This is a genomic window from Streptomyces sp. NPDC023541 (assembly GCF_055559995.1).
Genome location: NZ_JBVHJO010000003.1, coordinates 561,625 through 617,059, shown reverse-complemented (window position 1 = coordinate 617,059; position 55,435 = coordinate 561,625). Strand labels below are relative to the sequence as shown.

General features: G+C 71.9%; 53 protein-coding genes, 9 tRNA genes, 1 other RNA gene and 1 pseudogene (1 of these 64 cut by a window edge). 36 read left to right on the top strand and 28 right to left on the bottom strand.

The window, feature by feature from the left end; translation table 11 throughout:
* The 3 genes in view from ACZ3X1_RS10465 to ACZ3X1_RS10455 are tightly spaced (each overlapping or abutting the next) and all read right to left on the bottom strand, a layout consistent with a single transcriptional unit that may run on beyond the window.
* Positions 1 to 131: the start of a fluoride efflux transporter FluC gene (locus ACZ3X1_RS10465; RefSeq protein WP_356814632.1), read on the bottom strand. It extends 241 nt beyond the left edge of the window; the window shows 131 of its 372 coding nt (coding positions 1-131); it begins with the start codon at positions 129 to 131; its stop codon lies off the left edge, out of view.
* A complete protein-coding gene (locus tag ACZ3X1_RS10460; protein ID WP_467278496.1) occupies positions 128 to 631 on the bottom strand; it encodes a FluC/FEX family fluoride channel in 504 nt (167 codons plus the stop codon). Before ACZ3X1_RS10460 ends, ACZ3X1_RS10465 begins: the two co-directional genes overlap by 4 nt.
* Positions 628 to 978, bottom strand: a complete 351-nt coding sequence (locus ACZ3X1_RS10455; protein WP_030012899.1) for a metallopeptidase family protein — start codon at positions 976 to 978, stop codon at positions 628 to 630. Before ACZ3X1_RS10455 ends, ACZ3X1_RS10460 begins: the two co-directional genes overlap by 4 nt.
* Before the next feature lie 104 nt (positions 979 to 1,082).
* Between ACZ3X1_RS10455 and ACZ3X1_RS10450 the strand changes: the two genes are divergently transcribed.
* The 3 genes from ACZ3X1_RS10450 (at position 1,083) to ACZ3X1_RS10440 (ending at position 1,367) form a co-directional block, all read left to right on the top strand.
* A tRNA-Glu gene (locus tag ACZ3X1_RS10450) sits at positions 1,083 to 1,155 on the top strand.
* 39 nt (positions 1,156 to 1,194) lie between these two features.
* Positions 1,195 to 1,268, top strand: a tRNA-Asp gene (locus ACZ3X1_RS10445).
* Between the two features lie 22 nt (positions 1,269 to 1,290).
* Positions 1,291 to 1,367 (top strand) — tRNA-Phe (locus tag ACZ3X1_RS10440).
* Between the two features lie 37 nt (positions 1,368 to 1,404).
* On the opposite strand, the gene ACZ3X1_RS10435 is transcribed toward ACZ3X1_RS10440, so the two are convergent.
* Genes ACZ3X1_RS10435 through ACZ3X1_RS10425 form a run of 3 tightly spaced genes read right to left on the bottom strand, consistent with a single transcriptional unit; the run spans position 1,405 to position 3,498 of the window.
* Positions 1,405 to 2,241, bottom strand: coding sequence for a cytochrome c biogenesis CcdA family protein (locus tag ACZ3X1_RS10435; protein WP_356814630.1), 837 nt, complete (start codon positions 2,239 to 2,241; stop codon positions 1,405 to 1,407).
* Complete coding sequence (locus tag ACZ3X1_RS10430) at positions 2,238 to 3,035, bottom strand: DsbA family protein (protein ID WP_356814629.1); 798 nt, start codon at positions 3,033 to 3,035, stop codon at positions 2,238 to 2,240. The genes ACZ3X1_RS10435 and ACZ3X1_RS10430 overlap by 4 nt, the downstream gene beginning before the upstream one ends.
* A gap of 55 nt (positions 3,036 to 3,090) precedes the next feature.
* A complete protein-coding gene (locus tag ACZ3X1_RS10425; protein WP_467278489.1) occupies positions 3,091 to 3,498 on the bottom strand; it encodes a hypothetical protein in 408 nt (135 codons plus the stop codon).
* A gap of 111 nt (positions 3,499 to 3,609) precedes the next feature.
* On the opposite strand from ACZ3X1_RS10425, the gene hrpA reads away from it, so the two are divergent.
* Both hrpA and ACZ3X1_RS10415 read left to right on the top strand, forming a co-directional pair.
* Positions 3,610 to 7,533 (top strand): ATP-dependent RNA helicase HrpA, encoded by a 3,924-nt coding sequence (gene hrpA, locus ACZ3X1_RS10420; RefSeq protein WP_467278486.1) that lies wholly within the window; start codon positions 3,610 to 3,612, stop codon positions 7,531 to 7,533.
* 71 nt (positions 7,534 to 7,604) lie between these two features.
* Positions 7,605 to 7,678: transfer RNA gene (locus ACZ3X1_RS10415), tRNA-Asp, on the top strand.
* 620 nt (positions 7,679 to 8,298) lie between these two features.
* Here ACZ3X1_RS10415 and bldC read toward each other — a convergent pair.
* Both bldC and ACZ3X1_RS10405 read right to left on the bottom strand, forming a co-directional pair.
* Positions 8,299 to 8,505, bottom strand: coding sequence for a developmental transcriptional regulator BldC (gene bldC, locus ACZ3X1_RS10410; protein ID WP_003949541.1), 207 nt, complete (start codon positions 8,503 to 8,505; stop codon positions 8,299 to 8,301).
* 568 nt (positions 8,506 to 9,073) lie between these two features.
* On the bottom strand, positions 9,074 to 9,904 hold the full coding sequence (locus ACZ3X1_RS10405; RefSeq protein WP_356811098.1) for a DUF8083 family protein: 831 nt from the start codon (positions 9,902 to 9,904) through the stop codon (positions 9,074 to 9,076).
* Positions 9,905 to 10,120: 216 nt separating this feature from the next.
* On the opposite strand from ACZ3X1_RS10405, the gene ACZ3X1_RS10400 reads away from it, so the two are divergent.
* The gene (locus tag ACZ3X1_RS10400; protein WP_467278484.1) at positions 10,121 to 11,239 is read left to right on the top strand and encodes a Leu/Phe/Val dehydrogenase; all 1,119 of its coding nucleotides are present in this window, start codon (positions 10,121 to 10,123) and stop codon (positions 11,237 to 11,239) included.
* 280 nt (positions 11,240 to 11,519) lie between these two features.
* Positions 11,520 to 11,783: a DUF3073 domain-containing protein gene (locus tag ACZ3X1_RS10395; protein WP_356811017.1), complete on the top strand. Its 264-nt coding sequence runs from the start codon at positions 11,520 to 11,522 to the stop codon at positions 11,781 to 11,783.
* A 79-nt stretch (positions 11,784 to 11,862) separates the two neighbouring features.
* Here ACZ3X1_RS10395 and purM read toward each other — a convergent pair whose 3' ends face one another.
* Positions 11,863 to 12,933: a phosphoribosylformylglycinamidine cyclo-ligase gene (gene purM, locus ACZ3X1_RS10390; protein WP_356811018.1), complete on the bottom strand. Its 1,071-nt coding sequence runs from the start codon at positions 12,931 to 12,933 to the stop codon at positions 11,863 to 11,865.
* A 93-nt stretch (positions 12,934 to 13,026) separates the two neighbouring features.
* Positions 13,027 to 14,544: an amidophosphoribosyltransferase gene (gene purF / locus ACZ3X1_RS10385; RefSeq protein WP_356811019.1), complete on the bottom strand. Its 1,518-nt coding sequence runs from the start codon at positions 14,542 to 14,544 to the stop codon at positions 13,027 to 13,029.
* Between the two features lie 148 nt (positions 14,545 to 14,692).
* Between purF and ACZ3X1_RS10380 the strand changes: the two genes are divergently transcribed.
* Together ACZ3X1_RS10380 and ACZ3X1_RS10375 are read left to right on the top strand one after the other, a co-directional pair.
* Positions 14,693 to 14,788 (top strand): putative leader peptide, encoded by a 96-nt coding sequence (locus tag ACZ3X1_RS10380; RefSeq protein ID WP_352211348.1) that lies wholly within the window; start codon positions 14,693 to 14,695, stop codon positions 14,786 to 14,788.
* 116 nt (positions 14,789 to 14,904) lie between these two features.
* A complete protein-coding gene (locus ACZ3X1_RS10375) occupies positions 14,905 to 16,344 on the top strand; it encodes a sulfatase-like hydrolase/transferase (RefSeq protein ID WP_467278480.1) in 1,440 nt (479 codons plus the stop codon).
* A 175-nt stretch (positions 16,345 to 16,519) separates the two neighbouring features.
* Here ACZ3X1_RS10375 and ACZ3X1_RS10370 read toward each other — a convergent pair whose 3' ends face one another.
* The 6 genes from ACZ3X1_RS10370 to purS all read right to left on the bottom strand — a co-directional run bounded on the left by ACZ3X1_RS10370 (position 16,520) and on the right by purS (position 22,792).
* On the bottom strand, positions 16,520 to 17,332 hold the full coding sequence (locus ACZ3X1_RS10370) for an META domain-containing protein (RefSeq protein ID WP_467278479.1): 813 nt from the start codon (positions 17,330 to 17,332) through the stop codon (positions 16,520 to 16,522).
* Positions 17,333 to 17,386: 54 nt separating this feature from the next.
* Complete coding sequence (locus tag ACZ3X1_RS10365) at positions 17,387 to 18,169, bottom strand: maleylpyruvate isomerase family mycothiol-dependent enzyme (RefSeq protein WP_356811022.1); 783 nt, start codon at positions 18,167 to 18,169, stop codon at positions 17,387 to 17,389.
* Between the two features lie 17 nt (positions 18,170 to 18,186).
* Positions 18,187 to 19,464, bottom strand: a complete 1,278-nt coding sequence (locus ACZ3X1_RS10360; RefSeq protein ID WP_467278476.1) for a hypothetical protein — start codon at positions 19,462 to 19,464, stop codon at positions 18,187 to 18,189.
* A gap of 147 nt (positions 19,465 to 19,611) precedes the next feature.
* Positions 19,612 to 21,861, bottom strand: a complete 2,250-nt coding sequence (purL, locus tag ACZ3X1_RS10355; protein WP_467278473.1) for a phosphoribosylformylglycinamidine synthase subunit PurL — start codon at positions 21,859 to 21,861, stop codon at positions 19,612 to 19,614.
* On the bottom strand, positions 21,858 to 22,538 hold the full coding sequence (purQ, locus tag ACZ3X1_RS10350) for a phosphoribosylformylglycinamidine synthase subunit PurQ (protein WP_356811025.1): 681 nt from the start codon (positions 22,536 to 22,538) through the stop codon (positions 21,858 to 21,860). The genes purL and purQ overlap by 4 nt, the downstream gene beginning before the upstream one ends.
* A 2-nt stretch (positions 22,539 to 22,540) precedes the next feature.
* Positions 22,541 to 22,792, bottom strand: a complete 252-nt coding sequence (gene purS, locus ACZ3X1_RS10345) for a phosphoribosylformylglycinamidine synthase subunit PurS (RefSeq protein WP_008740952.1) — start codon at positions 22,790 to 22,792, stop codon at positions 22,541 to 22,543.
* A gap of 320 nt (positions 22,793 to 23,112) precedes the next feature.
* Between purS and ACZ3X1_RS10340 the strand changes: the two genes are divergently transcribed.
* The 8 genes from ACZ3X1_RS10340 (at position 23,113) to ACZ3X1_RS10305 (ending at position 27,550) form a co-directional block, all read left to right on the top strand.
* A complete protein-coding gene (locus ACZ3X1_RS10340; protein ID WP_030664618.1) occupies positions 23,113 to 23,430 on the top strand; it encodes a histone-like nucleoid-structuring protein Lsr2 in 318 nt (105 codons plus the stop codon).
* An 88-nt stretch (positions 23,431 to 23,518) separates the two neighbouring features.
* A tRNA-Gly gene (locus ACZ3X1_RS10335) sits at positions 23,519 to 23,590 on the top strand.
* Positions 23,591 to 23,662: 72 nt separating this feature from the next.
* Positions 23,663 to 23,735, top strand: a tRNA-Gly gene (locus ACZ3X1_RS10330).
* A 145-nt stretch (positions 23,736 to 23,880) separates the two neighbouring features.
* The gene (locus ACZ3X1_RS10325) at positions 23,881 to 24,825 is read left to right on the top strand and encodes an ABC transporter ATP-binding protein (protein WP_467278463.1); all 945 of its coding nucleotides are present in this window, start codon (positions 23,881 to 23,883) and stop codon (positions 24,823 to 24,825) included.
* On the top strand, positions 24,822 to 25,586 hold the full coding sequence (locus ACZ3X1_RS10320) for an ABC transporter permease (protein WP_356811027.1): 765 nt from the start codon (positions 24,822 to 24,824) through the stop codon (positions 25,584 to 25,586). The genes ACZ3X1_RS10325 and ACZ3X1_RS10320 overlap by 4 nt, the downstream gene beginning before the upstream one ends.
* 22 nt (positions 25,587 to 25,608) lie before the next feature.
* Positions 25,609 to 26,847, top strand: coding sequence for a sensor histidine kinase (locus ACZ3X1_RS10315; RefSeq protein WP_356811028.1), 1,239 nt, complete (start codon positions 25,609 to 25,611; stop codon positions 26,845 to 26,847).
* Complete coding sequence (locus ACZ3X1_RS10310; protein WP_356811029.1) at positions 26,844 to 27,455, top strand: response regulator transcription factor; 612 nt, start codon at positions 26,844 to 26,846, stop codon at positions 27,453 to 27,455. Before ACZ3X1_RS10315 ends, ACZ3X1_RS10310 begins: the two co-directional genes overlap by 4 nt.
* A gap of 22 nt (positions 27,456 to 27,477) precedes the next feature.
* Positions 27,478 to 27,550: transfer RNA gene (locus ACZ3X1_RS10305), tRNA-Gly, on the top strand.
* A 47-nt stretch (positions 27,551 to 27,597) separates the two neighbouring features.
* Here ACZ3X1_RS10305 and ACZ3X1_RS10300 read toward each other — a convergent pair.
* From ACZ3X1_RS10300 to ffs, 6 genes are all read right to left on the bottom strand, one after another.
* On the bottom strand, positions 27,598 to 28,503 hold the full coding sequence (locus tag ACZ3X1_RS10300) for a phosphoribosylaminoimidazolesuccinocarboxamide synthase (protein ID WP_390075243.1): 906 nt from the start codon (positions 28,501 to 28,503) through the stop codon (positions 27,598 to 27,600).
* A gap of 96 nt (positions 28,504 to 28,599) precedes the next feature.
* Positions 28,600 to 30,087, bottom strand: coding sequence for a N,N-dimethylformamidase beta subunit family domain-containing protein (locus tag ACZ3X1_RS10295; protein ID WP_467278458.1), 1,488 nt, complete (start codon positions 30,085 to 30,087; stop codon positions 28,600 to 28,602).
* Between the two features lie 184 nt (positions 30,088 to 30,271).
* Positions 30,272 to 32,095 (bottom strand): M48 family metalloprotease, encoded by a 1,824-nt coding sequence (locus ACZ3X1_RS10290; protein ID WP_356811032.1) that lies wholly within the window; start codon positions 32,093 to 32,095, stop codon positions 30,272 to 30,274.
* Between the two features lie 286 nt (positions 32,096 to 32,381).
* Positions 32,382 to 33,635 carry a phosphoribosylamine--glycine ligase gene (gene purD / locus ACZ3X1_RS10285; RefSeq protein ID WP_356811033.1) on the bottom strand — a complete coding sequence of 418 codons (1,254 nt, stop codon included), beginning with the start codon at positions 33,633 to 33,635 and terminating at the stop codon, positions 32,382 to 32,384.
* A 60-nt stretch (positions 33,636 to 33,695) separates the two neighbouring features.
* Complete coding sequence (locus tag ACZ3X1_RS10280) at positions 33,696 to 35,903, bottom strand: DNA polymerase III subunit gamma and tau (RefSeq protein ID WP_467278452.1); 2,208 nt, start codon at positions 35,901 to 35,903, stop codon at positions 33,696 to 33,698.
* Between the two features lie 79 nt (positions 35,904 to 35,982).
* An RNA gene (ffs, locus tag ACZ3X1_RS10275) (signal recognition particle sRNA small type) lies at positions 35,983 to 36,077 on the bottom strand.
* Positions 36,078 to 36,219: 142 nt separating this feature from the next.
* On the opposite strand from ffs, the gene ACZ3X1_RS10270 reads away from it, so the two are divergent.
* Positions 36,220 to 36,307: transfer RNA gene (locus ACZ3X1_RS10270), tRNA-Ser, on the top strand.
* A gap of 681 nt (positions 36,308 to 36,988) precedes the next feature.
* The gene (locus ACZ3X1_RS10265; RefSeq protein WP_467278602.1) at positions 36,989 to 39,418 is read left to right on the top strand and encodes a helicase-associated domain-containing protein; all 2,430 of its coding nucleotides are present in this window, start codon (positions 36,989 to 36,991) and stop codon (positions 39,416 to 39,418) included.
* 306 nt (positions 39,419 to 39,724) lie between these two features.
* Here the strand turns inward: ACZ3X1_RS10265 and ACZ3X1_RS10260 are convergent, their stop codons facing one another.
* Complete coding sequence (locus tag ACZ3X1_RS10260; protein WP_467278449.1) at positions 39,725 to 40,537, bottom strand: VOC family protein; 813 nt, start codon at positions 40,535 to 40,537, stop codon at positions 39,725 to 39,727.
* A 103-nt stretch (positions 40,538 to 40,640) separates the two neighbouring features.
* Here ACZ3X1_RS10260 and ACZ3X1_RS10255 point away from each other — a divergent pair, with 103 nt between their 5' ends.
* Together ACZ3X1_RS10255 and ACZ3X1_RS10250 are read left to right on the top strand one after the other, a co-directional pair.
* Positions 40,641 to 41,252: an HhH-GPD-type base excision DNA repair protein gene (locus ACZ3X1_RS10255; protein WP_467278448.1), complete on the top strand. Its 612-nt coding sequence runs from the start codon at positions 40,641 to 40,643 to the stop codon at positions 41,250 to 41,252.
* A gap of 171 nt (positions 41,253 to 41,423) precedes the next feature.
* Positions 41,424 to 41,897 (top strand): cupin domain-containing protein, encoded by a 474-nt coding sequence (locus ACZ3X1_RS10250; protein ID WP_356811037.1) that lies wholly within the window; start codon positions 41,424 to 41,426, stop codon positions 41,895 to 41,897.
* Here the strand turns inward: ACZ3X1_RS10250 and opcA are convergent.
* Positions 41,846 to 42,778, bottom strand: coding sequence for a glucose-6-phosphate dehydrogenase assembly protein OpcA (gene opcA, locus ACZ3X1_RS10245; protein ID WP_362628476.1), 933 nt, complete (start codon positions 42,776 to 42,778; stop codon positions 41,846 to 41,848). The genes ACZ3X1_RS10250 and opcA overlap by 52 nt on opposite strands.
* 83 nt (positions 42,779 to 42,861) lie before the next feature.
* Here opcA and ACZ3X1_RS10240 point away from each other — a divergent pair.
* A pseudogene (locus ACZ3X1_RS10240) lies at positions 42,862 to 42,948 on the top strand (helicase HerA-like domain-containing protein); the annotation flags it as partial.
* 74 nt (positions 42,949 to 43,022) lie between these two features.
* Here ACZ3X1_RS10240 and ACZ3X1_RS10235 read toward each other — a convergent pair.
* Positions 43,023 to 43,217: a helicase HerA-like domain-containing protein gene (locus tag ACZ3X1_RS10235; protein ID WP_467278439.1), complete on the bottom strand. Its 195-nt coding sequence runs from the start codon at positions 43,215 to 43,217 to the stop codon at positions 43,023 to 43,025.
* 213 nt (positions 43,218 to 43,430) lie between these two features.
* Between ACZ3X1_RS10235 and ACZ3X1_RS10230 the strand changes: the two genes are divergently transcribed.
* Positions 43,431 to 43,727 (top strand): type II toxin-antitoxin system VapB family antitoxin, encoded by a 297-nt coding sequence (locus ACZ3X1_RS10230; protein WP_008740979.1) that lies wholly within the window; start codon positions 43,431 to 43,433, stop codon positions 43,725 to 43,727.
* Between the two features lie 92 nt (positions 43,728 to 43,819).
* On the top strand, positions 43,820 to 44,494 hold the full coding sequence (locus ACZ3X1_RS10225; RefSeq protein ID WP_362628832.1) for a LytR C-terminal domain-containing protein: 675 nt from the start codon (positions 43,820 to 43,822) through the stop codon (positions 44,492 to 44,494).
* Positions 44,495 to 44,565: 71 nt separating this feature from the next.
* On the opposite strand, the gene upp is transcribed toward ACZ3X1_RS10225, so the two are convergent.
* Positions 44,566 to 45,201, bottom strand: a complete 636-nt coding sequence (gene upp / locus ACZ3X1_RS10220; RefSeq protein ID WP_356811039.1) for a uracil phosphoribosyltransferase — start codon at positions 45,199 to 45,201, stop codon at positions 44,566 to 44,568.
* A 164-nt stretch (positions 45,202 to 45,365) separates the two neighbouring features.
* Between upp and ACZ3X1_RS10215 the strand changes: the two genes are divergently transcribed.
* From ACZ3X1_RS10215 to ACZ3X1_RS10170, 10 genes are all read left to right on the top strand, one after another.
* Positions 45,366 to 46,307 (top strand): universal stress protein, encoded by a 942-nt coding sequence (locus ACZ3X1_RS10215; RefSeq protein WP_467278432.1) that lies wholly within the window; start codon positions 45,366 to 45,368, stop codon positions 46,305 to 46,307.
* A gap of 84 nt (positions 46,308 to 46,391) precedes the next feature.
* Positions 46,392 to 46,571, top strand: a complete 180-nt coding sequence (locus ACZ3X1_RS10210) for a hypothetical protein (RefSeq protein ID WP_030027564.1) — start codon at positions 46,392 to 46,394, stop codon at positions 46,569 to 46,571.
* 271 nt (positions 46,572 to 46,842) lie between these two features.
* A complete protein-coding gene (locus ACZ3X1_RS10205; protein WP_467278429.1) occupies positions 46,843 to 47,391 on the top strand; it encodes a tRNA adenosine deaminase-associated protein in 549 nt (182 codons plus the stop codon).
* A gap of 59 nt (positions 47,392 to 47,450) precedes the next feature.
* Positions 47,451 to 47,879, top strand: coding sequence for a tRNA adenosine(34) deaminase TadA (gene tadA, locus ACZ3X1_RS10200; RefSeq protein WP_356811101.1), 429 nt, complete (start codon positions 47,451 to 47,453; stop codon positions 47,877 to 47,879).
* Positions 47,880 to 47,971: 92 nt separating this feature from the next.
* Positions 47,972 to 48,056 (top strand) — tRNA-Ser (locus ACZ3X1_RS10195).
* 133 nt (positions 48,057 to 48,189) lie between these two features.
* Positions 48,190 to 48,519: a hypothetical protein gene (locus tag ACZ3X1_RS10190; protein WP_362628483.1), complete on the top strand. Its 330-nt coding sequence runs from the start codon at positions 48,190 to 48,192 to the stop codon at positions 48,517 to 48,519.
* Between the two features lie 366 nt (positions 48,520 to 48,885).
* Complete coding sequence (locus ACZ3X1_RS10185) at positions 48,886 to 49,047, top strand: hypothetical protein (protein ID WP_167344740.1); 162 nt, start codon at positions 48,886 to 48,888, stop codon at positions 49,045 to 49,047.
* A gap of 202 nt (positions 49,048 to 49,249) precedes the next feature.
* Positions 49,250 to 50,173 (top strand): RNA polymerase sigma factor SigF, encoded by a 924-nt coding sequence (locus ACZ3X1_RS10180; RefSeq protein WP_390075253.1) that lies wholly within the window; start codon positions 49,250 to 49,252, stop codon positions 50,171 to 50,173.
* Positions 50,174 to 50,404: 231 nt separating this feature from the next.
* Entirely contained in the window at positions 50,405 to 51,247 is an 843-nt protein-coding gene (locus ACZ3X1_RS10175) for an RNA polymerase sigma factor SigF (protein WP_356811044.1), read from the top strand.
* A 182-nt stretch (positions 51,248 to 51,429) separates the two neighbouring features.
* Complete coding sequence (locus ACZ3X1_RS10170; protein ID WP_467278425.1) at positions 51,430 to 52,212, top strand: hypothetical protein; 783 nt, start codon at positions 51,430 to 51,432, stop codon at positions 52,210 to 52,212.
* Positions 52,213 to 52,278: 66 nt separating this feature from the next.
* Here the strand turns inward: ACZ3X1_RS10170 and ACZ3X1_RS10165 are convergent, their stop codons facing one another.
* The gene (locus ACZ3X1_RS10165; protein ID WP_362628492.1) at positions 52,279 to 52,518 is read right to left on the bottom strand and encodes a hypothetical protein; all 240 of its coding nucleotides are present in this window, start codon (positions 52,516 to 52,518) and stop codon (positions 52,279 to 52,281) included.
* Positions 52,519 to 52,634: 116 nt separating this feature from the next.
* On the opposite strand from ACZ3X1_RS10165, the gene ACZ3X1_RS10160 reads away from it, so the two are divergent.
* Both ACZ3X1_RS10160 and ACZ3X1_RS10155 read left to right on the top strand, forming a co-directional pair.
* On the top strand, positions 52,635 to 53,066 hold the full coding sequence (locus ACZ3X1_RS10160) for a MarR family winged helix-turn-helix transcriptional regulator (RefSeq protein WP_356811047.1): 432 nt from the start codon (positions 52,635 to 52,637) through the stop codon (positions 53,064 to 53,066).
* Between the two features lie 61 nt (positions 53,067 to 53,127).
* On the top strand, positions 53,128 to 54,699 hold the full coding sequence (locus ACZ3X1_RS10155) for an MDR family MFS transporter (protein ID WP_467278596.1): 1,572 nt from the start codon (positions 53,128 to 53,130) through the stop codon (positions 54,697 to 54,699).
* A gap of 71 nt (positions 54,700 to 54,770) precedes the next feature.
* Here the strand turns inward: ACZ3X1_RS10155 and ACZ3X1_RS10150 are convergent, their stop codons facing one another.
* Positions 54,771 to 55,391 (bottom strand): TetR/AcrR family transcriptional regulator, encoded by a 621-nt coding sequence (locus ACZ3X1_RS10150; RefSeq protein ID WP_356811049.1) that lies wholly within the window; start codon positions 55,389 to 55,391, stop codon positions 54,771 to 54,773.
* Positions 55,392 to 55,435 lie beyond the last annotated feature (44 nt).

Below are 55,435 nucleotides of genomic sequence, written 5' to 3'. Positions count from 1 at the left end.
CAGGCGCCCGCGTTCACGACCAAGGTCCCCCACGGGAAGACGGAGTCGTGCCGCCGCTGCACCGCACGGTCCGTCAGGTAGCGCAGCGGGGCACCCACGACGGCGCCCGCCACCACGAGCAGCCAGTTCACCGGACCACCCGGTCCGGCCCACGGTCGCGGAGAGCGAGCCGGGTCACCGAGGCCGCCGCCCACACCGCGCCCAGCGCCGCCACCGGCATGAGCCCCGCGCAGGCCAGCGCGGACCGCGCCTCCCCCTCGTCGAGGAGCCGCGAGACGTCCAGCGCGTACGCGGAGAAGGTGGTGAAGCCGCCGAGCACGCCGACCCCGGCGAAGGGCCGCAGCAGCGGATGCGGCGCCGTCCGCCCGCCCTCGCTGATCAGCACCATCAGTACGCCGATCAGCGCGCACCCGAAGGCGTTGATCCACAGGGTCGCCCACGGGAACGCCCCGGGCGCGGCCGGCCAGAGCAGGGAGATCCCGTACCGCGCCGAGGCCCCGACCGCGCCGCCGGCGGCCACCGCCGCGAGCACCCGGCCCTGCGGCTCGGCCCGCTGCGCGGGCACGTGCAGGTCGACGTCCGGGTCGATCGCCTCGGCGTCCGCAGCGGGCCGGGAGCCCTTTCGGCTCACCCGTACCCCAGCGCGTGCAGCCGCTCGTCGTCGATCCCGAAGTGGTGGGCGATCTCGTGCACCACGGTGACCTCCGTCTCCGCGACCACGCTCTCCCGGTCCTCGCACATGCGCAAGGTGGGATTGCGGTAGATGGTGATCCGGTCCGGCAGCACCCCGGCGTACCACTCACCGCGGTCCGTCAGCGGGGTCCCCTCGTACAGCCCGAGCAGCTCGGGGTCGTCCGCGGGCGGTTCGTCCTCCACGAACACCGCCACGTTGTCCATCAGCCGCGTCAGCTCCGGCGGGATGCGGTCCAGGGCCTCTGCGACGAGCTCCTCGAACTCCTCGCGCGTCATCTCCAGCACCCGGCCATTGTCGCTCCGGGGGAAACCGTTTTGGCGATAGCTCCCCGGATCCCATATGCTTCTCACGTCCCCGACGCGCTGAAGAAGTGCCCGGTGGGTCTTTAGCCCTCATCGTCTAGTGGCCCAGGACGCCGCCCTTTCAAGGCGGTAGCACGGGTTCGAATCCCGTTGGGGGTACGCATTACCGTGTGCAAGACTTGCTCTCGCACACTGCAAGGTCCTGTGGAGCAGTTGGTTAGCTCGCCACCCTGTCAAGGTGGAGGTCGCGGGTTCAAGTCCCGTCAGGATCGCTGAGACCGGAAACGGTTTCGTGGCTGGGTAGCTCAGTTGGTACGAGCGATCGCCTGAAAAGCGATAGGTCGCCGGTTCGACCCCGGCCCCAGCCACCATCGGAAGGCCCCGTCCATCGGACGGGGCCTTCCTGCGTTACTCGGCCTCCTCCGCGGGGCGGGAGCGGCGGCGCCACTGGACGACGCCGAAGGCCACCGCCCCCACGGCGACCAGTGCGAGGAGCGCCCCGTCCGGGACCGCCCCGGCCAGCGACCGGACCCGCTGCTCCACCGCGAAGGAGTCGTCCACGTCCAGCAGCCCCGGCAGCGCGCCCGCCCCGTCGTAGACGAGGAACAGCACGCCCAGGGTGATGAAGAACAGCCCGGACAGCAGAGAGGTGGTGTGCAGCTCGAAGCGGCCCACGGGGAAGGCCCGGCCGCGGAGCCAGCGCCGCCGGCCCAGCTCGAACCGCTCCCACAGCAGGGCCATGACGAACAGCGGCACGGCCATCCCCAGCGCGTAGAGCGCGAGCAGCAGGCCGCCGTAGACCGGGCTGCCGCTGACGGCCGCGACCGTCAGGACGCTGCCCAGGATCGGGCCGGCGCAGAAGCCGGCCAGCCCGTAGACCGCGCCCAGCGCGTACACGGACAGCGCTGTGGTCGGCCGGATCCTCCCCGACAGCTCCGAGATCCGCCGTGAGGCGAAGCCCAGGCCCAGGATCTGTGCCACTCCGAGCGCGATGATCAGCCAGCCGCCGGCCAGGACCAGCTGGTCGCGGTTGCTGTGGAAGAAGCGCCCGGCGTACGAGCCGGCCGCCCCCAGCGGTACGAGGGTGCTCGCGAGGCCCGCGTAGAAGATGCCGGTGCGGGCCAGCAGGCGGGAGGGGGAGTCGATCGAGTACGCGAAGAAGGCCGGCAGGAGCAGGGCACTGCAGGGGCTGAGCAGCGCCAGGAGGCCGCCCAGCAGGGCGGCCAGGTATCCGATGTCGGTCACGGCCTGGCCGCCGCCTCGGCCTGCGCGATGGCGGCGGTGAAGGCGCCGAGCGGCTGGGCGCCGGCGATCGGCTTGCCGTTGACCAGGAAGGACGGGGTGGAGGTGACGCCGATGCGGTAGCCCTCCTCCTGGTCCTTCTTCAGGGCCGCCGCTGCCTGCTCGCCGGCCATGTCGGCCTTGAAGCGGTCCAGGTCGGGGACCCCGGCCTCGCGGGCCAGCTCCAGCAGGCGCGGCTCGGCGAAGCCCTTCTCCTTGGAGCCGTCGGCGTACGCGGCCGAGTGGAAGGCGGCGAACCGGTCCTGCTGCCCGGCGGCCCACGCGGCCCGGGCGGCGGCCTCCGACTCGGCGCCGAAGACGGGGAAGTTGCGCCACTCGATGCGCAGGGTGCCGTTCTCGACGTACTTCTCGACCAGCTCCGGCTCGGTGTCCCGGGCGAACTTGCCGCAGTACCCGCACTTGAAGTCGGAGTACTCGATGAGTACGACGGGCGCGTCCGCTCGGCCGACGGCGAGCTTGTCGCCGGGCTCGCGGCGGGCCAGCGCCCTCAGCGCGGCGGAGGTGTCACTGCGGGGCGTGGCGGCCGCGGGCGCGGAGCCGGCGGACCCTTGCTCGGCGGGGGCGGTGGCCTGCCAGGAGACGATGCCGAGGGTGACGGCGGCGAGGGCGACCCCCGCGGAGACCAGCAGCGGCTTCGCGGCGGACTTGGTCCCGGGCCTGGTCGTGCTCGGGGTCTTGCTCTTGGTCCTGGTCTTGCTCTTGGCCTTGGTGTTGCTCTGGGTCTTGGAAGAGGACATGCGGGTGCTCCAGCGATACGGGTGACGAGGCGGACCGGTGAGGGGACCGGTCCTCCTAGACCCGCATCACGGACAGCTCCACCGGGCCGGGCGCCGGCCGGTCGGGCCCCCGTACGGGTACCCGCGCGGGCGGTTCGGCGTACGGACGGGCCGCCACGGGCACCGGGCGCCCCGGCGGCACCTGAGCGTGGTCGCCGGCCCGCGTCGGGACGGCGGGCGCACCGCCCCGGTCGGGGGAGGCGGGGGCGCAGGAGGGCCCGCCGCCCTGGACCGCCGGATCGGCGCGGGGCCGGCCGGGCAGCGGCGCCGCCCGGGAGGCGTCGGACGCCGCCGGGGCGGCGGCCCGTACCGGGGGCTGCCCGGAACCGGGCAGAAGCGTTCCGGCAGCGGCCGGGGCCGTCCCGCCCAGCAGCACCGCCAGGATCGCGAGCACGGCGCAGCCGAAGAGGCGGGGGCGGGACAAGGTGGGCTGCCTCTCACTCGTGCGGCCGAGGGACTCGTCCCGAAATGGTACGGGTCCGCCCGACAAATGCGTTCGCCACCCGGAGGGCCCAGGTGAGATCCTCGATCAGGTATGTCTACTTCCTTCGCCGCCCTGCAGACGCTTCTCGGTGAGATCCCCCTCCGTGACGCGCACCGCCTCGGCCGCCGCCTCGAAGGCGCCCGCCGTATCCGCAAGCCCGAGGCCAAGCAGGCCGTGCTCGACGAGATCGCCGCGGAGGCCGCGAAGGCCGCCGAGCGACTGGCCGGCCGCGCCTCGCGGATGCCGGAGGTCACGTATCCCGAGAACCTGCCCGTCAGCCAGAAGAAGGACGAGATCGCCGAGGCGATACGCGACCACCAGGTCGTGATCGTCGCTGGTGAGACGGGCTCCGGCAAGACCACGCAGATCCCCAAGATCTGCATGGAGCTGGGCCGCGGCGTCCGGGGCATGATCGGGCACACCCAGCCCCGCCGGATCGCCGCCCGCACGGTCGCGGAGCGCATCGCCGAGGAGCTGAAGTCCGAGATCGGGCAGACCGTCGGCTGGAAGGTCCGGTTCACCGACCAGGTGGACCAGGACGCGACCTTCGTGAAGCTGATGACGGACGGCATCCTGCTCGCCGAGATCCAGACGGACCGCGAGCTGCGCGCCTACGACACGATCATCATCGACGAGGCCCACGAGCGGTCGCTGAACATCGACTTCCTGCTCGGCTACCTGGCGACGCTGCTGCCCAAGCGGCCCGACCTCAAGGTCGTCATCACCTCGGCCACCATCGATCCGGAGCGTTTCTCCCGCCACTTCGGCGACGCCCCGATCGTCGAGGTCAGCGGGCGGACGTACCCGGTGGAGGTCCGCTACCGGCCGCTCCTCGAAGAGGACTCCGAGGAGTCCGACCGCGACCAGATCACCGCGATCTGCGACGCCGTGGACGAACTCCAGAGCGAGGGCGCCGGCGACATCCTGGTCTTCCTCTCCGGCGAGCGCGAGATCCGCGACACCGCGGACGCGCTGCTCAAGAAGAAGCTCCGCTCCACCGAGGTGCTGCCGCTCTACGCCCGCCTCTCGCACGCCGAGCAGCACCGGGTCTTCCAGCAGCACACCGGCCGCCGGATCGTGCTCGCGACCAACGTCGCCGAGACCTCCCTGACCGTGCCGGGCATCAAGTACGTGATCGACCCGGGCACGGCCCGGATCTCCCGCTACAGCCACCGCACCAAGGTGCAGCGCCTGCCGATCGAGCGGATCTCGCAGGCCAGCGCCAACCAGCGCAAGGGCCGCTGCGGCCGTACCAGCGACGGCATCTGCATCCGGCTGTACTCCGAGGACGACTTCAACGCCCGTCCCGCGTTCACCGACGCCGAGATCCTGCGCACGAACCTGGCCTCCGTCATCCTCCAGATGACCGCCGCCGGCCTCGGCGAGATCGAGAAGTTCCCCTTCATCGACCCGCCGGACCACCGCAACATTCGCGACGGCGTGCAGCTCCTGCAGGAGCTCGGGGCGCTGGACCCGACCGAGAAGGACCCGTCGAGGCGCCTGACGCAGATGGGCCGCAAGCTGTCCCAGCTGCCCGTCGACCCGCGGCTGGCCCGCATGGTCATCGAGGCCGACAAGAACAACTGCGTCCGTGAGGTCATGGTCATCGCGGCGGCCCTGTCCATCCAGGACCCGCGCGAGCGGCCCTCGGACAAGCAGACCCAGGCCGACCAGAACCACGCCCGGTTCAAGGACGAGACCAGCGACTTCCTGTCGTTCCTCAACATGTGGCGCTACGTCCGCGAGCAGCAGAAGGAGCGCGGCTCCTCCTCCTTCCGCCGGATGTGCAAGCAGGAGTACCTGAACTTCCTGCGGATCCGCGAGTGGCAGGACATCTACTCCCAGCTGCGCACGGTCGCCAAGAGCATGGGCATCCACGTCAACGAGGCCGACGCCCCCGAGCAGGTCGTCCACGTCTCGCTGCTGGCCGGACTGCTCTCGCACATCGGGCTCAAGGACACCGACAAGAACGAGTACCTCGGTGCCCGCAGCGCCAAGTTCGCGATCTTCCCGGGCTCCTCGCTGTTCAAGAAGCAGCCCAAGTTCGTGATGTCGGCCGAACTGGTGGAGACCTCGCGGCTGTGGGCCCGGGTCAACGCCAAGGTGGAGCCGGAGTGGGTGGAGCCGCTGGCGCAGCACTTGGTCAAGCGCACGTACAGCGAGCCGCACTGGGAGAAGGACCAGGCCGCCGTGATGGCGTACGAGAAGGTCACGCTGTACGGCGTGCCGATCGTCGCCCAGCGGAAGATCAACTACGGCCGGATCGACCCCGAGGTCTCGCGCGAGCTGTTCATCCGCAACGCGCTCGTCGAGGGCGACTGGCGGACCCACCACAAGTTCTACGCCGACAACCGCAAGCTCCTCACCGAGGTGGAGGAGCTGGAGAACCGGGCCCGGCGCCGCGACATCGTCGTGGACGACGAGACCCTCTTCGACTTCTACGACCAGAAGATCCCCGAGCACGTGGTGTCCGGGGCGCACTTCGACTCCTGGTGGAAGCACAAGAAGCGCGACGAGCCCGAACTGCTCGACTTCGAGCGGGAGATGCTGCTCACGGAGAAGGCGGCCGGGGTCACCAAGGCCGACTATCCGGACTCCTGGCGGCAGGGACAGCTGAAGTTCCGGGTGACCTACCAGTTCGAGCCGGGCGCGGACGCGGACGGCGTGACCGTCCACATCCCGCTGCAGGTGCTGAACCAGGTCACCGAGGAGGGCTTCGACTGGCAGATCCCGGGCCTGCGCGAGGAGGTCGTCACCGAGCTGATCCGCTCGCTGCCCAAGCCGATCCGCCGGCACTACGTGCCCGCGCCGAACTACGCGGGCCGCTTCCTGGACACGGCCGTTCCGCTGCAGGAGCCGCTGCCGGTCACCCTCGCCCGCGAACTCCAGCGGATGGTCGGGGTGCCGGTGTCGGCCGAGGACTTCGACCTGACCCGGATCCCCGACCACCTGAAGATCACCTTCCGGATCGTCGACGAGCGGCGCCGCAAGATCGCCGAGGACAAGGACCTGGAGGCCCTGCGGCTCAAGGTGAAGCCGAAGGCCCGCCAGGCCCTCTCCAAGGCCGCGGCCGCCACCGCCGAGCGGGCGGGCGGGGAGTCGGTGGAGCGCACCGGGCTGACCGACTGGACGATCGGCACCCTCACCAAGGTCTTCGAGACCCGGCGGGCCGGCCAGCCGGTCAAGGCGTACCCGGCGCTCGTGGACGACGGCGCGAGCGTCTCCGTACGGCTCTTCGACACCGAGGCGGAGCAGCAGCAGGCCATGTGGCTCGGCACCCGCCGGCTCATCCTTCTGAACATCCCGGTGAACCCGGCGAAGTCCGCCTCGGACCACCTCACCAACCAGCAGAAGCTGGCCCTCTCCAGGAACCCGCACGGCTCCATCCAGGCGCTGTTCGACGACTGCGCGACCGCGGCGGCCGACAAGCTCATCGCCGACCACGGCGGACCGGCGTGGGACGAGGCGGGCTTCCGCAAGCTCTACGAGGCCGTCCGCGCCGACCTGGTGGACACGACCGTCCGCGCGGTGAACCAGGTGCAGCAGGTACTGGCCGCCTGGCAGGCCTGTGAGCGCCGCCTGAAGGCCACCTCCAGCCTCGCCCTGGTCGCGAACATCCAGGACGTCAGGACGCAGCTGGCGGCCCTCGTGCCGGCCGGCTTCGTGACGCTCGCCGGGCTGCGCAGGCTGCCGGACCTGATGCGCTACCTGGTGGCGGCGGACCGGCGGCTCCAGCAGATGCCCACGGGCGTCCAGCGCGACACCACGCGCATGGAGAAGGTCCACGAGATGCAGGACGAGTACGCCTGGCTGCTGGAGCAGCTGCCGAAGGGACGGCCCGTCCCCACTGCCGTGACCGACATCCGCTGGATGATCGAGGAACTGCGCGTCAGCTACTTCGCCCACGCGCTCGGCACGGCGTACCCGATCTCCGACAAGCGGATCGTGAAGGCGGTGGACGCGGCGGCCCCCTGATCGGTTCGACCGCACCCCCTGAGCTGCTGTACAGTCTGATTCGCAGCCGCCGCAGAGCGGCCGCGAATCAAGGTCCTGTGGAGCAGTTGGTTAGCTCGCCACCCTGTCAAGGTGGAGGTCGCGGGTTCAAGTCCCGTCAGGATCGCAACAACGTCAGGGCCCGTATCCCCCAGGGGATGCGGGCCCTGACGCATGGGCGGGCGGGAGTGCCCGGGCCGGGTTGGGACTCCGACCGCCCGACTGCCGGCCGAAGGCCGTCCGAACGCCGGGCGGCGCGGGCGGGCGCGGGCACCCCGTACGCGGCTTCCTCCTCCGCCTCGTGGCGACCGGCTGCCGCGTGGGGCCCGACGGCGGCTCAGGAGCAGCTCCTCACCGCCTTCGGCCCCGCTTCCCGAGAGAATCCCCCGTTCGCGTGATGCCCACCGCGAGCCACTTCCCCTTTACGGGGTGCATTGCCGGATGTACAAGAGTGATCATCTGTGACGGGTGTCACCGCACGAGTTTTTCGGACTCACACTTTTATCGCATCCATACGCGCGCTCGATTTAATATGTGCAATTGCACCTACCCCGTCAGACATCCCGGCCGACCTTCCACACCCCCTGACCTGGGCATAAAAAAGATCGCGCTGGACCCGGCGGAGTCCAGCGCGATCGAACGACCCGAGAACCTGTTGGGGCAGGTCGGGTCGTATGAAGCAATGTGGGTTTTCATCGGATTGGGGGACCCGACAGCGACCCGTTAAAGCGGGGTGTTTACGCGACCTCAGGCCTCGCTGCGCTGCTGCGGAATGCCCGCCAGCAGTGCGCGGACCTCAGCCTCGCGGTACCGGCGGTGTCCACCCAGGGTGCGGATGGACGTGAGCTTGCCAGCCTTGGCCCAGCGGGTCACCGTCTTCGGGTCCACGCGGAACATCGTGGCAACCTCAGCCGGGGTCAGCAGCGGCTCGGCATCAGGGGTGCGAGCGGTCATGAGCGGCCTCCTCGGGAGAACCGAACCATCTCGGTTCTTTCCTCTAAATTCTGCACCTTGGCCCGCGTTGCCCGAAATGGACATACGCGGGCCGAGTCGGTTATAGGACGAACGGCTTGTCCTCGGCACTACAACTACACCATCCGTCCAGCCTCGACGGCCAAACCGACGGAATTGCCCTCCGAGGTGTTCATCAGCGGCGGAAGCCCGATGGACCGTCCCATAACGGACAGTCACCCCACTGTGACGATCAGTCACAGAGCGATCAGGAGTCGTCAGACCCCCCGTAGAGTGCAATGCCGAGCATTCCGCCCTTAGTTGGGCGGAAGGAACCCTCCCCGGACTCCTTGTCCTATTTTGGCACGAGGGTAGGGGAAGGGCGCAAGGGTGTGGTTAGTGCGGTCCGTCACGCTTGGGCCAATGGCCCGTATCGGGACGTAGGTCCTGGTACTCCGTCCCAAATGCCACGATCAGGGGTCTGATCAGCCAGTTTTGGCCGAACGACCGATACGAGGCGGTACGTACGGACCTCTGAAAGGTGAAACCAGCCACATCGGCGACTTTCAGCCTAATTCGCGAAAAGCCGCTCCCGGACCGCCCTCCACCGCTCCGCCAGCCCCGTGTACGTGCCCGCCGCCCCCTCGGCGTCCCCCGCCCGCAGCGCCGCGATGCCCGCCGCGAGGTCCCCCGCCGATCGGTCGGCCGCCAGCCGGTCCGCCGGCAGGGCGTGCACCAGCCCGCCGTAGTCCAACTCGACCATCGACCGCGGGTGGAACTCCTCCAGCCAGCTCCCCACCTCGACCAGGCCCTCGGCGAGCATCCCGTACCCCTCCGCGTCACGCAGCGTCCGCAGCGCCCGGGCGAGGCGCCGGCGCGCCTGCACCATCGGCGTCCGGTAGCGCAAGCGCTCCCCCGGCACGTACTCCCTCTCCTCGTCCGCCACCAGCACGAACCAGCGCAGCGGGACCTGCCACACCCCCGTACGGATCCACGGGCGCGCGTCCGGGTTCCGCTCGCGCCAGCGCTCGTACTCCTCGGCCGCCCGCCGGCGGGCGGCCGGCGGGAGCGCCGCGTCCAGCACCGGGCGCGGAAACTGGTCGACCAGCTCCTCCAGCGCCAGCCACCCGCGCAGCCGGGTGCGCCACGGGCAGACCAGCAGCACCCCGTCGACCCGCGCGGTGAACGCGTCGGCGCTCTCGTTCGCCGGCACCCCCACCAGGGGGACCCGCACCAAGTCCGCCAGCGACCGGCGCAGTTCGTCCTGGGCCGTCGGGGCCGTCCCGCGCCGGGCGTACTGCGCCCAGTGCGTGCGCTCCGGCTCCGCGAAAGCGGCCAGGGGTTCGTAGACGCGCAGGTAGGAGGCGTACGGGACGGCCGGCACCGAGCGGGCGGAGGGCAGCAGGGGATCGGAGGATTCGGTCACCCTCTCGTACTCCCCCCTCCAGGGGCCCGGTTCACCTCCGGGGCCGCCCGGCACCGGGCCCGGGCCCCTCCCGTACTCCGGGAGTGTTTCGATCCCCGGACAGGGCACCCCCATCCGGCCTACAGGTCTTACGCTGCTCCCAGCACGCCCTCCCCCACCCGCAGGGGGGCGTCTTCCCGCCGCATCTCTTCCATGGGAGTCACCACCGTGACCGAAATGACCGACGGCGTCCTGCACACCCTGTTCCACACGGAGCAGGGCGGCCACGAGCAAGTCGTGCTGTGCCAGGACCGAGCCACCGGCCTGAAAGCCGTCATCGCGATCCACTCCACCGCCCTGGGCCCCGCCCTCGGTGGTACGCGTTTCCACGCCTACGCCTCGGACGAGGAGGCCGTGCGCGACGCGCTCAACCTCTCGCGCGGCATGTCCTACAAGAACGCCATGGCCGGTCTCGGCCTCGGCGGCGGCAAGGCCGTGATCATCGGTGACCCCGACGTCATCAAGACCGAGGAACTCCTGGAGGCCTACGGCCGGTTCGTCGAGTCCCTCGGCGGCCGCTACGTGACCGCCTGCGACGTCGGCACCTTCGTCGCCGACATGGACGTCGTCGCCCGTGAGACCCGCTGGGCCACCGGCCGCTCCCCCGAGAACGGCGGCGCCGGCGACTCCTCGGTTCTCACCGCCTACGGCGTCTTCCAGGGCATGCGCGCCAGCGCGCAGCACCTGTGGGGCGACCCGACCCTGCGCGGCCGCAAGGTCGGCGTCGCGGGCGTCGGCAAGGTCGGCCACTACCTGGTGGAGCACCTGCTGGAGGACGGCGCCGAGGTCGTCATCACCGACGTCCGCCAGGAGTCGGTGCAGCGCATCCTCGACAAGCACCCGGGCAAGGTCACCGCGGTCGCCGACACGGACGCCCTGATCCGCGTCGAGGGCTTGGACATCTACGCCCCCTGCGCGCTCGGCGGCGCCCTGAACGACGAGACGGTCCCGGCCCTCACCGCCACCATCGTGTGCGGCGCGGCCAACAACCAGCTCGCCCACCCGGGCATCGAGAAGGACCTCGCGGACCGCGGCATCCTCTACGCCCCGGACTACGTGGTCAACGCGGGCGGGGTCATCCAGGTCGCCGACGAGCTGCACGGCTTCGACTTCGACCGGTGCAAGGTGCAGGCCACGAAGATCTTCGACACCACGCTGGAGATCTTCGCTCGTGCGAAGGCGGACGGCATCCCGCCGGCCGCCGCGGCCGACCGGATCGCCGAACAGCGCATGGCCGACGGCCGCCGGACCCTGCCCGTGACGGCCTCCTAGGGGCTCCCCGCGAGGCCCGCCGGGGTGCGGCGAGACGGAACTCACTGCACTTCGGCGGGTCGCCCGCCAGGAAAGGGTTAAAATCGCAGCTGACCAGCGAGGACGGGGCGCCTTGCTGGTTCTGCACCGGGGCGCGTCATGCGGGCGGCGTACCGTATGGCCGCGGAAGCAGGTACCGTTAAACCCCTACGGACGGTCTCTCCACGGAGAGCCCGCTCCGAACCATGAACGCGTGTCAGACTCTGGGGCCGTCGAGCCCCGTCACCGAGGGGGTCGAGCCATGGGGCGCGGCCGGGCCAAGGCCAAGCAGACAAAGGTCGCCCGCCAGCTGAAGTACAACAGCGGCGGGACTGACCTCTCGCGTCTGGCCAATGAGCTGGGCGCATCGCCGACAGAGCCGCTGCAGATCAGCGAGCCGGTCGAAGTCGATGACGAGCTGGATGACGACGACGACCCGTACGCCAGGTACGCGGATCTCTACAACAGCGATGACGACGACGAGGACGAAGAGTCCGGCCCGTCGACACAGCGTCGCGGCGCTTGACGCCCTGAGGCGTCTGCACGACACACCAAAGACTGAAACCCGGTCCAGGGCATAGCCCCGGGCCGGGTTTCAGTGCTGCTCAGCTCGCGTAGGAACCGGTGAGGGTCGCGCCCTCGGTGCGGTCGCCGCGGTCCAGGATCTCGCCCGCGACCCAGGCGTCGACGCCCCGGTCGGCCAGCGCGGTCAGCGCCACGTCCACGGACTCGGCGGGGACCACGGCCATCATGCCGACGCCCATGTTCAGGGTCTTCTCCAGCTCCAGCTGCTCCACCTGCCCGGCCTTGCCGACCAGGTCGAAGATCGCGCCGGGGGTCCACGTCGAACGGTCGACCGCTGCGTGCAGGTGGTCCGGGACGACCCGGGCCAGGTTCGCCGCGAGGCCGCCGCCGGTGATGTGCGAGTACGCGTGCACCTCGGCCGTACGGGTGAGCGCCATGCAGTCCAGCGAGTAGATCTTGGTGGGTTCGAGGAGCTCCTCGCCGAGGGTCCGGCCGAGCTCTTCCACGTGGCTGTCGAGCGACATGCCGGCACGGTCGAAGAGGACGTGACGGACCAGCGAGTACCCGTTCGAGTGAAGGCCGGACGAAGCCATCGCGATGACGGCGTCACCCGTACGGATGCGATCCGCGCCGAGCAGGCGGTCATACTCGACGACACCCGTTCCGGCGCCCGCCACGTCGAAGTCGTCCGGGCCCAGCAGACCGGGGTGCTCGGCGGTCTCGCCGCCCACCAGGGCGCAGCCGGCGAGGACACAGCCCTCCGCGATGCCCTTGACGATGGCGGCGACACGCTCGGGGTGCACCTTGCCGACGCAGATGTAGTCGGTCATGAAGAGCGGCTCGGCGCCGCAGACGACGATGTCGTCCATGACCATCGCGACCAGGTCGTGGCCGATGGTGTCGTAGACGCCCAGCTGACGGGCGATGTCCACCTTGGTGCCGACCCCGTCGGTGGCGGAGGCGAGCAGCGGGCGCTCGTACCGCTTGAGGGCGGAGGCGTCGAAGAGGCCGGCGAAACCGCCGAGGCCGCCGAGGACCTCGGGGCGCTGCGTCTTCTTCACCCACTCCTTCATCAGCTCGACGGCGCGGTCTCCCGCTTCGATGTCGACGCCCGCGGCTGCGTAGCTGGCACCGGTGGTCTTCTCTGTCATGACAGGAGAGAGCTTTCGTGTCGTTACTGCGGTTGGTGCGGGGCCCTGGGAAAAGCCTGAAAGACAGGGCCCCGCGCAGGTCGAGCCGGGGACCTACGGGCGACGGAGCGCGTCGGCGGCGTCCGCGCCGCCGGCCAGCTCGGTCTCCAGGAGCTGCTTGCCGAGGAGCTGCGGGTCGGGGAGGTCCATCGGGTACTCGCCGTCGAAGCAGGCGCGGCAGAGGTTGGGCTTCTGGATCGTCGTCGCCTCGATCATCGCGTCGAGCGAGATGTAGGAGAGGGAGTCCGCGCCCAGGGACGTGGCGATCTCGTCGACCGTCATGCCGTTGGCGATGAGCTCGGCCCGGGTGGCGAAGTCGATGCCGAAGAAGCACGGCCACTTCACCGGCGGCGAGGAGATCCGGATGTGGACCTCGGCCGCGCCGGCCTCGCGGAGCATCTTGACCAGCGCGCGCTGGGTGTTGCCGCGGACGATCGAGTCGTCCACGACCACCAGGCGCTTGCCCCGGATGACTTCCTTGAGCGGGTTGAGCTTCAGGCGGATGCCGAGCTGGCGGATCGTCTGAGACGGCTGGATGAAGGTCCGGCCGACGTAGGCGTTCTTGACCAGGCCCGAGCCGTACGGAATCCCGCTGGCCTCGGCGTATCCGACCGCGGCGGGCGTGCCGGATTCCGGCGTCGCTATCACCAGGTCGGCCTCGACGGGGGCTTCCTTGGCCAGGCGCCGGCCCATCTCGACACGCGAGAGGTAGACGTTCCGACCGGCGATGTCGGTGTCCGGGCGTGCCAGGTAGACGTACTCGAAGACACAGCCCTTGGGCTTCGCTTCCGCGAATCGGGAGGTGCGCAGGCCGTTCTCGTCGATCGCGATGAGCTCGCCCGGCTCGACCTCGCGGACGAAGCTGGCGCCGCAGATGTCGAGGGCGGCGGTCTCGCTCGCGACCACCCAGCCGCGCTCCAGGCGGCCGAGGACCAGCGGGCGGATGCCCTGCGGGTCACGGGCGGTGTAGAGGGTCCCCTCGTCCATGAACACCAGCGAGAAGGCTCCCTTGACCTTCGGGAGGACCTTGGCGGCCGACTCCTCGATGGTCAGGGGCTTGCCGTCGTCGTCCACCTGGCCGGCCAGCAGGGCCGTGACCAGGTCGGTGTCGTTGGTGGCGGCCACCTGGGTGGCACGGCCGTCCTGACGGGGGAGGTCGGCGACCATCTCGGCGAGCTCGGCGGTGTTCACCAGGTTGCCGTTGTGACCCAGGGCCAGGGAGCCGTGGGCGGTCGCGCGGAAAGTGGGCTGCGCGTTCTCCCACACGGATGCGCCGGTGGTCGAATAGCGGGCGTGACCGACCGCGATATGACCTTGGAGCGAACCGAGGGAGGTTTCGTCGAAGACCTGGGAAACGAGGCCCATGTCCTTGAAGACGAGGATCTGGGAACCGTTGCTCACAGCGATTCCCGCGGACTCTTGTCCACGGTGCTGCAGCGCATACAGTCCGAAGTAGGTGAGCTTGGCGACCTCTTCACCCGGAGCCCAGACACCGAAGACGCCGCAAGCGTCCTGGGGGCCCTTTTCGCCGGGGAGCAGGTCGTGGTTGAGTCGTCCATCACCACGAGGCACGCTTCCGAGTGTAGGCGAGATCGACCACTGGTCCGAATTGGGGACGGCCGGGAAATGTCACAGCACAGAGGGTGACCGGACGCCTCCGTCTCGGTATTCGGATCACCTTGTTGACATCTACGAAGGCATTCGTACAGGCTCTCGGTCCATGCAGCCTCTCGGTGACCGCGCGGTCACCCTCGTCGAGCGCCGGCACGTGGACCTGGTCCGTGTCGCGAGCGCCATCTGTCGCTGTTCCGCGTAGCCACAACTCTTCCTCTGCTTCCCCCCTTTCCGTTCCGCCCCGCCCTGCTCCCCCGTGCCGCGCGCCGTCCCGCGCCCCGCCCGGAGCCGGCCGGCGGACCGCGCCTTGGAGTACCTGTGTCTTCGTACGAGAACGAGTTGTCCCGCCGTGCCTTCACGGGCGCCGTCGGTGTGACCGCGGCCGCCGCCGCGGGGCTGGGCGCCGTCCCCGCCCAGGCCGCCGAGGACCGGCAGGCGGGCCCCGTGGAGCGGGAGTTCCGGGCCTCCCGGAGCCGCCCGTCGCGCCGGCCGAACATCCTGTTCATCCTCGGTGACGACCTGGGCTGGGCCGACCTCTCCGCCTACGGCTCCCCGCACATCGAAACCCCGAACCTGGACCGGCTCGCCCGCCAGGGCGTCCGCTTCACCGACGCCTACTCGGGCTCAGCCACCTGCTCGCCGACCCGGTTCAGCCTCTACACCGGCCGCTACCCGGCCCGGACCCGGGGCGGGCTGGCCGAGCCGATCGCCGACAGGTCCGCCGGGCTGGAGCCCACCCACCCCACGCTGGCCTCACTGCTGAAGGCATCCGGGTACGCGACGGCGCTGATCGGCAAGTGGCACGCCGGCCACCTGCCCGACTACAGCCCGACGAAGTCCGGCTGGGACGAGTTCTTCGGCAACTTCGGCGGAGCCCTGGAGTACTACTCCAAGCTGGGCCCGGGCGGCGAGTACGACCTCTACGAGGGCGACGCCGAGTACAAGGACCTGCGCTACTACACGCGGATCATCACCGAGCGGGCGAGCGAGTACGTCTCCCGCGACCACCACGGCAAGCCCTGGCTGCTGAACCTGAACTTCACCACCCCGCACTGGCCGTGGATCGCCGACGGGGACACCGCGCAGAGCGCCGAGATCGTCCGGCGGATCAAGGCGGGCGACGGGCGCGCCCTGTGGCACCAGGACGGCGGCTCGGTCGAGAAGTACAAGCAGATGGTCGAGGACCTCGACCGGTCGGTCGGCGAGGTGCTGAAGGCCCTCGAACGGGCAGGCCAGGAGGAGCACACCGTCGTGGTGTTCTCCAGCGACAACGGCGGGGAGCGGTTCTCCTACAACTGGCCGCTGTCGGGCAACAAGGCCTCCCTCCAGGAGGGCGGCATCCGGGTGCCGAACATCGTGCGCTGGCCGGCCAGGCTGGACGGCGGGCAGGTCAGCCACGTGCCGGTGTTCAGCCCGGACTGGACCGCGACCCTGCTGGAGTTCGCCGGCGCCCGCCCGCACCCGGCCTACCCGCTGGACGGCGTGAGCCTGGCCGGATACCTGCTGCGCGGCGAGAAGCCCGCCGGGCGGGACCTGTTCTGGCGCGTCCGCGGGGAGCGGGCCCTGCGCCGCGGGGACTGGAAGTACTACCGCGGCAGGACCGGCCGCGACCAGCTGTTCAATCTGGCCGCGGACATCCGCGAACAGGCCGACAAGGCCGCCGTGGAACCGGCCCGGCTGGCGGAGCTGCGCGCCGCCTGGGAGGCCGTGGACGCGGGCCTGCTGCCCTACCCGGCTCAGGGAGTGTCGTCAAAGTAGCGTCGGCCGCCCGAAGGGCGGGGCCGGCCGGGCCTGGTGCCTACGGTCAAGGCGGAGGAGGGAATCGACGCGGAGCGTCGGTGACCGACGACAACGCGGCGAGCGTGCGTGCCAGGCCCCGCCGACCAGGCGGGACTCTGACGACACGACCCAGACCGCCCCGAGCGTGTCGGCGCTATTCGGCGTCGGACGGCGCCTCGGCGATCAGGCCCTTGCCGTCCGCGGCGGTGAGGGTCAGCCGGCGGCCCTCGACCCTGGAGAGGAGGGGGCCGCTCGCGAACAGGTCGGTCAGCTTCCGCTCGACCTCGCCCGCCGGGCCGTCGCACGCCATCCGTGTGGTGGTGAGCGGCCCGAAGGCGAGCCGGTCACCGTCGCGGGTGACCTGGGCGCTGAACCGGTTGCAGCCCAGCGTCCCGCTCACCGACAGGTCGGCGGCGATGGTGAACCGGGACGTGCCTGCGGCCCCGGCGGGCAGTGAGGACACCGACGCGCCGCTGATCAGGGACTGCACGGTCCACTCGACCGTGGTCAGCGGTGCGTCCGGGACGGCGGGCTGCGAGGTCATGGCGATGGTGCTCCCGTCGGCTGTCTTCAGGGTGAGCCGGTCGGGTCCCCGGTCTATGGCCAGCCGTCCGGTGAACAGCTTGGCGAAGGCCGTCTCGAACTCCTTGTCCGCGCAGGCCATGGTGGTCGTGGCGCCGGGGGTCACGGTCATCGCGGAGGTGCCCGCGAAGGAGACGGCCGCCGTGAAGCCGTTGCAGCCGTAGTTGCCCTTGGCCTGGTTCTCGCCGATGTCGAGGCGGGCCGTCTCGGGGGCGTGCAGGGTGCGGCCGCCCGTGGTCAGGGACTCCACGGACCAGCGGCCCACGGGGTCGGGGAGCACCGCGCCCGCGCCGGCGCCCTGCCCGTCCCGGCCGCAGCCGGCCGCGGCGAGCGCGAGTACGAGGGCCAGCCCCGCGGGGATGTGGACGTGCCGGAGGGTACGCATGCCCCTGGGACGAAGGCGCCGAGTGGTCGGTTCCATCACGCCCGCGGCCCCCGCTCAGCTCATCAGGGGGAGCAGCGCCGACAGGTCGGCCCGTTCGCCGCCGGCCCGCACGTGGGCACCGTCGAGCGCCGCGGCCCAGGACGCACGGCCGGTCGCGAGCCGGATCCAGGTCAGCGGGTCGGTCTCCACCACGTTCGGCGGGGTGCCGCGGGTGTGGCGCGGGCCCTGGACGCACTGGACGACCGCGAAGGGCGGGATCCGTACTTCGACCGAACCACCAGGGGCCCGGAGGGCCAGGGAGTCGGCGAGCAGTCGGGTGCAGGCGGCCAGCGCCTGCCGCTCGATCGGGATGTCCAGGCCGGCGGCCCGGTTCAGGTCGTCGGTGTGGACCACCAGCTCCACGGTCCGGGTGACCAGGAAGTCGGCCAGGGTCATGTCCCCGACCCACAGCTGGAGCACGCGCCCGCCCGGGTTGGCCGCGAGCTCCCGGGCCATGGCGGTGGCCGCCCGGTCGTACAGCTCGGGCAGGGACGCGCCCGTCAGGGTCTCCCGGGCCGCCTCGGAGATCTTCCCGGCGAGGGAGGCGGTGGCGAAGGGCCATTCGACGGCGGTCAGCTCGGCGACGGCGGCGGGCGGCCGCGCGAGGCCCGCGGCCAGCGAGTCCGCGATCCACGCGATGTGCGCGGCGAGGTCCGCGACGGTCCAGTCCCCGAGCCCGCTGGGGCGCTCCAGCTGCTCGGGGCCCAACTCCCTTACGGCTCGTCCGACATGGCCGAACTGTGCGATCACGGCCGCCCTGATCTTGGCGTCGTCGTACCTGCGGGTCCTGGGTGCCATGCGGGGAGTCTGCCCGATCAGTCGCCGCCTCCGCAGCCGCCGCCGCAACTGCTGGAGCAACTGCCGGAGCAGCTGCTGGAGCAACCGCCGGATCCGCAGCCGCCGGAAGAGGAGCTTCCCGAGCTCCTCGACCGCTCCGCCGCGCGCTGCTTGCGCTTCTCCTCCTGGGCGCGCCGCTTCAGCGTGTACGAGGTGCCCGCCGGCCGCCAGGACGACCTCGGACGGCGCCGGCGCAAGGGCAGCAGCGGCACGGCGTGGACGGCGTCCGTGATCATGCTGTCCCCCCGGTAGACGGCGTACCGCAGGATCACCTCCGACCCCTCGCAGGGCACCCCGTACAGGAGCGCCTCGTAGGGCTCGGCATGCTGGTCGATGTCGTGGTGGTCGGCGCGCAGCCGGCTCTCCGCGCCTGCGAGGAGGGTCTCGGAGCGGCTGCGGTAGCCGTCGTCGAAGCGGTGCCGGAACGCGATCAGCGGCGGGGCGGTGGTGGTGTCGGCGTCCGCGACCAGCCAGCCGGGGCCGAAGAGCGCCTGGCGGACCCCGACCCGCAGCACCGGCTGCGGCTCGTCGTGCAGACTCCGGGCGGCGCGCCGCCCCGTGAGGCCGCGGCCGAGCAGCGGGACGCCGGGGGTGAGCAGGATCATGGCCAAGACCTGCGGGCCCGTCCCGTCGAAGGGGTCCCGCGGGCTCGCTGCGAGGTCCTGCGTGAGGACCCACACCAGCAGTGCGGCGGCGGCGAGGCACAGCGCCGCCCCGGTGGCCAGGGGCACCCGCCCGCGTCGGCGGTGGCCGTCCGGCAGGTTCTCCGGGATCGCCGCGCGGGCGTTCCCCGCGGCGGCGAGGAACAGCTCGCGCTGCCGCCGCCGTGAGCGCAGCCGGAGCGCGGACCCGGTGAACGCCCAGGCGCAGAGGGCGAGTACGAGCGTGCCGCCGGCCAGGCCGGGGCCCTCCGCGGGGTCGAGGGCGTACAGGTTCCGCACGGCGTCCGCAGCGATCACGGGGGTGGACACGAGGGTGGCGGCGGGCAGGAACCGGTACCAGGCGGGAAGGGACACCAGGAGCACGGCCGGCGCGTATCCGGCCCACGCGGTGCCGTGTTCCGGGGTCTCGGAGGTGCTCCAGGCGAGGAGGACGAGCGAGAGGAGCACCAGCGGCGCCAGGATCCAGCCGGCGGTGATCGGGGCGAAGACGGCCGGACCGCGCGCGTCGAGCCAGCGCTGGGCGTCCTTGACGTGCCAGGCAGGGGCGCCGCCGTCGGGTATCGCGGCGTCGGGCAGGTGCTTGACGATGCTCACGCGGTCAGTATGCGGAGCGCTCGTACGGGCGGGTACGGCCGTCGTGGCACGAAATCGCTACGGCCGGTCGGCCGGGCGGCAAGGCCGGGGCCCCGCACGGACATCCGTGCGGGGCCCCGGTCGTGTTCGCGCCGTTCGCGCCGTCGATCAGGCCAGCAGGGCCGGGATCGTCGCCTCGTGGGCCTCGCGGAGCTCGGCCAGGGACAGGCTGAACTCGCCCTGAATCTCGATCTCGTCGCCGTCCACCACACCGATGCGGGCGACGGGCAGGCCGCGCGCACCGCACATGTCGGTGAAGCGGAGCTCCTCGCTGCGCGGGACGGCCACGATGGCGCGGCCCGCGGACTCGGAGAAGAGGAACGTGAAGGCGTCCAGGCCCTCGGGGACCACGACGCGGGCGCCGTTGCCGCCCTTGAGGCAGGACTCGGTGAGCGCCTGGATGACACCGCCGTCGGACAGGTCGTGCGCGGCGTCGATCATGCCGTCGCGCGAGGCCGAGATCAGGATCTCGCCCAGCAGCTTCTCGCGGCCCAGGTCCACCTTCGGCGGCATTCCGCCGAGGTGGTCGTGGACGACCTGCGACCACGCCGAGCCGCCGAACTCGGCGGCGGTGTCGCCGAGCAGGTAGAGCAGCTGGCCGGCCTCCGCGAACGCCATCGGCGTACGGCGGTTGACGTCGTCGATCACGCCGAGCACGGCCACGACCGGGGTGGGGTGGATCGCGACGTCGCCGGTCTGGTTGTAGAGCGAGACGTTGCCGCCGGTCACCGGGGTGCCCAGCTCCAGGCAGCCGTCCGCGAGACCGCGGGTGGCCTCGGCGAACTGCCACATGACGCCCGGGTCCTCGGGGGAGCCGAAGTTCAGGCAGTCGGAGATCGCCAGGGGCTTGGCGCCGGTCGCGGCGACGTTGCGGTACGCCTCGGCCAGGGCCAGCTGCGCGCCCGTGTACGGGTCGAGCTTGGCGTAGCGGCCGTTGCCGTCGGTGGCCATGGCGACGCCGAGGTTGGACTCCTCGTCGATACGGACCATGCCCGCGTCCTCGGGCTGCGCCAGGACGGTGTTGCCCTGCACGAAGCGGTCGTACTGGTCGGTGACCCAGGACTTGGAGGCCTGGTTCGGGGAGGAGACCAGGGCCAGGACCTGCGCGCGCAGCTCCTCGGAGGTCTGCGGGCGGGGCAGCTTGCCCGCGTCGTCGGCCTGGAGCGCGTCCTGCCAGTCGGGGCGGGCGTAGGGGCGGTTGTAGACCGGGCCCTCGTGGGCGACGGTGCCCGGGGGCACGTCCACGATCTGCTCGCCGTGCCAGAAGATCTCCAGGCGCTCGCCGTCGGTCACCTCACCGATGACGGTGGCGATGACGTCCCACTTCTCGCAGATCTCCATGAAGCGGTCGACGTGCTGCGGCTCGACGATCGCGCACATGCGCTCCTGCGACTCGCTCATGAGGATTTCCTCGGGCGAGAGCGTCGCGTCGCGCAGCGGAACGGTGTCGAGCTCGACGCGCATGCCGCCGGAGCCGGCCGAGGCCAGCTCGGAGGTGGCGCAGGACAGGCCGGCGCCGCCGAGGTCCTGGATGCCCGCGACCAGCTTCTCCTTGAAGATCTCCAAGGTGCACTCGATGAGGAGCTTCTCCTGGAAGGGGTCGCCGACCTGGACGGCGGGGCGCTTGGTGGGCTTGGAGTCGTCGAACGTCTCCGAGGCCAGCACGGACACGCCGCCGATGCCGTCGCCGCCCGTGCGGGCGCCGTAGAGGATGACCTTGTTGCCGGGGCCGGAGGCCTGGGCGAGGTGGATGTCCTCGTGCTTCATGACGCCGATGCAGCCGGCGTTGACGAGCGGGTTGCCCTGGTAGCAGGCGTCGAAGACGACCTCGCCGCCGATGTTGGGCAGGCCCAGGCAGTTGCCGTAGCCGCCGATGCCCGCGACGACGCCCGGCAGGACGCGCTTGGTGTCGGGGTGGTCGGCCGCGCCGAAGCGCAGCGGGTCGACGACGGCGACCGGGCGGGCACCCATGGCGAGGATGTCGCGGACGATGCCGCCGATGCCGGTGGCCGCGCCCTGGTAGGGCTCGATGTAGCTCGGGTGGTTGTGCGACTCGACCTTGAAGGTGACCGCGTAGCCCTGGCCGACGTCGACGACGCCGGCGTTCTCGCCGATGCCGACGAGCATGGCGTCGTTCTGGGGGGCCTTCTCGCCGAACTGCTTCAGGTGGACCTTGCTGCTCTTGTACGAGCAGTGCTCGGACCACATGACCGAGTACATGGCGAGCTCGGCGCCGGTGGGCCGGCGGCCGAGGATCTCGCGGATCCGGGCGTACTCGTCCTCCTTGAGGCCGAGCTCCTTCCAGGGCTGGGAGGCGTCCGGGGTCTCGGTGGCGTTCTTGACGGTGTCGAGGCTCATGCGCTGACCAGCTTCTTCAGGACCGACGTGAAGAACGGGAGGCCGTCGGTGCGGCCCGTCCCGACCAGCGGCTCGACCGCGTGCTCGGGGTGGGGCATGAGGCCGACGACGTTGCCCGCGGCGTTGGTGATGCCGGCGATGTCGCGCAGCGAACCGTTCGGGTTGACGTCCACGTAGCGGAAGGCCACGCGGCCCTCGGCTTCCAGTTCGTCGAGCACGCGCTCGTCGGCGACGTAGCGGCCGTCCATGTTCTTGAGCGGCACGGAGATCTCCTGGCCGGCGGTGTAGTCGCCGGTCCACGCGCTCTCCGCGTTCTCCACCCGCAGCTTCTGGTCGCGGCAGATGAAGTGCAGGTGGTTGTTGCGGAGCATCGCCCCCGGCAGCAGGTGGGCCTCGGTGAGGACCTGGAAGCCGTTGCAGATGCCGAGGACGGGCATACCGCCCCTGGCCTGCTCGATGATGGTCTCCATCACCGGCGAGAAGCGGGAGATGGCTCCGGCGCGCAGGTAGTCCCCGTAGGAGAAGCCGCCCGCGAGGACGACCGCGTCGACCTGGTGCAGGTCCTTGTCGCGGTGCCAGAGCGAGACCGGCTCGGCCCCCGCGAGGCGGACGGCGCGCAGCGAGTCACGGTCGTCGAGCGTCCCGGGGAACGTGACGACACCGATGCGAGTGGTCACCGTCAGGCCTCGACCTTCACGGTGAAGTCTTCGATGACGGTGTTGGCGAGGAACGTTTCGGCCATCTTGTGGATGCGGTCGAGGGCGGCCTGGTCGACCGGTCCCTCCACTTCCAGCTCGAAGCGCTTCCCCTGACGGACGTCGGCGATGCCCTCGAAGCCCAGGCGCGGCAGTGCACGCTGCACCGCCTGGCCCTGGGGGTCGAGGATCTCCGGCTTGAGCATGACGTCGACTACGACGCGTGCCACTGGCACTCCCGATGAGGTGGTTGGTGCAAGGCGGTTCCATCAGCGTACCCGGCCGAAATTTCTACGCGGGTAGATAACGGACGGCCCTGATCACCGCGCCGTTTCGGCTTCACCAACGCTTCGCAAAATCCCCAGTAAAACCACGTCCCCGGCATTGCGGCGGGACACGCGGAGAGAATTAACTGAGCTTCACAATGCAATGGGAATCGAGGTACAAAGGAATCAGCCGGGATTCCGGCCCGAAGTTGCATTGCCCCAAAACATCCGAACAGGCGACATCGCCGCACGTCAGCGGCTGGCGGCGTCGCACGAAGGGACCGATATCCGTGGCGCAGCGCGTAGTGGTCACGCTCTCCGACGACATCGATGGCGGAGAAGCGGCGGAAACGGTCATGTTCGCCCTGGACGGTAAGTCGTACGAGATCGACCTCAATGTGGCCAACGCAAAGAAACTGCGGAAGAGCCTGGAGCCGTTCGTGGCCGCCGGCCGCCGCCAGTCGCGCTCGGGGAAGACCTTCAAGCACACCTCGGTCGCCCCCGACCCGGCAGTCGTCCGCGCGTGGGCCCGGTCCAACCAGCACGACGTGCCGCCGCGGGGCCGCATCCCCAAGAAGATCTACGAGGCCTACAACGCGGCCCACTGAGGGCCGATTTGCCATCCACCCCCTCCCTTCGGCTAATGTGTGGATCACGCCGAGGGGCGAGGCCGCAGGTCAGAGCCTCCGAGGTCGTGCGGGTGTAGTTCAGTAGTAGAACATCCCTCTTCCAGAGGGAAGGCGCAGTGTGCGATTCCTGTCACCCGCTCTGCATGACTTTCCGACCACTCCGGTGGATCGGGTAGAGTGATGCACGTACTGCCCCGGCAGTGCACTGCTTGCGGACGTAGCTCAGTTGGTAGAGCACCACCTTGCCAAGGTGGATGTCGCGCGTTCGAGTCGCGTCGTCCGCTCTGTGAGCAGAAGGCCCCGATCATAGCGATCGGGGCCTTCTTCGTATTCCCCCCGCATCCGGTCGCCGGACACCCTGACAAATGTCATCGCCGGCCGTGACAGCGCGCACTGCCGCCCCGCTCCGGACGCCGTGACGCTTGAGTCATGACTGACACCGTGATCGAAGCGCGGGACCTGCGCCGCGGCTACTCCGGGGGATTCGAGGCCGTACGGGGCGTCTCCTTCTCCGTGGCGCGGGGCGAGGTCTTCGCCCTGCTGGGCACCAACGGCGCCGGCAAGACCTCCACCGTCGAACTGCTGGAGGGGCTGGCCGCGCCGAGCGGCGGGCAGGTCCGCGTCTTCGGCCTCGACCCGTACGCGCAGCGGGCCGAGGTCCGGCCGCGCACCGGGGTCATGCTCCAGGAGGGCGGGTTCCCCTCCGACCTGTCGGTCACCGAGACCGTGCGGATGTGGGGCGGGGTCACCACCGGTGCCCGCCCGGCGGCCGAGGTGCTGCAGCTGGTCGGCCTGGCAGCACGGTCCGGCGTACGCGTGAAGCAGCTGTCCGGCGGTGAGCGCCGGCGCCTCGACCTGGCGCTGGCCCTGCTCGGCCGGCCCGAGGTGCTCTTCCTGGACGAGCCGACCACCGGCATGGACCCCGAAGGGCGCCGGGACACCTGGGCCCTGGTCCGCGAGCTGCGGGAACAGGGCACCACGGTGCTGCTCACCACGCACTACCTGGAGGAGGCCGAGGAGCTCGCGGACCGCCTCGCGATCCTCCACGACGGCGAACTCGTCCTGTCCGGCACCCCGGCCGAGGTGACCGCCACCCGGCCGGCCCGGATCCGCTTCACCCTGCCCGCCGGGGTGCCCGCGGCCCGGCTCCCGCTGACCCTGCGGGCGGCGGCCTCCGGGCAGCGCGTGGAGATCCGTACCGAACGCCTCCAGGCGGACCTGACCGAGCTGCTCGGCTGGGCCCGCGAGACCGGTGTGGAACTGGCCGGGCTCGACGCCCGGTCCGCCTCCCTGGAGGAGGCTTTCCTGGAGATCGCCCACAGCCGCCGCGGCGCCGGCGACCGGACCGAGGACACGATGGCGGGGACCCGATGAACACGCTCACCCTGAACGCCGGCCGGATCACCGCACTCGGCCGCTGCGAGATCACCCTGCTGGTGCGCAACCGGGCCACGCTCACCCTGGCCCTGCTGATGCCGCTGATGATGGTGTTCGTCCTGCGCTCCTCCCTCAGCGGCTACGAGGGCGCGCGGGCGGTCGGCGAGGCCACCCTGACCGGCGGGATCGGCATGGTGCTGCTCCTCGTCGTCCACATGAACCTGGTCTCCTCCTACGTCGCGCGCCGCGAGGAGCTCGTCCTGAAGCGGCTGCGGACCGGCGAGGCGAGCGACGTGGAGATCCTGGCCGGGACCGCGCTGCCCGCCGCCGCACTGGCACTCGCGCAGACCGCCGTACTCGCGGTCGCCGGGGCGGCCGCCCTGGACGTGCGCATGCCGCGCAACCCGCTGCTGATCCTGGTGGCCGTCCTGGCCGGCGTCCTGCTGCTCGCCGCGCTGTCCGCGGTGACCAGCTCCTTCACCCGCACCGTGGAGACAGCGGGCCTCACCACGCTGCCGCTGTTCCTGGTGAGCGTGCTCGGCTCGGGGATGTTCGCGCCGGTGGACTCCCTGCCGGACGTGGTCGCCTCGGTGTGCGAACTGCTGCCGCTGAGCGGTGTGATGACGCTCGTACGGGCCGGCTGGAGCGGCGGCGCGGCGGGCGGGGACCTGCTGGGGGCCGGGCTCACCACGCTGGCCTGGATCGTGATCAGCGTGTTTGCTGTCCAGCGGTGGTTCCGCTGGGAACCGCGTCGCTAGAACGAGTCGGGGGACGGGCCCAGTGCCGAAGTTGACGGGGTGGTGGAAGAACCGCAGCAGTGCGGGGAAGGTCGAGCTGTACACGCGGGGGTCGTTCCACCTCTTCGTGCTCCTCGAGATCACGTCGTTCGGGGCGGCACCCGTGGCCTCCGCGGCCGGGAAGTCCTCCTTCGTGGTGCCCGTGTCGCTCTTCCTGCTGCTGTGCGCCCACGCGGTCCTGTGCGGGGTGCTCACCTCCAAGGCCCTGCACTGGGTGGTGGGGCGGCGCGAGCGCCCCACCCGGCTGGCGGTGACGACGGCCGCCGTGACGGCCGCGTGCGCCCTGGGCGTCCTGATCCTCCGGGTGACCGGCCACATCTCCGAACCGGCGGTGGCGCCGACGCTGGTGGCGGGGCTGACCTGGTTCGCCTCCGGATCCCTGGTGTTGTGCCTGCGGTCGGTCAAGCGCATGTGGTACGTCCCGTCGGTGGCGGCGGTCGCGACGGGGCTGGCCGTGTTCGCCCTGGGCATGCCCGCCGCGAAGGCGCTCGGATACGCCGTCGGCGTGCTGCTGGGCAGTCTCTTCTTCAGCGCCACCTGCGGGTTCTCTGCCTGGCTGCTGACCACGGTCTACGAGCTGGACCGCTCGCGCGAGGTCCAGGCCCGCCTCGCGGTGGCGGAGGAGCGGCTGCGCTTCGGCCGTGACCTGCACGACGTGATGGGCCGCAACCTGGCGGTCATCGCCCTCAAGAGCGAGCTGGCGGTACAGCTGGCCCGCCGCGACCGGCCGGAGGCCGTGGAGCAGATGATCGAGGTCCAGCGGATCGCCCAGGAGTCCCAGCGGGAGGTACGGGACGTGGTGCGGGGCTACCGGGAGGCGGACCTCGCGGTGGAGCTGGAGGGTGCCCGCGGGGTGCTGAGCGCGGCCGGGATGGACTGCCGCGTCGACTTCGGCGCCGGACCCGAACTACCCTCCGAGGTCCAGTCGGCGCTCGGCTGGGTGGTCCGCGAGGCCACGACGAACGTACTGCGGCACGGGGACGCGCAGCGCTGCCTGATCCGGCTGACCGCCCTGGAGGGCGGAGCCGTGACGCTGGTGGTGGAGAACGACGGGGCACCGCAGGCCCCCGCCGGGCCGCCCGGCTCGGGCCTGGCCGGGCTGCGCGAACGGCTCGCCGCACTGGACGGGACGCTGCAGGCCGGGCTGGTCGGCGACGGCCGGTTCCGGCTGCGGGCGCAGATCCCGGGCCGACGACTGGATGAACTGGAGGTGCGGGCGTGAGCCCCGTACGCGTACTGCTCGCCGATGACGAGCACCTGATCCGCGGGGCGCTGGCCGCGCTCCTCGCGCTGGAGGACGACCTCCTCGTCGTCGCGGAGGCGGCCTCGGGCCCCGAGGCGCTGGCGATGGCGCGGGCGCACCGGCCGGACGTGGCGGTGCTGGACCTGCAGATGCCGGGGGCCGACGGTGTGAGCGTCGCCACAACGCTGCGCGCCGAACTCCCCGACTGCAAGGCCATGATCGTGACCAGTCACGGGCGTCCCGGGCACCTGAAGCGGGCCCTGGCCGCGGGGGTGCGGGCCTTCGCCCCGAAGACGGTCTCCGCGCAGCGACTGGCCGAACTGATCCGGACCGTGCACGCCGGAGGCCGTTACGTGGACCCGGAGTTGGCGGCCGACGCGATCAGCGCGGGGGACTCCCCGCTGACCGCCCGGGAGGCCGAGGTACTGGAGCTGGCGGCGGACGGCGCGCCGATCGCGGAGATCGCGGAGCGGGCCTCGCTCTCGCAGGGGACCGTCCGCAACTACCTGTCCTCGGCGGCCACGAAGCTGGGTGCCGAGAACCGGCACACGGCTGTGCGTCTCGCACGGGAGCGAGGTTGGGTATAGTAGGTCTCGCCTTACGGCGCCTGCGGACATAGCTCAGTTGGTAGAGCACCACCTTGCCAAGGTGGATGTCGCGCGTTCGAGTCGCGTTGTCCGCTCTGCAGGGAAGAAGCCCCGGTTCTCGGACCGGGGCTTCTTCGTCTTCCTACGCCCAGTCCAGGCCGGTCAGGCGCTCGTACGCCTCGATGTACTTCGCGCGGGTCTGCGCGACGACCTGGGTCGGGAGGGCCGGCGGCGGGAGTTCGCCCTTGGGGTCCCAGCCGGAGGCCGCGGAGGCCAGCCAGTCGCGGACGTACTGCTTGTCGAAGGAGGGCTGCGAACGGCCCGGCTCCCACTGGTCGGCCGGCCAGAATCGGGAGGAGTCCGGGGTCAGCACCTCGTCAGCGGCGACCAGGGTGCGGTCCTTCGGGTCGAAGCCGAACTCGAACTTGGTGTCGGCCAGGATGATCCCGCGCTCGCGGGCGATGTCCCGGGCCCGGGAGTACACGGCGAGGGTGGTCTGGCGCAGCAGTGCGGCCGTCTCGACGCCCGTGGTGCGCGCGACCTCCTCGTAGGAGACGTTCTCGTCGTGCTCGCCGACCTCGGCCTTGGCGGCCGGGGTGAAGATCGCGCCGGGCAGCTCGGAGCCGTCCACGAGGCCCTCGGGCAGTCCCAGTCCGCAGACCGTGCGGGTCTGGTTGTACTCGGCGAGGCCGGAGCCGGTGAGGTAGCCGCGGGCCACGCACTCGACCGGGACCATGTCGAGCTTCTTGCAGATCAGCGTGCGGCCGGCCCAGTCGGCAGGGGCACCGGCGGGCAGCTCGGTGGAGATGACGTGGTTCGGGACGAGGTCCGCGAGCTGGTCGAACCACCACAGGGAGAGCTGGGTCAGCACGCGGCCCTTGTCCGGGATCTCGGTGGGCAGGACCCAGTCGAAGGCGGACATGCGGTCGCTGGCGACCATGACGAGGCGGCCGTCCTCGTCCTGGTAGAGGTCGCGCACCTTGCCGGTGTGGAGGTGGACGAGGCCCGGAACCTGAACCGGCTCGGGCTTTTCGACGAATCCGGACACGGGGTCTCCCTGTGGTTCTGTATGAAGCGCACACCGATTCTCGCGCACCGGCGCCCCCTCCCCGGGACAGGGGTGCGTCGGGCGCGCGGCGCCGTGTCAGTCGCGCTTGCAGATCCGGTCGAGGAGATTGGCCGTGGCCCGCTGCACGCGTTCGTCGACGTGGCCGGGGCGGTCGAGGGCCGGGGACCAGGCGAACGTGCCGGAGGCGAAGACCAGCGCCCCGCTGGGCGCCCGGTAGAGAGAGGTCTCCTGATGGCGGCGCTGGCCCTCGCTGTCGAGGTACGGGGAGTGCGCGAGCAGGATCCGGTCCTGGTGCTCGGGGAGCTGGGTCCGCGGGAAGTACCGGTCGGCCTCGCCCGCGACCAGGCCGGGCAGTTCGTCGTTCTCACCGGCGCCGGTGGCGTCCCACAGCCAGTGCGTGGCGTTGCGCACGATCAGCGGCGCCGGGTCGGGGACCCGGCCCGCGTACTGGATGCCGAGCAGCTGCTGTTCCGGGCGGTCGACCTCGCGCCAGAGGCTGGGGCGGCCCGGTCCGCGCCGTTTTCGGCAGGTGAGCAGCCGGTCGTCGACCCCGGAGGGCGAGGGGGCCAGCTCGACCTGCCAGTACATGGTGTTCGCGGAGAGGAAGACGAGCGAGGTGCCGTGGCTGCGGGCGCGCTCGACGGTGCGGCGCATCGGGGCCGACCAGTACTCGTCGTGGCCGGGGAAGACCAGGCCCCGGTACCGGGTGGGATCGACGCGGCCGGCGTGCAGGTCGCGGGTGTCGGCGTAGGCGATGTCGTAGCCGTAGCGCTCGGCCCAGCGGATGAAGTCATAGGCGTGGCCGACGTGGAGGGGCAGGCCGGCGCCCGCGTAGGGCCGGTCGAAGGAGACGGTGACGGCCGCGTCCTGCTCGCCGAGGAGCCGGCCCGACTCGTCCCAGGCGTGGTAGAGGCTGGCGCCGGTCCGACCGTCCTCCGGGTAGAGGTTGTAGGCCTGCCAGGTGATGTCGGGGAGCAGGAGCAGGAGGTCGGCGGGGTGGTCGTCGCGGACCGTGAAGGGGATGTGGGAGCGGTAGCCGTCGCCGGTGGTGAGGACCGCGACGTACGCGCCGACGCTCCAGTAGGACGGGACCTGCAGGCGCCAGGAGAGCCACCAGTGGTGGCAGGAGACGGTGCGGTCCGCGGCCAGGGGGGCGGGCTGGACGATGCCGGAGAGGCGGGGACTGGTGGTGATCTTCGAGGCGCCGTCGCCGCCGTAGTGGCCGATCCGGTACACGTCGACGGAGAACTGCTGGGGCGGGTCGACGGTGACGTGGAAGTCGATGGCCTCGCCGGGGGCGACGGCGCCGGTGGAGGCGAAGCCCTTGATCTGGCGGTGCACGTCGTCGGCCGTGCGGGGGCCGCCGTTGCGGCGGGCCCGGGGGATCTGGCCGGTGCCCGCGGCCGCGGCGGCCGGGTCCACGTACCAGGGGACGACCTGGCCGGTGTCGTCGAAGTAGAGCTCGCTGCCCCGGAACCAGGGCAGGGGGCCCTGTCCGAAGGGGTCGTTCACCGCGTGCGCGAGCGCACCCGATTCCCAACGCCGGATCTGGTCCGTACCCATGACCGCTCCCCTCCCTCGCTCCCCCGGTCGGCGTGCATCGCCTCGGTGCGTGGCGCGCTGTGCGCCGGTGCGGCACTTCTCGGACATCCGCTTCGGGGGCATCCAGCCGCGACCGATCCCAGCACATCACATTACGCACGCACTACGTCACCGTTCGTCGCGAATTGGCGAGACCGGAACGGTCTCAGACGAGGCGGACCGGCTTGTCCGTGCGGACGCCCAGGGCCGACAGCCACTCCCGCAGGGGCTCCGGGTCGCCGTCCTCGACCAGGCAGAGCACGCGGGGGGCCAGATCGGTCCGGCGGTCGCCGCCGACCAGCAGGACCGGGCCGTCGAGCCAGTCCATGCCGGGTGCCGCTCCGGCCGAGTCCACGGCGGCGCAGCACACCATCGCCGTCACGTGGTCGGCCAGCAGGTCCCGGGCACTGCGCGGCGCCTGGAGCGGGAACAGCGGTACGGCGTCCGCGCCGCGGGCCTTGCCGGCCCCGGCGGTGGTGCCCGCGGCGCGCTCCTCGCGGGCCAGGTCGGCGCTGAGCCGGCCGGCCAGGGCCTCGCCGAGCGCCCCTTCTCCCGAGGCGTTCGCCAGGCAGCCCAGCACCCGCTCCAGCGTGGGCCGGGCGAAGCCGTCCACGGCGGGCGGTGCGGCGTCGGCGGCCTCGATCGTGGCGGGTCCCGCCGCACCGGACGGGCCGGACGGGGCGGGGGAGCCCGCCGCGCCGGCAGCGGCGGCGGGGGCCACCGCTGCGGGGGCGGCAGAGCCGGCACCGGCCGGGTTCGGGGAGCCGGCGGACGCGGTGGGCCCGGCGGAGCCGTGCTGCCCGGTGGGCGCTGTGGGGAGGCCCGCCGGGCCGGCGAGCGCGTCCAGTGCGGCGTGCAGGCGGGCCGCCTCCGCACGCCATTTGCGGTCCACGACCTCTTCCGGATAGGCCGCCCACTCCACCGGGGACCAGTCCGGGCCGGCCTCGGCCGGCCCGCCGTGGAAGAGCCGCGCGGCCAGCAGCGAGGTCGCCTCGTCGATCTCGCCGGGCTGCTCCAGCAGGTCACAGGCGGGTCGCTCGCCGAGCCGCGAGGTGAAGCCCTCGGCCAGCCGGTCCCGCCGCGAAAGCTCGGTCAGCGCCGAGACCACCCCGGCGTCCAGGTGCGCCGGCCAGCGGCCCATCCGCCAGGCGGGCAGTGCCACCCGGGTCAGCAGCCGGTCCCAGCCCGCGTAGGCGAGGCCCACCTGCTCCTGGGCGACGATGCGCAGCCCGTAGTCCACACCCTGTGCACGGTCCGACGCGGCGGCGGCCACTCCGCGTTCCATCTCGGCGGCGTCCGTCCGGCACAGCCTCAGCAGCAGCCGGGCGGGCGCGGCGATCCAGCCGAGGCCGCGGCGGCCGCCCACGTCCACGGCCGCGTCCAGCCCGCGCACGAAGCCTCGCGCATCGGCTATGTCGGGGTGCGCGGAAGGACCCGTACCGGCGACGACCGGCGCCAGGACCGCCCGCAGCTCCGCGACCCGCATCCACCACAGGAACGGCGAGCCGATCACCAGCACGGGAGCCGCACCGGGCGCGGACTGGGGGCCGCCGGCTATGCCGCCCCGGCGGTGGGCCGCATGGGTGCGGTCCTCCAGCCAGCTGTCGCAGTCCGGTGTCAGGGCTATGGCGGAGGGCGGCGGCACGTCCATCCGGTCGGCCAGGTCCCGCACCAGGCGGTACAGGTCGGGCGCGGCGGCCTCGGACAGCGGCACCGTCGGCGTCACCGCCGGGCTCGCCCGCAGCACCACCGCTGCGAAGATCCCGCCGAGGAGCAGCACCAGCGCCGCGATCGCGCACACCACGAGGGTCACCGTGCCCCAGGGCTCGCCTGCCAGCCGCCCCGTCGCCCGGGCGGCCACCAGTACCACCGCCACGGCGGCCGGCAGCAGCGCGACGGCCAGGGCCCGGCTGCGCACGCGCAGCACGGCCAGGGCGCGGGACCGCGCGGACGGAACGCCCGCCTCCATGGTCGAACCGAATCCGGACACGGCCGGTCTCACCCCCTCTGCCCTGCGGCTGCGTTGCTCACTCCCCCACTGTGACACCGGCCACTGACATCGCAAGGTCGGTGGGCCAAGTGCCGGAATGCTTGCGCCGCACCCTAGTTGGGGCACGCCCGGCCGTCAGGCAGACGAGGTGACGATCACCCGATGGAATGGCTTTGGGTAAAGCTGGGTGCGTTCGAACGAGGCCGGATGCAGTCGCACGCGGGCACGCCCGCGGGCCCGGGCGCAGGGTGTGCGCACCGGGCCCGCGGGTCCGCGGAGCCGCTGGTCAGCCGAGCCCGGCCGCCTTGGCGGCGATGTCCGTACGGTGCTGTGAGCCGTCCAGCCGGATGCGCGCCACCGCCGTATACGCCTTCTCACGGGCCTGCGCCAGATCAGAACCGGTCGCCGTCACCGACAGCACGCGACCGCCCGCGCTGACGATGGCGCCGCCCTCGCGCCGGGTCCCGGCGTGCAGCACGTAGGCATCGGGCTCGTCCTCGGCGGCCACGTCGAGCAGCCCCTCGATCCGGTCCCCGGTGCGGGGGGTGTCGGGGTAGTTGTGCGAGGCGATGACCACCGTGACGGCCGCGTCCTCGCGCCAGACGAGCGGGGGCAGGGTGTCCAGGGTCCCGTTCGCGGCGTTCAGCAGGACGCCCGCGAGCGGGGTGCGCAGCCGGGCCAGGACCACCTGGGTCTCGGGGTCGCCGAACCGGGCGTTGAACTCGATGACCCGGGTGCCGCGACCGGTGATCGCGAGGCCGGCGTAGAGCAGCCCCGAGAAGGGGGTGCCGCGGCGGCGCAGCTCGTCGACGGTCGGCTGGAGGACCAGCTCCATGACCTCGTCGACCAGCTTCGGGTCGGCCCAGGGCAGCGGGGAGTACGCGCCCATGCCGCCGGTGTTGGGGCCCCGGTCGCCGTCCAGGGCGCGCTTGAAGTCCTGCGCGGGCTGGAGCGGGACCACGGTCACGCCGTCGGTGATGGCGAAGAGGGAGACCTCGGGGCCGTCGAGGTACTCCTCGATGACCACGCGGTCGCAGGCGAGCGCGTGCGCGCGGGCGGCGGCCCGGTCGTCGGTGACCACCACGCCCTTGCCGGCCGCGAGACCGTCGTCCTTGACGACGTACGGGGCGCCGAAGGCGTCGAGGGCCGCGTCGACCTCTTCGGGGGTGGTGCAGACGTAGCTGCGCGCGGTCGGGACGCCGGCCGCGGCCATCACGTCCTTCGCGAAGGCCTTGGAGCCCTCGAGCTGCGCCGCCTCGGCGGACGGCCCGAAGACGGGGATCCCGGCGGCGCGCACGGCGTCGGCGACGCCGGCGACCAGCGGGGCCTCCGGTCCGACGACGACCAGGTCGGCGGCCAGATCGAGGGCGAGAGTGGCGACGGCGTCGCCGTCGAGGGCGTCGACCGGGCGCAGCGTGGCCACGTCGGCGATCCCGGCGTTGCCGGGAGCGCAGTACAGGGCGGAGACGGCGGGGTCGAGGGACAGAGAGCGGCACAGGGCGTGTTCGCGGGCGCCGCCGCCGATGACGAGGACCTTCACGCTGCTCAGCCTAGCCCGGCCGGGGCGGCCCGCTTCGTGCGGCCACCCAATCAGGACCGGCTACTCATTTGTGTATTCCTCCACAACGGTGGCTCCGAGCTCGCGCACGATCAGGTCGTGTCCGGTCAGCGCGCTCTCGACCAGGTCCGGGTCGTCGTCCTCGGCGAAGTCGTCCTCGGGAGCCACCGGCGGGGGCGCCTGCTGTACGGGCGGCGGCGGGGCGGAGGCCGACTGCCGAGGCTGTTGATGCTGCTGGGACTGCTGCTGCGGCGGCGTCGACGGGGCCTGCGGGGCCGGCGCCTGCTGCTGCGGGGGCGGCGGGCTGTAGGCCGGGGCGGGCGCGGACGGCGCCCCGTACGACGGGCCCGGGCCGCTCGCCGGGGCCGGGGAGCCGCCGCCCACGACGGCGTCGATCTTCCAGTTGACCTGGAACTGCTCGGCCAGGACCGCCTTGAGCACGTCCTCGCTGCCGCTGCTGGCGAAGTTGTCGCGGGCTCCGGCGTTGGGGAAGCCGAGCTGGAGGGTGGTCCCGTCGAAGCCGGTGACCTGGGCGTTCTGGCTGAGCAGGATCCAGGTGAAGCGACGGCGGTTCTTGACGGCCTCCAGGACGCCTGGCCACATCGCCTGGACCTGTCCCGCTCCGGCCGCCATGCCGGGGGAGGGCGCGGTGGCCGGCGCCGGTGCGGCGGCGGACGCCGGTGCCGCAGCGGCCGGAACGTGCGCGGGTGCGGGCGCGCCCTGCCCGGGGGCGGCCGCACTGGGCCAGGCACCGGGCGCGGGAGCCGCGGCGGCGGGCCGGGCGCCGGGGGCGCCGCTGCCGGGCTGTGCGGCTCCGGGCCACGCGCCGGGCGCGGGCGCGGCCTGGACGGGCGCCGCGGCCGGGGCGGCGGGCGCGGCGGCGGCCGGTACGGCTTCCGGCTGCGCGGGGGCCCGTACCGGCTCGGCAGCGACGGCCGGTGCGACGGGGCCCGCCGCCGGGGTGCCGGCGGCGGCCCGCGCTGCGGCGGGACCCCCGGCCGGACCGGCGGGCGCCATGGAGTGCGCCTCGGGGCCGGGCACATAGCCCATCGCGGGAGCCGCGGCCTGCGGCGCGGCGGCGAAGGCGGCGGCCCCGCTGCGCTCCAGGCGGTCCAGACGGGCCTGGAAGGACCGTTCGTCGTCGAAGGCGGCGGGAAGCAGCACCCGGGCGCAGATCAGCTCCAGCTGGAGCCGCGGCGAGGTCGCGCCCCGCATCTCGGTGAGGCCCGTGTTGACCAGGTCGGCGGCGCGGGAGAGCTCGGCGGCCCCGAACACGGACGCCTGGGCCTGCATCCGCTCCACGACGTCGGCGGGGGCGTCGATCAGCCCCTTCTCCCCGGCGTCGGGCACGGCGGCGAGGATCACCAGGTCGCGCAGCCGCTCCAGCAGGTCGGCGACGAACCGGCGGGGGTCGTTCCCGCCCTCGACGACCCGGTCGACGACCTCGAAGGCGGCCGCGCCGTCCCCGGAGGCGAAGGCGTCCACGACGGAGTCGAGCAGGGAGCCTTCGGTGTAGCCGAGCAGGGAGGTGGCCATGGCGTATGTCACACCCTCCTCGCCGGCGCCGGCGAGGAGCTGGTCCATGACAGACATCGAGTCACGCACGGAGCCCGCGCCGGCGCGCACGACCAGCGGCAGCACGCCGTCCTCGACCTGGGCGCCCTCCCGTCCGCAGACCTCGCCCAGGTACTCCCGCAGGGTCCCGGGCGGGACCAGTCGGAAGGGGTAGTGGTGCGTCCGGGACCGGATGGTCCCGATCACCTTCTCCGGCTCGGTGGTGGCGAAGATGAACTTGAGGTGCTCCGGCGGCTCCTCGACCACCTTCAGCAGGGCGTTGAAGCCCGCCGAGGTGACCATGTGGGCCTCGTCGATGATGTAGATCTTGTAGCGGCTGGACGCCGGGCCGAAGAAGGCCTTCTCGCGCAGGTCGCGGGCATCGTCCACACCACCGTGCGAGGCGGCGTCGATCTCGATGACGTCGAGGGACCCCGGCCCGTTCCTGGCGAGGTCCCGGCAGGACTGGCACTCCCCGCAAGGGGTCGGAGTGGGACCCTGCTCACAGTTCAGGCACCTGGCGAGGATGCGCGCGCTGGTGGTCTTTCCACACCCGCGCGGCCCGCTGAACAGGTACGCGTGATTGACCCGGTTGTTCCGCAGGGCCTGCATCAGGGGTGCAGTGACATGCTCCTGACCGATGACCTCGGCGAACGACTCGGGGCGGTAGCGGCGGTACAGCGCAAGGGACGACACGTCTACGAGGTTATCCGGGCCCACCGACAACAGCGGCCCGCCGACGCCACGGGCCCCGGAACACGGGGCCCCGGGAACGCAAAGGGCCCCCCACGCACCCGCCAGAGCCCACTTACCCTTGCTGCCTTCCGGCCCTGGGGGAGTTGGGTGAGATAGCGCCACGTGAGGGGCTGGGCCCCACCCTAGCGGATCCGCGCCCCCGGAATCGACCCCGCCCCCGGCCCCGCGCCGAACCGGACCCCGAGCCGGCCCCGCCGGATCCCCTCCGGACGATCACGTTCGCGAGCACCCCTCCACGTCTTGTATTGTTTGCGGCGGAGGATTCGCCTAGAGGCCTAGGGCGCACGCTTGGAAAGCGTGTTGGGGGCAACCCCTCACGAGTTCGAATCTCGTATCCTCCGCCAGTGCCTCACCGGGCACTTGAAGGCCCCGACCGGGAAACCGGCCGGGGCCTTCTGCGTTCCGTGGTCTCAGATCCAGTCTCATTCATTGCCGCATGACCGGACCATTCCCCCGATCCGGCTCGGCGGCCTGCCACTCTTGAGCCTCCGGTGAAGAGCGAGGCGGGCGAGTGCCTCCCGCTCGCCCACTGCGGCGATCCGGCCCCCGGCACTGCTGACGGATGTCCGCGAGCGCCCGCTCGAAAGCGATACGCCGCACTGGATCAGGCGTTCCTTCGATGCCTGGTCCGATCTCGGCCGAGCTGTGACGGGACCCACCCGCCGAATCCGCCACGTTGTCGGTTGTACCCGGCGGCCGCCGTCTGCCGGACGACAGCGATGCGATGCCCCTTTGGGTGGAACCAGCTGAACGGAACTGTCGGGCTGGACACAATGGGAGCGCCGCCCTGTGGCCGACTTCGCGGCACATCGCGCGCACCGCGTCAGCGGTTCGCGGGGAAGATCAGCTGTCGCCCCCACCGAAGGTAGCGAATGACGCAGAGTTCAGTCACCCCGGCCGGACACTCCCACATGGGACGTTTGTCCGACCGGCGGCCCCAGGCCCTGGATACCTGGCGTGTCACCACCGACGATGCCGATGTCGCCGCTCGCGTCGCCGGCTCCCTGGGCGGCGAACCCCGCGGCATGAACTCCCGATCCACGCTGGCCACATGGCTGGGCGGCCTCGACGGCTGTCGTCTGGCACGCGTGCTCGAGACGCGGAGGGACGCCACGGCCGTTCCGGAGCCGCGCTCGGTGAGAGAGCTGGCCGACCGTCTTCAGCGCCCGGGATCGGTGGCGCTCGCCCTGCCGCGGCTCTCACTGCCGCACCTCCAGGTCGCCGAAGCGCTGGCGGCGCTGCGTGCGCCCGCCTCGCGCGATGCCCTGGCGAAGCTGCTGGGAGTCACAGACGACGACACCGCCCGCGAGCTGGCGGCCGTGCTGGAGGCGCTGGCCGATCACGCGCTGGTCTGGCCGGACGGCGCGGAGCAGCTCTGCGTGGCCGAACCCCTGCGGCAGGCGTGGGACGCGCCTCTGGGACTGGACGCCCCACTGGAGGAACTCCTCGCGGGCACGACCTCCGACGCACTGCGCCGCATGCTTGTGGCACTGGGCGTCAAGCCGCCGGGCGGCACATCGCAGCGGCTGGCCGCGCTGGTGGAACACCACAGCGCCCCGGAGCGGGTCCTCTCCCTGGTCCACAAGGCCCCCGCGGTGACCCGGAAGCTGCTCGAAGGCCGAGCGGGGGCCGGGCCGGCGGGGCCCGCGCGGTTCATCCCCTTCGGGAGGCCGGCCCCCGATCTCGAAGCGGGCGCTCGATGGGCACTGGACCGGGGACTCCTGATCCAAGGCCGTCACCACTACGGTCCCGCCCGTATGCCTGCCGAGGTGACGGTCGCGCTGCGCGGGTCCGGCTGGCACGCGCCGTTCCAACCCGTCCCGCCTTCCGCGGTATCGGCATCCGTCACCCCGGCGGAGGTGGACCGCGAGGCGTCGGCCGCGGCCGCGGCGTTCGCCACCCACGCCGCCTCGGTCCTGGCGGCCTGCTCGACGACCGCGCCGGCCCGGCTGAAGTCCGGTGGGATCGGTGCGCGTGAACTGGCCCGGATCGGCAAGGCGGCCCAGGCCGACGACGCGGTCGTACGCCTCACCCTGGAGACCGCGCATGCCGCCGGCCTGCTGGCCCGGGACGGCGATCGCGTGGCGCCCACCGAGGCGTACGACGCCTGGGCCGAGCAGGAACCCCCGGAGCGGTTCGCCGTACTGCTCCAGGCATGGCGAAACCTGCCGCTCACCCCCACCCAGGCGCGCGACGAGGACAACAAGGCGCTCCCCGCACTCGCCGGCGCACCGCCCTGCAACGGCTGCATCCAGGCCCGCCACGGGCTGCTGGCCGCAGCCGCGCGGCTCCCGGCTGGGCAGGGCGCGCGGGTCGCGTCGGATCTGGGGCCGCTGATCGCCTGGTACCGCCCCCTCGCCGACTCGTCGCCGGACGGGCCGCCGTTCGCCACCGTGATCCGCGAGGCCGAACTCCTCGGCGTACTCGCGCGCGGTGCCCTGTCCGCCTTCGGCATCCACCTGCGGACCGGCGACGCGGAGGGGCTGGGCGTCGAGTGTCGGCGGCTGCTGCCCTCGGCCACCTCGACGGCCCGGATCGGCGCCGACCTCACCGCCGTCGTCACCGGCACACCGTCCGCGCGGCTGGCCCTGCTCCTGGACTCCGTCGCGGACCGGGAGACCAGCGGCACGGCGTCCGTCTGGCGGTTCAGTGCCGGCAGCATCCGCCGGGCCCTGGACGCCGGGCATACCCCGGATGACATCACAGCCGACTTGGCCGCTGTCGCGACCGGGTCACTCCCACAGCCGCTGTCGTACCTGATCGCAGACACCGCACGCGGCCACGGACGTGTACGCATCGCCCCCGCCTCCTGCGTCCTCCACGGCGACGAGCCGGCACTGCTGGCCGAACTCGCCGCCCACCGCGGGCTCGCCAAGCTCGGACTGCGACAGCTGGCGCCGACAGTGCTGATCAGCCGCAGCCCGCTCGACACGACGCTCGCCGCGCTCCGGGCCGAGGGGTACTCCCCCGTCGCCGAGACGGTCGAGGGCACGGTACGCATCGAAACGGTCCGGCCTCAAAGGGCCGGGGCGGCCGTTCCGGCTCCGCGCGGCTCCCGGGCAGGGGCCGGCGGCCGGATCGCCACGAGGACGGCGAAGGAAACCGCCGTCCTCGACCTGAGCACCTTGGCGAACCAGCTGTTGGCGGCCCCGGACGTTCCCGACCCGGCGCCGTTGGACGGCGGAGCACCCTTCGCCACGGACACCGAGGAGATCGTCGCGGGATGGGCGAAACGCCTTCCGTACAGCGACGTCCGCCAGCTCGCTCATGCCATCGACGCCGGCCGGGCCATCACGGTCGAGTACGTCGCGACCTCGGGCAGCCGGACCGTGCGCACCCTCAGCGACCTCGACCTCGATCCGCCCTTCCTCGAAGCCTGGTGCCACCTTCGGGACGCCGAGCGCGTTTTCACCCTCTCCCGCATCCACAGCGTCATGAGCGTCGCCCCTGAATGAGCAACGCACACCGACGAGGGCGGTACCGCTCGCGGCGGTCTCGCGCCACGGGACACCTCTTCCGGGCTCCAGGCGGCGTACGGACCCGACGAGCTGGACTCCTGCGGCGGCAGTATGTAGTGGTCGCCCGGCGACACCGACGGGGTCGCTCGTACGTCAGCGTGTCCGCCCGGCCCTCGCGGATCACGGGCAGGCGTAGGTCCGCTCGTCCGGCATCGAGGCGAGGTCGCCCGCGCCGGCGGGCCGCGACGGATATCGTGCCGGGCCGTACGACGGCGGGGCCCGGGGGGCCGGCGGCGGCCGGGGTCAGCCGAAGCTCGGCATCTCACCGACCGTGGTCGACATGTCGATCACCGCGAAGGCGGCGCCCTGCGGGTCCGTGACCGCCGCGAACCGGCCGAACGGGCTGTCCATCGGGCCGAAGTGCAGCTTCCCGCCGTGCTTCTGCGTCTTCGCCACCGCCTCGTCGCAGTCGGGGACCCCGAAGTAGACCTGGACGTACGGCGGCACCTCCGGCGGGAAGTCGTCGTCCATCTTCATCCGGCCCAGCACGGGGCGCCCCGGGGCGCCGACACTGAAGACCTTGAAGTCCATGTCGGCCATCTCCGGGTCGTCACCCGGGTCCATCTGCTCGGCGGCGTACGGGAAGACCTTCGTCAGGAAGGCGTCCGGCTTGGCCGGCTCCCGGGTGAAGACCTCCGCCCAGGCGTAGGAACCCGCCTCGCCCATCTTCTCGAAGCCCTTGTGCTCGCCCGGCTGCCAGGCACCGAAGACGGCGCCGCTCGGCTCCTTCGCGATGAGCATCGTGCCGAAGGCGCCGACCTGCATCGGGCCCATGAGGACCTCGCCGCCGTTGGCGGTCACCTTCCCGGCGGTGGCCGCCGCGTCGGGCGAGGCGAAATACAGACACCACTGCGAGGGGGCGTCGACCCCGGGCATCGGCGGTACGACGGCAGCGACGGCCTTGCCGTCGGAGTAGGCCTGCGTGTAGTTGCCGTACTCGCTGCTGGACTCGCCGAAGGTCCAGCCCAGCACGTCGCCGTAGAAGGTCTTGGCACCCTCGACGTCGCTGAACATCGCGTCCACCCAGCACGGCGCGCCTTCGGGGAACTCTTGCATGATCGATCGACTCCTCGGCTCGTTCGCGGCTGTCGTCGTACTCACGCTAGGCGCGCGGTGTGCCGACCGCGCGGGGAGCGCGCCCGCGCGGGACGCTGGAGCCATGGACAAGGACATCACCATCCGGCTGGCGCAGCAGCCCGAGGCCGACGCGCTGCTCGGCCGGAGCCCGCTCGCCGCGCTCGTCGGAATGCTGCTGGACCAGCAGGTGCCGATGGAATGGGCGTTCTCGGGGCCCTGGACGATCGCCCAGCGACTGGGCTCCGACGACCTGGACGCGCACGCCATCGCCGCGTACGACCCGGAGGCCTTCGCCGCCCTGCTCTCCGAGAAGCCCGCCGTGCACCGGTACCCGGGCTCGATGGCGACGCGGATCCAGCAGCTGTGCGCGTACCTGGTGGAGCACTACGACGGGAGCGCCGAAGCCGTGTGGGCCGACGCCCAGACGGGGCGGGAGCTGCTGGGGCGCCTCAAGGCGCTGCCGGGCTTCGGCGAGCAGAAGGCGCAGATCTTCCTCGCTCTGCTGGGCAAGCGGTTCGGGGTGCGGCCGACGGGCTGGCGGGAGGCCGCGGGCGGTTACGGCCAGGCGAACGTCTACCGTTCGGCGGCCGACATCACCGGGCCCGAGTCCCTGGCCAAGGTGCGGGCGCACAAGCAGGAGATGAAGGCCGCCGCGAAGGCCGCGAAGGCCGCGAAGGCCACCGGCGGCGCCTGAGCAGGTCGCCGAGCAGGCCGCCGGGCAGGTCCCCCGGGGTCGGTTCCTTCCCGAGGCGCTTCCTTCCCGAGCCGGTTCCTTCACCAGCCGGTTCGCGACCCCGAATTGACCGGCTGCACGTGGTCCTGATTGACCCCGGATTCCGGTCGATCAGGGCCGTAGATTGGGGACATGACAGAGATCGCGACCCGCGCCGCCACCGCCGAAGCCATCCAGGACGCCCCCGGCAGCCTCATCACCCTGCTGACCGACACCGCCGAACTGACCTGCAACACCGCCACCTTCGAGGAGGGCGCGGCGGGCGCGCCGGTGCACTTCCACACCAAGGCCACCGAGTTCTTCCACGTCACCGCCGGACGCCTCGACGTCCTGGTCGGCGACGAGATCCAGACGCTCGACGCCGGCGACTTCATCGCGGTCCCGCCGGGCGTCAAGCACGCCTTCGCCCCCGCCGCCGGCCACACGGCGAGCGTCTTCGTCGGCTTCACCCCCGGCATGGGCCGCTTCGACTACTACCGCCTCCTCGGCCGGGTCAACGCGGGCGAGGCCACCGTGCAGGACATCAAGGACAGCTCGGCGACCTACGACAACCACTACGCCGAGAGCCCCGCCTGGAGCGGCCGCCGCCGCAGTGCGGAGCCGTAGACCACGTCCGCGTCGAGGCGGCGCAGTTCCTCCGCGATCAGTTCGGCGCCGCTGCGGATCTTCAGGGCCACCCTGCGGTCGGGACTCCCCGGCAGGATCAGGGTGGCCAGCGCGCCGGCGGGCCGGTCCACCCGGATCTCCCCGCCCGTGGTGCGCAGCACCACCCCGGTGATGACCGGGCCGTCCGTCGCGACCCGGTCCACCGGGACCCCGAGCCGGTCCTCCAGCCAGCGCGCCAGCAGCTCGGCGCTCGCGTTGTCCGGCTCGCTCTCCACCGCCGCGCCGGTCACCGGCAGCGGCTTCTGGTCCAGGGCGGCGGCCAGCAGCGCCCGCCACGGCGTCAGCCGGGTCCAGGCCAGGTCGGTGTCGCCGGGCTGGTAACCGCGGGCCCGTTCGTCGAGAACGCCCACCGGGTCGGCGGCGGCGGCCGCGTCCGTGATCCGGCGCTGCGCGAGTGCGCCCAGCGGGTCCCGGGCCAGGTCGGTGGGGGCGGCGCCCGGCCACCACGCCACCACCGGCGCGTCGGGCACCAGCAGCGGCAGCACGACCGAGCCGGCCTGCTCGGTCAGCGCCCCGTGCAGGCGCAGCAGTACGAGTTCGCCGGTCCCGGCGTCCGACCCGACCCGCAGCTCGGCGTCCACCCGGCTCGCGCGGAGCTTGTGCGGGCCGCGCGAAGCCCGCTTGATGACCGCGATGATGCGGCACGGGTGCTCGCGCGAGGCCTCGGAGGCCGCGCGTACGGCGTCGTAGGCGTTCTCCTCGTCGGTGACGACGACGAGCGTCAGCACCAGCCCCATCGTGGGGCTGCCTACCGCCCGGCGTGCTGCGAGCAGGGCCCGGTTGATTTTGCTGGACGTGGTGTCGGTGAGTTCGGTCCGCATGCCCCGAGTCTGTCACCGCGTCATCTGCGCCTGCGCGCCGTCCCGAAGACGGAGCGCGAGATCTCCCGGCCCAGCTGCGTGCCCGGCTGATCCGGTCCAAGGGCGTCGGCGTCTTCTTCGTGAACCAGGCCCCCAAGGACGTGCCGGCCGTGCTCGGCCAGCTCGGCAACACACCGGCCGAAGGCGGTGACGGTCGACCGGACCGGGATGCCGGGACCGATCCCGCCCAGCGAGTAGAACTCGCCTAGAACTCGCCCGGGAATCCGGCGGGCTCCCAATTCTGGGCCACCTCCCGGGCCCGCTCGTCGATGCGTTCGCCGGGGGTGCCGGGGGCCGTGGTGCCCGAGACGTCGCCCTTGATGTCGGCGAGGAAGACGGGGACGCCGTGCGCCGACAGCTGCTCGGCGACGAGCTGAGGATCTGACGGTCGGGCAGGCACGCGCCGTCCCAGAGGAGGGCCCCCAGGTCGAGCGCGGGTCCGGTGAAGGCGTAGCCGACGGCGATCTGCCCGGCCGGGTCCGTCCGGCCGGCCGCAGCGGCTGCGGCGTCGGTGCTCTCGCTCATGGATCACTCCCCATATGGCAATGTTCACCACTTTTGCACCACCCTTGCGAGGCTGCGCCCGCAGGCACGGGCCCGGTAGGCTTTCCGTGTGATCTTCAAGCGCATCGGAAGCGGGCGGCCGTACCCCGACCACGGCAGGGAAACCACCCGGCAGTGGGCGGACGTCGCGCCGCGCCCGGTCCGGCTCGACCAGCTCGTGACGACCAAGGGCCAGCTGGACCTCGAAACGCTGCTCGCCGAGGACTCGACGTTCTACGGCGACCTCTTCGCCCACGTCGTGAAGTGGCAGGGCGACCTCTACCTGGAGGACGGGCTGCACCGCGCCGTCCGCGCGGCCCTGCAGCAGCGCCAGGTGCTGCACGCCCGCGTCCTCGAGATGGACTGACGCTTCGCGTAGATTGCGCCTTTCGGGTCACCATTGACCTATCAGCAGATCATTTAGTAGGCATCGCCACCGGGTCGCATTACGCTGCGCCCATGAGCATGCTCACTCCCCCCGGCATGGGCGGAAAGTACCGCGTCACGGGGACCGCCTACCCCCGCATGAGCCGTAAGCGGAGTCGACGTCGGATCGTCCTCGCCGCGCTCGGCTCGGTCCTCGCGCTTGCCCTGGTCGGCTATGGGGCACTGCAGCTCATCGACGTGTTCCAGGGCGACAGCCCGAAGCGGAACACGGCTGCCGGCGCCAAGGACTGCCCGACGAAATCACCCGGGTCCGCTGCCAAGGGCGGCGCCCCCGCCGCCGCCACGGCGTCCGCCCCCGCCGAACCGGCGGTCGTACTCCCCCCGCCCGGCGAGATCACGGTCAACGTCTACAACGCGACCGCGCGCGCCGGCCTGGCCAAGGCCGTCGGTGACGAACTCGCCAAGCGCGGCTTCGTCATCGGCAGCGTCGGCAACGCCCCGGCAGACTTCGACAAGAAGGTCCCCGGAACCGGGATACTGCTGGGCTCTCCGACGACCGACAAGGCCGTCTTCGCCGTACTCGGCACCCAGCTCGCCGGCACCACCCAGCAGACCGACACCCGTGAGACCGCGGACGTCGACCTGATCCTGGGCGACGCCTTCAAGGAGCTCAGCGCGAAGGAGGACGCGGACAAGGCGCTGGCCCTGCTGGCCAACCCCGTGCCCGCGCCCGCCAAGAACTGCTGAGCCGCCCGCGGACGCCCGGCCCGGCGGAGGCCACTCCGCCGGGCCGTACATCCGGCCGGGCCGGCCGGGGGCTACTCCGCGGAGCCGTACATCCGGTCGCCGGCGTCGCCCAGGCCCGGCACGATGTAACCGTGCTCGTTGAGCCGCTCGTCCACCGCGGCCGTCACGACCGTCACCGGCGTGCCCGCGAGGTCGCGCTCCATGATCTCGACGCCCTCCGGCGCGGCCAGCAGCACCACGGCCGTGACGTCGTCGGCGCCGCGCTTGATCAGCTCCTGGATCGCCGCGACGAGCGTGCCGCCGGTGGCGAGCATCGGGTCCACGACGTAGACCTGCCGCCCGGAGAGGTCCTCCGGCATACGGGTCGCGTACGTGGAGGCCTCCAGGGTCTCCTCGTTGCGGACCATGCCCATGAAGCCCACCTCGGCGGTCGGCAGCAGCCGCACCATGCCGTCCAGCATGCCCAGGCCCGCCCGCAGGATCGGGACGATCAGCGGCCGGGGGGCCGAGAGCTTCACGCCCGTGGTCGGGGCGACCGGGGTCTCGATGTCGGCCTGCTCGGTGCGCACGTCACGGGTGGCCTCGTACGCGAGCAGGGTCACCAGCTCGTCCGCGAGCCGCCGGAACGTGGCGGAGTCGGTGCGCTTGTCGCGCAGGGTGGTGAGTTTGTGCGCCACCAAGGGGTGATCGACGACCTGCAAACGCACAACATCCTCCAAAACTCAGCCTGCGACCTGCAAAAACGGTCGCCCGACGCGACCTGCACCCAAAAGGCTACGCGCTGACGCGGCCCCTTCGCGTCCGAAGCGGCGGCCACGACCGCGGCCGGCCTGCGGATGCGACCCGCGCGCAGGCCCAGCACGCTGGACTGATGAGCCACGCACCGGTGATCGCAGCCGTCGACGGGTCCGAGCACAGCCTCAAGGCCCTCCAGTGGGCGCGGGGCGCCGCCCTGCGGCACGGCACCGGGCTGCTCGTCGCCCATGTGCTTCCCGATCACGCCCAGTTGTACGCCGGCCGCCGGGCGGCGCTGCACGACGCCTCCGCGCCGGCCGAGTACCCCGACGCCGTGCAGGAGTGGGTCCGCGGCGTGCTGGGCGGGGGCGCCGCGCTGCCCGACGGAGTCCGCTACGAGTCCCTGGAGGGCTCCGTCCCCGAGGCGCTGCGGGTGATCGGAACAGGGGCCCTGATGCTCGTGATGGGTTCGCGGGGCCGCGGCGGCTTCACCGCCCTGCTGCTCGGATCGAACAGCAGGGCGGTGGCCTCGACCGCCCCGTGCCCCGTGGTGGTGGTCCCGCACGCCGACCGCGACGCCGGGGCGGCCGGCTCCGAGGAGTCCGAAGGACGCGTGGTGCTCGGCCTGCACGTCGCCGAGACGCCCGACGACGTGCTCTCCTTCGCCTTCGCGGAGGCGGCCGTGCGGGGGACCACCGTCCAGGTGGTCTCCGCGTACGCCGTCCCGCCCGCCCCCGCCCTGGTGATCGACAGGCCCTTCGAGGTGATCCCGCCCGAGGGCCTCGCCGATGAGGGGGACGGCGTACCGGCCGAACGGGAGATGCTCCGCTCCCAGACCCAGCGCCTGACGCCGCTGCGCACGCGCTACCCGGACGTCCCCGTGGAGCAGGCCGCGGTCCCCGGCGACCCCGCCGGCCGGCTGGTCGACGCCTCCCGGTCGGCGGCCCTGGTGGTGGTGGGCCGCCACCACCCGCGGCGCACCGCCATGTCGCTGCAGATCGGCTCGGTGGCGCACGCCGTACTGCACCACGCGCACGGCCCGGTCGCGATCGTGCCAACCCTCAAGGACGACGTCTGACCTGCACGGGGGTGGCATCAAACGCCCTGTCCGGGGGAAGGTGGGTGCAGGGGGAAACGACCGACCAGCCCAGGGTGGTGGCCGATGCCCGACACGCAGCCGAGCGACGACGCTCCGGAGACGGCGGCGCAGCGCCGAGCACGCCGCGCGCAGTTCCTGCGTGACCTGATGGAGGCCCGCGCCCTGCGCGATCGCGTACAGCCCCGCCGTGCCCGTGCGGCCCGTATGCGCCAGCAGATGCGCATGCGCACCTTCCGCTGGTGAACAGGGCGTGCTCCGGCGCGACACGAGCGGCCCGTCGGGCAACCGGCGCGACCCCCGCCGACCCCGGAACGCCCCGGCGCCACAACCCCGCACCGGCCCGGCGGGGCACGGCGCGGCACGACGCAAGCGCGGAAGACCTCTCGCAACGCCGCTGTTTCTGCCACGATGCCGATTGGGCGGGGCAGGGCGGCGAGCAGCACGGCCGTTCCGTCCCAACCTCCGGCCGGGGGGACCTCCAACCGGCACGCCTAAGACCAGTGGGAGAGTCACGGTGTACTTCGCCGCACTGCTCGCGCGCACCGAAGACGGGTGGGAAGCGAGCGACATGGAACTCGACGACGTCGAGTCCCTCAGTGATCTGATCGATCTCGCCCGGTCCGCCGCTGTCGACGACGACACGGTGGTCGCCCTCATCGAGCAGGAGGACGCCTGGTTCGGCGTCGTCCGCGTGGACGGCGAGGAGGACCCGCGGTATTTCGTGTCGAACGCCGCCGCGGCCGCCCGCAGCTCCTACGGCTCGATGCTGACCAAAGAGCTGCTGGGCAGCGACGAGGAGGACGACGAACTCGACGAGCTGGACCTGGACGGCACCGAGGACGGCGAGGAGGACGCCATCGCCGCGTTCACGGACGAGGACTCCGACGAGGACGGGGAGCGCGGTACCGGCTCCGAGCCGGTACCGGCCGGTCCGCTCGGCGATCCCCGGCTGCTGGACGACCTCGGGGTGACCAACAAGCAACTGATGACCCTCGACGGGGACGCCCTCTCGGAGATCGCCGACTCCCTCGGCGCCACCGAGGTCCTGGAGGCCGTCCGCTAGTGCTCACCGCGAACACCGCCGATCCCGTCGACCCCGTACGGGACCCGTGGCGGGACTCCATGCGCCTGGCGCTCCAGGAGGCCGCCCGGGCGGTGCCGGCCGGCGACGTGCCGGTCGGCGCCGTCGTGCTGGGCCCGGACGGGGAGCTCCTCGCCACCGGGCACAACGAGCGCGAGGCGAGCGGCGACCCCACGGCGCACGCCGAGCTCCTGGCGCTGCGCAGGGCAGCCGCCAGGCTCGGGCAGTGGCGGCTTCCGGGGTGCACCCTCGTGGTCACCCTGGAGCCGTGCGTGATGTGCGCCGGCGCGCTCGTGCAGTCGCGCGTCGCCCGGGTCGTCTACGGCGCGGACGACGAAAAGGCGGGCGCCGCCGGGTCGCTGTGGGACCTGGTACGGGACCGCAGGCTCAACCACCGGCCGGAGGTGGTGCGCGGTGTGCTCGGCGACGAGTGCGCACAGCAGCTGACGGACTTCTTCCGCGATCTGTGAACGGGCTCGCGGTGGGGCCCTCGGTGGGCTCGCTGTGGGGCCCGCGCATACCGATTTCAGCGGATGGGGTTCCTTAGGCTAGGATCCATCTCGGTAGTGTGTCCGAGTGGCCGAAGGAGCTCGCCTCGAAAGCGAGTATGGGGCAACCCATCGGGGGTTCAAATCCCTCCACTACCGCTCCGATCGAGAGCCCCGCCCCGCAAGGGACGGGGCTCTCGGCGTGTTCGGGGGTGGTTCCCGGCTCCCGTCGGGCGTTCCGTCCGATGTCCCGTGCGGTGTCCCTCCGATCGGCTCTCCGGAGGACAGCGGCGTGACCGCCCGCCCCGTCGGCCGTTGTCACGGCATGACCAAGACCCAGCGCATCCTCGCCGCCTTCGCCCTCGCGGGGGCCGCCGCGGGCCTCGCCGCACCCGCCGCCTCCGCGGACACGGCCCCGATCTCCCCGCTCACCCTCCCGGACGTCCCGATCCCCGCGCCCGGGATGCCCGCGGGGGCCCAGCCCGCCTCCGTCCAGGAGGTCGTCGGGAAGGTCGGCGACGGCGCGAACGGCCTCAACGCGCTGATGGACCTGCCCAACCAGCTGGCGCCCGTGATCGCCCCCGTACAGCCCCTCACCGACCTGGCCGGCGCCGTGCAGTGACCGCGGCCGCGCACCGGCACGCGTCGAAGGCCCCGACCGGGACCGGGGCCTTCGACGCGTAGGACAGGGGGGAAGTGGCATCGGGGGGACCAGCCACTTCCCCCGACGAGGACGGGCCTGCCGGTCCGGGCCGCAGTCAGGGGGAAGCCCACGGCCCGGACCCCGCAGGGGGCCCTGTCCCTCACCCGCCGGTTGCCTGCCAGAACCGGTGGGCTCACATCAATCCTGTGCCCGCCGCAACCGCCGGCCGCCCGGCAAAGGGCCCGGACCACCGGGTCATTGGTCCTTGAAGGACAGGTGAGTGCCCAAACCTGACCGGTTAGACTCACCCGACTTGCAAGGACCGGTTGGGGAGGCCGCCCGCACGTGGACACCAAGAAGCTCATCACGGGTGCCCTCACCGTCTTCGCCCTCTTCGTGATCATCACCCAGCCGAAGCGAGCCGCCGAAATCGTGGAAATAGGGTTCCAGGGGATATCGGATGCCGCCTCCGGCATCGGCGAGTTCATAACCGAACTGGTGCGCTGACCCGTACGCCGAAGCGGTTCCCGGACTTCCGGCCCCCCACTCGACGGGTGGGGGGCTTTTGCGTACCCACCGCCGGGCATAATGCCCTGATATGCCCAACTTGCCCTCAACACGGAGATATACGGTGCTTGCACACAGTGCACACTCTTGTGATGCTATGACCGCTTTTGACGGATGAGTTGACTGAAGGGGTGGCGTGACCGTGCCGGCCAGTACTGCGCCTCAAGTGCCACCCCAACAGGACCCCCAGGTACCGCCCCAGCAGGAACCCCGTACGGGAACCCTCCGGGCGCAGCCGCCCGAGGAGCCCCCGTCGCCCCTCCCGGCCACCCCGACAGCTCCGGCGGCCCCGAGACCGGCGAGCCGGGGTGCGGACACACGGGCCCTCACCCAGGTCCTGTTCGGGCAGCTGAAGGGCCTCCAGCCGGGCACCAGCGAGCACGCGCGGGTCCGCGGGGCCCTGATCGAGGCGAACCTCCCGCTGGTCCGGTACGCGGCCGCCCGCTTCCGCAGCCGCAACGAGCCGATGGAGGACGTGGTCCAGGTCGGCACCATCGGCCTGATCAACGCCATCGACCGCTTCGACCCGGACCGCGGCGTGCAGTTCCCGACCTTCGCCATGCCGACGGTCGTGGGCGAGATCAAGCGCTACTTCCGCGACAACGTCCGCACCGTCCACGTCCCGCGCCGCCTCCACGAGCTGTGGGTGCAGGTCAACGCCGCCACCGAGGACCTCACCACCCTCCACGGCCGCACCCCGACCACCGCCGAGATCGCCGGGCGGCTGCGCATCACCGAGGACGAGGTGCTGTCCTGCATCGAGGCCGGGCGCAGCTATCACGCGACCTCGCTGGAGGCCGCCCAGGAGGGCGACGGCATGCCCGGACTCCTGGACCGCCTCGGCTACGAGGACCCCGAGCTGGCCGGGGTCGAACACCGCGACCTCGTCCGCCACCTCCTCGTACAACTGCCCGAGCGCGAACAGCGGATCCTGCTCCTGCGGTACTACAACAACCTGACGCAGTCGCAGATCAGTGCCGAACTGGGGGTGTCACAGATGCACGTCTCCCGACTGCTGGCGCGCAGCTTCGCCCGACTGAGATCCGCAAACAGGATCGAGGCGTAACCGGAACGGGTGTAGATCAATCACGTGTTTCCCGACAGAACGGGCTGATCACGTTCTGCCCCCTTCTGTCGTCGGAGCTATATGTCGACTTGGCGCTACAGCGTGTTGCCGACATGTGACATTCTGCGTGAACCGCGTTTGCCGCGGCCCCGCCTGGCGGTATTCAGGTGGAAGCTGCGTTCCTCTGACGGGCGCGCCGTACGCGACCGTCCGCGACCTCAAGGGGGTGGCATGTCCGTAGACCAGGGCAGCTCCAAGGTGCTCACGCTCGTAAAGCCCGTGACGCCGCCGGCAGTGTCCGAACGCTCGGAAGCCATCGACACCCGCACCCTCTCCCGCTCGCTCTTCCAGCGACTCGCCACCCTGGACGCGGACAGCCCGGATCGGGCGTACGTACGCGACACCCTGATCGAGCTGAACCTGCCCCTCGTGCGGTACGCCGCCGCCCGCTTCCGCAGCCGCAACGAGCCGATGGAGGACATCGTCCAGGTCGGCACGATCGGGCTGATCAAGGCGATCGACCGGTTCGACTGCGAACGCGGCGTGGAGTTCCCGACGTTCGCCATGCCGACCGTCGTGGGCGAGATCAAACGATTCTTTAGGGACACCTCCTGGTCCGTGCGCGTCCCGCGCCGGCTCCAGGAGCTGCGCCTGGCGCTGACCAAGGCCAGCGACGAGCTCGCCCAGAAACTGGACCGCTCGCCGACCGTCCCGGAACTCGCCGCCGTGCTCGGGGTCTCGGAGGAGGACGTCGTCGACGGCCTCGCCGTCGGGAACGCCTACACGGCGTCCTCGCTCGACTCGCCCTCCCCGGAGGACGAGGGCGGCGAGGGCTCGCTCGCGGACCGGCTCGGCTACGAGGACACCGCGCTCGAAGGCGTCGAGTACCGCGAGTCGCTCAAGCCGCTGCTGGCCAAACTCCCGCCCCGGGAACGGCAGATCATCATGCTGCGCTTCTTCGCGAACATGACGCAGTCGCAGATCGGCGAGGAGGTCGGCATCTCCCAGATGCACGTCTCCCGGCTGCTGACGCGCACGCTCGCGCAGCTGCGCGTGGGCCTGATCGGGGACTGACGCGGGGGCCGGATCGCCCGGTGGGGCGATCCGGTGCCGGAGGTGTCCCGTCCGGCCGTTCCCCGGCCGGACGTTCCCGACCGGGTGCTTCCGGCCGGACGCTCGCCGGCCGGATGCTCGCCGACCGACCGCTTGCCGACCGACCGCTTCCCAATTGACGGTGCGTCAGGAACACTGGCGCGATGCGAAAGGGATCGCGAGCGGCCACCGCCCTGCTCGCCCTGTGCTGCACGGCCGTCGCCGGCCTCACCGGCTGCGGCGGACCGCCGCGCGAGGGCTTCTCCGCCGTGGGCGCCGCCGCCCCGGGCCCCGAGCGGGGCGCGGGGGAGAACGTCGCACCGCAGGGCGGGGTGGAGTTCCAGCAGCTCGGCGGTCCGTCCGCGGCGGGCGGTTCCACCGGGACGTCCGATACGTCGGCCGGCTTCCCGGGATCGGGGACCGCGGGCGGCTCCACCCCGGACGGAGCCACGGCCACCGCACCCGGCGGCTCCGGAAGCACCCCGGACGCTCCGGGCGGCCCGGGCCGTACCACCACACCACCCGGGGCCCCCGGCACGCCGGCGAACCCCACGGGCCCCGCGAGCCCCACAAATCCACCGAGCCCCACCGGCTCTCCCGGCAAGCCCGGTACGACGCCCCCGGCGCCGCCCCCGGCCGCCCCGGCGCAGCTGACGCTGTCCGCGCCGGCCCGTTCCGCCGCGTCCGACCGCTGGTGCGAGCGGGTCACCGTGACCTTCACCAATACCGGCGGCACCGCTGCCCGTTCGGGCACGGTCAGCTTCGCGACGCACGTCATCGGCGCCCTCGGCATCGACTGGGCCACGATCACCACGTCCCAGCCGCTGCCCGCGCCCATCGCGGGCGGAGCGTCGAAGACGCAGACCTACACGGTGTGCCTGGAGGCCTGGCGGGTACCGCTGGGCATGCACGTGGACACCCGGAAGGTCACCGCGACCTGGAACTGATCGCAGTGGGCCCTCGGCCGCCCGCGGCCGGCTGCCGGCTCGCCGTGTCCGCCGAGGCGCTCGGCCTCAGTGCAGGACCACCCAGGCGGCCGCGCCGATCACCAGCACGAGCGCGAGGACGAGCCCCACCTTCGCGGCCGGGCCGGACGACTTGGACGCCTCCTGCTCGGCACGGCGCTGCTGGCGCGACCCCGGGCCCGCCTGCCGGGCCGGTGCGGCCTCCTCGACGAAGGCCCGGAACATCTGGGTGCTGCCCGCCGGGTCGTAGTTGCCCTCGGGGACCTGTGAGTTGTGGTTCTCAGCCATGGAGCAGGACCCTAGCCGGTTTTCCGATTCTTTTACCGCCCACCCCCGGGATTCATTTGCCTGTAGCAACCACCGGCTTCTATGGTTGCCTCAAGCAACAAGATGGGGGTCGCCCGGTGCCTGCACAGACGACGCGGACCACTCCGCACGAGGAGCTGGCCGACCGGCTGACCGGCATCGGCGCGGTCAAGCGCGAGCTGACCCGCAACCTGCCCGCCGACTGCCCGCCCGGCGCCGCCGCCGTGCTCACCGTGCTCGACCGGCACGGTGAGATGCGGCTGAGCCGGCTGGCCGACCTCATGGGCGTCGACATCTCGGTCACCAGCCGGCACGTCAGCCACATCGCCGACCGCGGCTGGATCGAGCGCGAGCCGGACCCGGGTGACGGACGCTGCCGCATCCTGCGGCTCACCCCGGCCGGACGGGCGCTGCTCGCCGAGATCGGCGCCCGGTACACGGCCGCCCTGGAGAGAGCCCTCCACGACTGGTCCGCCCAGGACATCGACGTACTCAACACCCTGCTGGCCCGACTCCGATCGAGCTTCTAGCGGAAGGAACGACATGGCCGAGTCGGAGACGACGACCGCTCCCACGTCCACATCCGTGGACATGACCCATCCCCAGATCATGAAGGCGCTGTCCGGACTCATGCTCGGCATGTTCGTGGCGATCCTGTCCTCCACGATCGTTTCCAACGCCCTGCCCCAGATCATCAGCGACCTCGGCGGCACGCAGTCCTCGTACACCTGGGTGGTCACCTCCGCCCTGCTGTCCATGACGGCGGCCACCCCGCTGTGGGGCAAGCTGTCCGATCTCTTCAGCAAGAAGCTGCTGGTCCAGATATCCCTGGTGATCTACGTCCTCGGCTCCGTGGTCGCGGGCATGTCCCAGAACACCGGCACCCTCATCGCCTGCCGCGTGGTCCAGGGCATCGGCGTGGGCGGCCTCTCGGCCCTCGCCCAGATCGTCATGGCCGCGATGATCTCGCCCCGCGAGCGCGGCCGGTACAGCGGCTACCTCGGCGCGGTCTTCGCCGTCGCCACCGTCGGCGGCCCGCTGCTGGGCGGCGTCATCACCGACACCGAGTGGCTGGGCTGGCGCTGGTGCTTCTACGTCGGCGTGCCCTTCGCGATCATCGCGCTGATCGTCCTGCAGAAGACGCTGCGGCTGCCGGTGGTCCGGCGCGACGTGAAGGTCGACTGGCTGGGCGCGTTCCTGATCAGCGCCGCCGTCTCACTGCTGCTGATCTGGGTCACCCAGGCGGGCGACTCCTACGAGTGGATCTCCTGGCAGACCTGGGCGATGACGGGCGGGTCGGTGGTCCTGGGCCTGCTCTTCGTCCTCGTCGAGTCCCGGGCGAGCGACCCGATCATCCCGCTGCGGCTCTTCCGCAACAAGACCATCACCCTCGCCTCGACGGCCTCGCTCTTCGTGGGCATCGCGATGTTCTCGGGGACCGTCTTTTTCAGCCAGTTCTTCCAGTTGGCCCGTGGCGAGTCCCCCACGATGTCCGGAATCCTGACGATTCCGATGATCGGCGGGCTCTTCGTCTCCTCCACCGTTTCCGGTCAGGTGATCACCAAGACCGGCAAGTGGAAGGCCTGGCTCGTCTCCGGCGGTGTGCTGCTGACGGCCGGAATGAGTCTGCTCGGCACCCTGCGCCACGACACGCCGTACTGGCACATCGCGGTCTACATGGCCGTGACCGGCCTCGGTCTGGGCATGATGATGCAGAACCTGGTCCTCGCCACCCAGAACCAGGTGGCCCCCGAAGACCTGGGCGCCGCCAGCTCGGTCGTCACCTTCTTCCGCTCCCTCGGCGGTGCCATGGGCGTTTCGGCGCTGGGTGCGGTCATGGCCCACCGGGTCACGCACTACGTCCAGGACGGGCTCACCGCCCTCGGCCCGAAGGCCGCAGCCACCGGCCAGGGCGGTGCCGCCGGTGGCGCGATCCCCGACCTCGACAAGCTGCCCGCGCCCCTCCGCGAGGTGATCGAGTCGGCGTACGGTCACGGCGTCGGCGACGTCTTCCTGTACGCCGCCCCGTTCGCGCTCCTCGGACTGGTGCTGGTGCTGTTCATCAAGGAGGTCGCCCTGAAGTCGAAGCCCGCGGTGCACAGCGCGGCGGCGGCTTCGCAGGAGGCCACGGCCGCCGAGACTGACGCCGCCGTCAAGGTCTGATCCCGTAGCCGATCCCCGCAGCTGATCCCGACCGAGCGCCGCCGGACGGCTCCGGCGGCGCTCTGCTGCGCTCAGGGGGTGGCCTTGGCCTCGATGCCCGCGATCAGGACGTCGAGCGCCAGGCAGAAGTCGCCCTCGGGCGTCCGCCGCCCCGCGCCCCCGCAGCCGTGCAGGAATTGCCGGACGGCCAGGTGGGCGCCGGTCCGGGTGGCGCCCACCAGGCCGGTGGCGTCCATCAGCCGCTGGAGGGCGGCGTCGAAGGCCCGCGCGTGCGGGCCGATGTTCGGGTAGGCGGAGCTCAGCGGAGCCACCCAGGGATGGTCCGCCAGCACCCGCCGGTAGGCCCGGGCCAGGCCCTCCAGCCCGTCCTGCCAGCCGGTTTCCGCCGGCCCGCCGGACCCGGCCGGCAGGGCCAGTTCGTCCAGGGCCCTGTCCAGGGCCAGTTCGAGCAGATCGTGCTTGGTGTCCACGTACCAGTACAGGGACATCGCGGTGACCCCGAGCCCGGCGGCCAGCCGCCGCATCGAGAAGCGGGCGAGCCCGTCGGTGTCGAGCAGCCGCACGGTGGCGGCGGTGATGCGCTCCCGGTCGAGCCCTGAGGGTGCCTCGGTGCGACGTCTGCCGGATGGGGTGGACCTGGTCACCAGCCACACGCTGCTCCGTGTCTCGCCCGGATCGGCCGCGGTCACCATGCGGGCACCCTCCTCGCGACAGATGGACCAGCCCGAAATGCCCG

Coding starts and splice junctions, on each gene's coding strand:
- ACZ3X1_RS10430 (WP_356814629.1), bottom strand. CDS start 3,035: ATGTCCTCTTCCAAGACCCAGAGCAACACCAAGGCCAAGAGCAAGACC.
- hrpA (WP_467278486.1), top strand. CDS start 3,610: ATGTCTACTTCCTTCGCCGCCCTGCAGACGCTTCTCGGTGAGATCCCC.
- bldC (WP_003949541.1), bottom strand. CDS start 8,505: ATGACCGCTCGCACCCCTGATGCCGAGCCGCTGCTGACCCCGGCTGAG.
- ACZ3X1_RS10400 (WP_467278484.1), top strand. CDS start 10,121: ATGGGAGTCACCACCGTGACCGAAATGACCGACGGCGTCCTGCACACC.
- ACZ3X1_RS10395 (WP_356811017.1), top strand. CDS start 11,520: ATGGGGCGCGGCCGGGCCAAGGCCAAGCAGACAAAGGTCGCCCGCCAG.
- purM (WP_356811018.1), bottom strand. CDS start 12,933: ATGACAGAGAAGACCACCGGTGCCAGCTACGCAGCCGCGGGCGTCGAC.
- ACZ3X1_RS10380 (WP_352211348.1), top strand. CDS start 14,693: ATGCAGCCTCTCGGTGACCGCGCGGTCACCCTCGTCGAGCGCCGGCAC.
- ACZ3X1_RS10370 (WP_467278479.1), bottom strand. CDS start 17,332: ATGCGTACCCTCCGGCACGTCCACATCCCCGCGGGGCTGGCCCTCGTA.
- ACZ3X1_RS10365 (WP_356811022.1), bottom strand. CDS start 18,169: ATGGCACCCAGGACCCGCAGGTACGACGACGCCAAGATCAGGGCGGCC.
- purL (WP_467278473.1), bottom strand. CDS start 21,861: ATGAGCCTCGACACCGTCAAGAACGCCACCGAGACCCCGGACGCCTCC.
- ACZ3X1_RS10325 (WP_467278463.1), top strand. CDS start 23,881: ATGACTGACACCGTGATCGAAGCGCGGGACCTGCGCCGCGGCTACTCC.
- ACZ3X1_RS10320 (WP_356811027.1), top strand. CDS start 24,822: ATGAACACGCTCACCCTGAACGCCGGCCGGATCACCGCACTCGGCCGC.
- ACZ3X1_RS10295 (WP_467278458.1), bottom strand. CDS start 30,087: ATGGGTACGGACCAGATCCGGCGTTGGGAATCGGGTGCGCTCGCGCAC.
- ACZ3X1_RS10265 (WP_467278602.1), top strand. CDS start 36,989: ATGAACTCCCGATCCACGCTGGCCACATGGCTGGGCGGCCTCGACGGC.
- ACZ3X1_RS10260 (WP_467278449.1), bottom strand. CDS start 40,537: ATGCAAGAGTTCCCCGAAGGCGCGCCGTGCTGGGTGGACGCGATGTTC.
- ACZ3X1_RS10255 (WP_467278448.1), top strand. CDS start 40,641: ATGGACAAGGACATCACCATCCGGCTGGCGCAGCAGCCCGAGGCCGAC.
- ACZ3X1_RS10250 (WP_356811037.1), top strand. CDS start 41,424: ATGACAGAGATCGCGACCCGCGCCGCCACCGCCGAAGCCATCCAGGAC.
- opcA (WP_362628476.1), bottom strand. CDS start 42,778: ATGCGGACCGAACTCACCGACACCACGTCCAGCAAAATCAACCGGGCC.
- ACZ3X1_RS10225 (WP_362628832.1), top strand. CDS start 43,820: ATGAGCATGCTCACTCCCCCCGGCATGGGCGGAAAGTACCGCGTCACG.
- ACZ3X1_RS10215 (WP_467278432.1), top strand. CDS start 45,366: ATGAGCCACGCACCGGTGATCGCAGCCGTCGACGGGTCCGAGCACAGC.
- ACZ3X1_RS10210 (WP_030027564.1), top strand. CDS start 46,392: ATGCCCGACACGCAGCCGAGCGACGACGCTCCGGAGACGGCGGCGCAG.
- tadA (WP_356811101.1), top strand. CDS start 47,451: ATGCGCCTGGCGCTCCAGGAGGCCGCCCGGGCGGTGCCGGCCGGCGAC.
- ACZ3X1_RS10175 (WP_356811044.1), top strand. CDS start 50,405: ATGTCCGTAGACCAGGGCAGCTCCAAGGTGCTCACGCTCGTAAAGCCC.
- ACZ3X1_RS10170 (WP_467278425.1), top strand. CDS start 51,430: ATGCGAAAGGGATCGCGAGCGGCCACCGCCCTGCTCGCCCTGTGCTGC.
- ACZ3X1_RS10165 (WP_362628492.1), bottom strand. CDS start 52,518: ATGGCTGAGAACCACAACTCACAGGTCCCCGAGGGCAACTACGACCCG.
- ACZ3X1_RS10155 (WP_467278596.1), top strand. CDS start 53,128: ATGACCCATCCCCAGATCATGAAGGCGCTGTCCGGACTCATGCTCGGC.
- ACZ3X1_RS10150 (WP_356811049.1), bottom strand. CDS start 55,391: ATGGTGACCGCGGCCGATCCGGGCGAGACACGGAGCAGCGTGTGGCTG.